The following is a 56,327-nucleotide window of genomic DNA, read 5'->3' as shown; positions in this document are numbered from 1 at the left end:
TTTCTGAACGACCACGATCCCGGGGCCGAGCCCGCCGCCCTGGTGGCTGCGGCGATGTTGGCCCACATGGAAGGGCGAGGGCATGTCTGCCTGTCGCTGGCCCACCTCGTTCAGGCGCCACAACGCCTGCTGGCCTGGCCTGAAAAAGCACAGGCGTCGCTCCAAGCCCTGTGGGCTGGTTTGCCCGCGTTGACCAGCGGGTGGGTGGCTGCGCTGGCAGGCAGCGCTGCCGTGCGCGAGGTGGCCAGCGGCGCCGCCGACACGGGTCAACCGTTTGTGCTGGGCGGCACGCCTGAGGTGCCCCTGCTGTACCTGCGCCGTTACTGGGTGTACGAACAACAGGTGGCGCAAGCGGTTGCGTCGCGGGCCGCCATGCACCACACGGTCGACCCGGTTGCGACGCGGGCCTGGCTCGATCGACTCTTTCCGCCTCAGCAGGAAGCGCTGGAGCAGCAGCGTCGCGAGCGTGGGGAGGTTCACTGGCAGAAGGTCGCCTGCGCGCTGGCGCTTCGCAGCGGCCTGACGGTCATCACCGGCGGGCCTGGCACCGGCAAGACCTACACCGCCGCCCGTTTGCTCGCCCTGTTGCTGGTCACCAGCCCCGACCCTACACAGCTGCGGGTGGGGCTGGCTGCGCCCACGGGCAAGGCGGCCGCCCGCCTGCGGCAGTCGATTGACCAGTCCTTGAGCAGCCTGCAGGCTGGTCTGGGCGCAGCGGTGGATCTCCAGACACTCACCGAACGCATGGGCAAGGCCAGCACGGTGCACTCGCTGCTGGGTGTTCACATGGGCAGCCGCCAGTTCAAGCACAACGCGCGCAACCCGCTCGACCTCGATGTGCTCATCGTGGATGAAACCTCGATGATCCATCTGGAGATGATGGCCGCCTTGCTGCAGGCCATGCCGGCGCGGGGCCGGCTGATCTTGTTGGGTGACAAGGATCAGCTGGCGTCGGTCGAGGCGGGCTCGGTGCTCGGCGACCTTTGCACGCACGCACACGACCCGCGTTACAGCCTGGAGACCGGCGCCTATGTGCGTGAGACCGCCGGCGAGACCCTGCCAGGTTCGGTCATCCAGGGCAGCCCGCTCAACCAACAAACGGTGATGCTGCGCCAGAGCCACCGCTTTGGCTCGGCCATCGGCGCACTTGCGCTGGCGGTGAACGCTGGCCTGGCCCATGATGAACCCATCGACACCACCGAAGGCCCGCGCCCCGGTGCGTACCGTTTGCTCGAGCAAGGCACCCGGGAGGCGTTGGCGACGCAAGAGCCCGGTGCGCCGGAAGGCACCGGGACCCCGACCGCATCGCGTTGCGGCGAGGTGTACCTGGCCACCGCACCGGTGTCCCCGACGGTGCTGACAGAGTTGGCGCTGCGCGGCAGGCCATGGGCGCGGTCCTGTTACGCCGACTACATCCGTGAGATCCACGCCGGCCCGGTCGCCGGGGCCACGCCCCATGACCCCGACGAAGCGGCGAACGCGCATGCCCAGTGGGTGAGGCGGGTGTTGCAGGCGTTTGACCGGTTCCGGATCCTCTGTGCCGTGCACGATGGTGACTGGGGTGACCGCGCCATCAACGAACAGGTTCAGCGCGCGCTGGCCGCCCAAGGCCTCTTGCAACCCCAAGGGGAGTGGTATCTGGGGCGCCCCATCATGGTCACCCGCAACGACAAGGCCCTGGGCGTCTTCAACGGCGACGTTGGTGTGGTGCTGCCGCCTGCGGGCGGTGGGGGTGGATTGAGGGCGTTTTTCCTGGACGGTGAGCAACTGCGATCAGTGTCGGTGAGTCGACTCGCGGACGTGGAGACGGCGTTTGCCATGACCATCCACAAAAGCCAGGGCTCGGAATTTGCGCACACCGTGGTGGTGCTGCCCGCGAGCGCAAGTGATCTGCTCACTCGCGAGTTGGTCTACACCGGCATCACGCGGGCCCGAGAGAGCCTGTCGCTGATCGAGCCCATCACAGGCCTGTTGGGGGTGGCTATCGGTCAACAGGTTCAGCGGGCGAGTGGGCTGAGCTTTCCTGCATGAGGGCTGTTCCCTGCGGTTCGGTCATGCGCGGAGGCCATCTGGGCGATTTTTGGGCACCAAAGCCGTGCCTACCTATAGCGCCGTGTTGGAAGTTAGTGGACAACATCCTGTTACTCTAGTGCTCTGAAATCGTTCAGTATTAATGCCCACCTACAACGCCGAAATCTCAGCCGGATCTCTGCTCCCGTTAGAAAGCAAGCGCATCGCCGCGCTGCTGCTGAACGCCCCTGATGAACCAGGTTGGCGCAATGCCATAGAGGTTGAAACCTTCTGCAGAAGAAGACCCCCGCCACAGCGAGGCGCATGGCCACGCTGATCCGAAAGAGGCTTTCCACTCTGGACGACGAAGCCTTGGGCATGCTCGTACAGCGGGAGCAGGAGGTGGCGATTCAGTTGCTTCTCGCTGCTGCGGTCAAGCACAGCCAGCTCCTGGGTGACTTTCTGCTCAACGTCTATGCGGCCCACCAGCGCCGGCTGGACCTGCAGCTTGCACCAATGGACTGGGAAGACTTCCTGGTCGAATGCGCCCATCGCGATCCCGCTGTGGCGACCTGGTCCGAGTCCACTCGCGCGAAACTGTTTCAGGTCATCGTCCGCATCTTGGTGGAAGCCAAATACCTTGACGGTGCCCGGTCCATGAAGCTGACTCCCCGTTCACTGCACCCCGATGTCCGGCGCTACTTGCGCGAGCGACACGACACCCATGTCCTTGCCTGTCTGGAGCGCGCGAAATGACGTTAAGCCTCGAAGAACGCCTGAACCAGATCCTGCCCCGCGTTACTTCCCGTGACTTCCTCGAAAGCAACGGACTGGGTAACGAAATCGGCTTCTGGATCTTCGACTATCCGCCGGATCGTGAGTTGGACGTTCGTGACTTCGTTTCAGGCACGATTCTGCCAGCGTTGGCCAAGCAGGCGCCCCCTTTGCGAACCGGGGCGGTGAATCTGCTGAGCCTGGTGACCGATCTGCTCGAGGAGCGCAATTTGCTCGACAAGGCCATTGAAATGCAGGCGGGTAAGGGCGACGACAGTACGCTGGCTGCTCTGCGCTCCGTGCTGAAAGAAGACAAGCTCGCTCAAAAAATTGCCGCGCAGTTTGAGGTATCCAGCCTGGACTTGCTGATCATCACGGGGGTGGGTGCTGTCTACCCCATGCTGCGAACACACACGTTGCTCTCCGCTCTGCATCCGATCATGGGCAAGACACCGCTGCTGATGTTTTTCCCGGGCCGGTACGACGGGCACTCACTTCGCCTGTTCAATACTTTGGCGGAAGACCACTACTACCGTGCCTTTCGGTTGGTGCCGGAAACCTCCTGATTCGCCCGTCAGCAACTTCAATCAGAGCACTCAGGGACAACCAACAACATGAACATCAGTCAGCTGTTTCTCAAACCGATCAACCGCCCCATCAACGGCGTCATCAAGGCCGATCAGATGGACGCTGCCAGCGTCTGGCAGGAACTCGAAGAGTACGTTGTCACCAAGCAGATCAGCGACTACCTGCGCCGGTTTTTTGACGCCTACCTCGCTGCGATCGACCAACCCCACGACCCCGCCATCACCGACCGTATGGGTGTCTGGGTCTCTGGCTTTTTCGGCTCGGGCAAGTCCCACTTCATCAAGATCCTCTCCTATCTGCTGGAGAACCTGGAAGCCTTCAACCCCGAGACTGGCGAAAAGCGGCGCGCGGCCCAGTTCTTTGATCATCAGAAGATCAAAGACGCGATGCTGCTCGCCGACATCCACCGCGCGGTGCAGGGTACGGCCGATGTGATCCTGTTCAACATCGATGCCAAAGCCGACAGCAAATCCGAACGCGACGCCATCCTGCAGGTCTTCATGCGCGTGTTCAACGAGAAGCTCGGCTTCTCAGGGGACTCACCCCACATTGCCGATATGGAGCGCCACCTGGTCGCCAAGGGCGTGTTTGAAGTGTTTAAGACCGCCTTCTTGGCATCAAACGGCAAGCCCTGGGATCAAGAACGCGACGCGGTCGATTTCTTGCGGGACGATATCGTCACCGCCCTGGCCAAATCCTTGGGAATGACGCCCGAATCCGCCGGCAAATGGTTCGATACCGCCCGCGATGACTACCGCATCAACATCGAGGGCTTCGCCAAGGTCGTCAACGACTACCTCGCCACACGTCCAACGGGCCACAAGGTGATCTTCTTGGTGGATGAGGTGGGTCAGTTCATTGGCGCCAACTCCCAGCTCATGCTCAGCCTGCAGACCATCACTGAGCAGTTGGGCACGCAGTGCAGGGGCAGGGCGTGGGTCATCGTCACCAGCCAGGAAGACATCGATGCTGCCATCGGTGGCGCCAACAAGTCCAAGGGGCAGGACTTCTCGAAGATTCAAGGCCGCTTTCACACCCGCCTGTCGCTGGCCAGCAGCAACACAGACGAAGTCATCGGCGAACGTCTGCTTGCCAAAACCGAGGCGGCTCATGTTGCCTTGCGCGATGCCTTCGCCGCCAAAGGCGACGTCATCAACAACCAGCTCGGGTTCGCTGGCAACTCGGTCACCCTGCGCGGCTACAAAGACGCGGTCGAATTTGTCGCCTGTTATCCCTTTGCCCCATACCAGTTCACGCTGCTGCAAAAGATCTTTGAGTCGATCCGCAAGGTCGGCGCCACGGGCAAGCACCTGTCGCGGGGCGAGCGTTCCTTGCTCGACGCCTTCCAGTCCGCCGCAGTGCGCAACGCCGATCGCAGCATTGACACGCTGGTGCCGCTCTACGACTTCTACCCCTCCATCGAGAGCTTCATCGACGGCGTGGCCAAGCGCTCCATCGACGAAGCCCCGCTGAATCCAGCCCTGCAGGAGTACGACAGTCTGCTGCTCAAGGCGATGTTCCTCATCCGGTACATCCCCGACATCGTCAAGCCCGACATTTACAACCTGGCCACGCTTTGCATCGACCAGATCGACGCCGACAAGATTGAACTCAAGCGCAAGATCCAGGAGAGCCTTGCGCGGCTGGAGCAGCAGCGCCTGGTCAGTCGCAATGGGGATGTCTGGTTTTTCCTCACCAACGAGGAGCGCGACGTGGCTCGCGAAATCGGTCATGTTGATGTCTCCGCGGCGGAAAAATCTCGTTTGCTCGCTGAACTGGTGTTCGACTAAATCCTTGGAAGCCAGACCAAGGTTCGCCATCGCGAGACCAAGGCCGACTATGAATTCAACCGCATCCTCGACGGCGCACCCTACCGCCAGGCCAGCCATGCCCTGAGCTTTGAGGTGCTGACCCCGTTGGGTGACGACTACGAGCGGCTGCAAGCCGCCAAGTGCATCCTGCGCAGCAGCGAAGGGATGGGGCGCGCCATCGTTCGTCTTGCTGAGGGTGACCGACTCGATGTCGAGCTCGCCACCTACGTGCAGATCGAAAAGTACATTCTCAGCCCCAAGGCCGACCAGGCCAGCCCCACCCTCAAGCGCATCCTCGCCGACCGCAAAGACGAGAACCGAGAGCGCCGTCAGCGTCTCGTTCACCAGCTCTCCGAGATGGTCGGGGAGGGAGACTTCTTCGCTCTGGGTCAGCCGGTGCAGATCAAAGCCAGCAGCCCCAGCACCGTGCTGGACGAGTTGCTCAACTACCTCATCACCAACACCTACAGCAAGCTCCCGTACCTGAAGGTGCGCCAGGCCGACCCCATCGCCGAGATACGGGCCGTGTTGAGCGCCGACGATGTGCTCAAACCTGGGCTTGGGCTGGACGGTGAAGCTGGCAACGCGCTGGCCATCAACGAGATACGTGAATATCTCGGCCTTGCGGCTGGACAGACCCGCGTGTTGCTGTCCGACGTGGTTGACCGTTTCGCCGGCATTCCCTGGGGCTGGAAGCCTGAGTGGGAAACCGTGTTGCTGATCGCCCGCCTGTTCAAGGCGGGTGAAATCAAGCTCATGATGGAAGGCGACGACCTGCAGCCCTTGAGCGCCATGGAGCCGCTCACCAAGTCCGCGCGGTTCAAGCAGGTTTCCATCCTCAAGCGCAAAACAGCTGACGCCACCGCGATCAAGCGCGCGCGCGATCTGTACAAAGAGTTGTTCAGCAAGTTGGGCCGTGATGAAGAAGACGGCTTGGTCGCCGACTTCCGCGAGCGCTTGGGCGAATGGCAGTCCGACCTCAAGAGTTATGTCCACACTGCGGGCACGGCGCACCACCCCGGCAAGGCCGACATCGAGTCTGCGTTGGCCCGTATCGGCAAGCAGCTTGCCACTGGCGACAGCTTCGCATTCATCGAATCATTACTCGCGAGTAAAGACGACTGGCTCGACACCGCCGAAGACATCCACGACCTGGTCAACTTTTACAAGACCCAGATCACCGCCTGGCGCAAGCTGCTCGAAGGTTTGCGTGCCTTTGCCGACAACCGTGAAGCGCTCAACAAGCTGCCGCCTGCTGCGTCCGCGCTCACCGAACTCGCCCAGATCCGCGACAACCCCAAGCCCTACGGCCTGGTCAACCGCATTGAGCCATTGCTCGCCACGGTCACTGCCGCGAACGAGCAGCTGGCCCAGGAAAAGCGCGAAAGGGCTTTGCTGTCCATCGACAGCAAGATCGCCGAGGTGCAGACCAAGCTCGACGCCGCAGGCGCCACACCCGAGGTCAGCAACAAAGCGCTTAAGCCATTGCAAGACCTCAAGACTCGCGTCTCCAGTCAGGTCAGCATCGCCCAGATCCTTTACCTTCAGGGGCAAGGAGGCGAACTCATGGACGAGGCCATTGCGCTCGTTGAAGCGGCGTCAAAGCCGGCTACTGCTGTGGCGGTGCCCGGCGCCATCATCCAGTCACTCGCGACAGGTTCACCCAACGTGGCCAATGTCGTGACCAAGCCCACCCGCGTGGTACGCGCGGCAGACTTGGCCACCAAGACCTACCTGGAAACCGAGGCCGATGTGGACGTCTACTTGGCCAACCTCAAGACCGAACTGCTCGATGTCATTCGCGCCGGGCAAAAAGCGCGGGTGCAGTAGCAGCGACACACTGGTCCATTAATGTTTCCCGTTCGGGGCATTTTTGTCGCAGCGACTCTGATGCTGGTGAATATTTACCTATCGGTAAATTTTTCTTGCATCTGGGCGCAGGGCTCTTCATAATTTCCCGAACAGGAAATTTGCATGAACATCCGTATCGACACCCCTGAGTCCCTGGGTCAAGCCATGCGCAGCGCTCGCAAGCAGCTGAACTTGACCCAGCCGCAGCTCGCGCTGGCGGCCGGCGTCGGTGTGCGTTTCATCGTGGATCTTGAAGCCGGCAAACCCACCTTGCGGCTTGAAAACATCCTGCGCGTGCTGCACGCCCTGGGCGGTGAACTTCAGGTTGGTGGCCTGCCCATCTCGGGCGAGGGGGCCTGACATGGCCCGACAGCTCGGCGTCTGGCTTTTTGGCAACTCCATCGGAACGCTCATGCAGACTGACGGCCGCCTCGCCTTCAGCTACCTCCCCGAATGGCTGACCAACGAACACGCAACGCCGCTTTCTCAGTCACTGCCACTGCAGGCAGAAACCTTTGACGACCGGGCTACGCGCCCCTTCTTTGCCGGCCTCTTGCCCGAGGGGGATAAGCGCCGCCTGGTGGCCCAGGCCCTGGGTGTATCCCGCCAGAACGACTTTGCCCTGCTCGACGGCATCGGCGGCGAATGCGCCGGCGCCGTCACCCTGCTGGAACCCGGGCAATCGCCCAGCGATGCCGCCCCGGCCGATACCGTGCGCTGGCTGGACGACTCAGACCTGCTCAAGCTGCTCGCAGAAATGCCCCGCCGCCCCATGCTCGCGGGCGACGGCGACTTGCGCCTTTCGCTCGCAGGGGCACAAGACAAGCTGCCCGTGGTTGTTGCGGGCGAACGCATCGGCCTGCCCCTGTTTGGCTCCCCCAGTACCCACATCCTCAAACCCGCCATCGAAGGGGTTGAAGGCAGCGTCTTCAACGAAGGCTTCTGCATGGCGCTCGCCCGGGCCATGGGGCTCGATTCAGCCCCCACCGAAATCCGCCGGGTGCAAGGGCAGCCCTACCTGCTGGTGCAGCGTTACGACCGCTTGCCCGCCACGCATGCATCCGCCAGCTCCACCCAGCGCCTGCACCAGGAAGACTTCTGCCAGGCCTTGGGCGTGCCGCCCGAACTGAAGTACCAGAGCGAAGGTGGTCCCGACCTCGCCCAGGCCTTTGCCCTGGTGCGCAGCGCCACGCGCCCCAACGCACCGCAGATTCTCAAGTTACTGAGCTTTGTGCTGTTCAACGTCCTCATCGGCAACCACGACGCCCACGCCAAGAACTTCTCGCTGCTCTACACGCCACGCGGCGCTGTGCTCGCGCCCCTTTACGACGCGCTGTCCACCGCTGTCTACCCAGAGCTCACCGACAAGATGGCGATGAAGATCGGCAGCAAGTACCGTTTTGCCGAGCTGCACGCCCGCCACTGGGAGCAGTTTGCCGCCAGCACCGGCCTGTCTCCTGCGCAGGTCAAAAAGGAGCTCAAACGAGTTGCCGAGAGACTGGGCGCAGAAGCGCGGCAGTACCACGAACAGTTTGCTGTAGCAGGTCACACACATCCGGTACTCAACCAGATTTGCGAACTGATCGAATACCGCTGTGCCACCACCCTGCGCCGGCTCGCCATGTCCCCAGCGCAAGCCGAGGACGAAACCGACACCCAAGACGAAGACGGCTCCTCGCCATAACCCAGCGGCCAACTCTTCTCCACCCCATCCTCTTTTCCGCCGCCCCAGCCCTAGCCCCTCACGCAGGGCGCGCTACACCTGCCTCAACATGAACAAGTCCAAGCTCAAGTCCTACGCCCCGCAAGCCCGCAAAGACTTCATCGCCGCCGTTTCTGCCCGCGCCCATCAGCTGGGGTTGGACGAGGAGTACGGTCAACTGAAGGTTGCGCCTGCCCAGACGCAAGGCGACGTGACTGTTATCGCGGGCCAGGCATGGCAGGCCAAAGTCGACGCGCAGCGCCAGCAGCTCATCGCCCGCATGCAGCGGGAGGGCTTTACCCAGACCGTCGAAGCCGTGGCCTACACCTGGTTCAACCGCTTCGCCGCCCTGCGCTACATGGAGCTGCACGACTATTTGGGCCATGGTCACCGAGCCCTCTCCAGCAGGGAGGGCGGTCTGCCCGAGATCCTTGCGCACGCCAGCGAGCTTGCCCAGGCGGGCGAACTGCCCGGCCTCAAGGCCAGTCAGGTCAACGAACTCAAGCTCGCCGGCAACCGCGACGGCGAGCTCTACCGCCTGCTGCTCATCGCCCAGTGCAACGCCCTGCACCAGGCCATGCCTTTCCTGTTCGAGCACATCGACGACGAAACCGAGCTGCTGCTGCCCGACAACCTGCTGCTCAGCGACTCGGTCATCGCCAAACTCGTGGCCGAGATCCCAGAAGAAGACTGGGCCGAGGTCGAGATCATCGGCTGGCTCTAAGCGCGCAAGGTCGGTGCGGGGACGTCGGGCAGCAGGGTGGGGTAGGCGATGGACTGCGCCGCCGGCGTGACGGCATCGCCGAAGCCGATGTCGATCTGCAGGGAAAGGCGGGCGCCGTCGAGCGCAGCGCGCAGATCGATGCGCACGCCGCCGTAACCAGCATCCTTGCGGATAGGGCTGCCCGCGACCGACGTGGGATCGAAGACGACGCCGTCGTCCGCTGCAATGCAGGCAATCGATCGGAAGAAGTCGACCAGCGTGGGAACGTCGTCAGGGCCGAAACCCAGCAGATCGGCATCGCGTGTCGGCCGGTGCGGCTGGCCGTACCAGAGTTGGAACAGCAGTGCACCCTTGAGTAGGAAGTTCGGTGCGTGCTCGGAGATGGACAGTCGGTAGAGCAGGCGTTCCAGCCCCTACCGGGTCAAGGTCAGGTTGAAGTCCTGCTTCGACGTGTCGGTGTGCTGCTTGAGCCTGGCGCGGATCGACGCGGCGCGGTTGGCGGTCATGCCGTGATGGCCTCGATGTAGGGGCGAATGACATTGGCCACGCGCCCGCGCGCGGCGTGTCGCCAGAGGTCGTCCAGCGTGAACTTGCGCTGGCTCCAGCCATCGCGCAGTGCTTCGAGCGCCACGTCCAGCCCGATCTTGTTGCGGAACCGGAAACAGTCGACGATGGTCCGGGCCGCGGTGAAGACCGCCACGTCGACACCGTCGATCTTCAGGCGATCGACGCCCTCGGCGAGGGTTTCGTCCGACATCCGCACGACCCGGATCGCGGGCTGGTCGAGCCGAGGGCTCACCATGTGTGGCGGGATGGCGATCCAGACCTCGTGGGGGGCCTGTGTTCCGATCTCGTGGAACCGCAAGGCCGACAGCAGGCAGACCACGCCCTTGGGCACACGCGCCGAGACTTCTGCCAGCGAGCGGTACTCGCTCATCTCGGTGTCGAGCAGGCTGTAGAGGCCGCGCGCCACGCGTTCGAGCTTGCCGGCTTGCACCAAGCGCGTCAGGGCGATGGTTGGCAGGCCGTGCTGAGTCACGTCGCGCGCGCGCAAGAGCTTGTGCTCGCGTGCGAGCCGCAGCACCTGCTGTTCCTGGGTGGATGAGGTCTCGACGGCGGTAGCGTTCATGGCGGCATTTTGTTGCGAAATAACTGTTAACGTCAATGATTACAGTAATAACGCAACATGCCTGCTCGCGATCTGGTGGGTCCTGCTTGTTCAAGGGACGTCTTCCAGTCGGGGCTCGACGCTGCCGATCAGGTCGTCGAGCTGGTGCTCGGCGGCCTTCCGGTTCTGCTGGTTGATGCGCTGCTGGCCAACGGCCACGCCCTCCCGCACTTCCTCACCGACAGGCAGCCCATGAAAAAACGCGCGCCCGACGGGTTGGTTCGCCATGTCGTCGGCCCCGTTCGACGAACCCGGGCGAGGCCATGGTGCATGTTGCAGCGGCGGCCAAGTCGGCCACTGCGTTGGCGGTGCCCGGCCCCACTTTCCATCCATCCACTGAGGCCCCCACACACAACCCCGCTGTCCCAGTCGTTACCGCAGCAAGCAGAACCGTTTGGCGACCGGGCCACGCTTCCCTTCTCTGCTTTGCTCTTGCTGCTGGCTGGACAACGCAGACCTGGTTAAGCCGCTGGCGAACATGCCCCGACGCCGCATGCCCGCGGGCGATGGCGACTTGCGCCTCTCACCGGCAGGCGGCATCGGCAGGCGGCACGGCGCGGCGCGGTCATAAACATCGCCGGCGACGACGACGGCGTCGACTTATTCGGAGCGCGCCAGGTCGACGAACTGGTCGAGCAGGTGGGCTTGGTCATGCAGCAGCGAGGTGCCGTGTAAGTAGCGACCGAGGTGCCAGTCGGCGGTGTGAAGGAATCTCATCGTTCGTCCAGCCGTTCACGCACCGGTGCACCGCCTAAGCGGCTCCAGGCGTGGAAGGAGGGGCACCCAGAATTCTCCTGAACTTACCCAACAGCTCAAACAGCGCTTCGAGGTTGTCCGGGTCGAAGGTCGGCTTGGTGAGCTCGGGCTTGCCGTTTGCCCGCACTCGCTGAGTGTGCTCGAAGTCTCTGAAGCGACCCTCGCCCTTGATCAGAGTGTTCTTCGGCGGCCCAACGCGAAATTCCGCTCCCAACTCCTGCTCAATTCGAACAAGGCCTTCACGTGCCTTCGCATTTCTCGTCGCGGGTGTGTTGGCAACTGAAACGCCGGGCCGGCAAGCCTTGGAAAAGGTGACCATGAAGTCGATTCCCTCGATGTGCACCATGACACCCAGGCACCCGTTGCTCGCTCCGGGATCGAATGGCCGGTCAGGTGTCCCCGCTTCGAAGTTGCGCCAGACGAAGCCGCGAGCCGACAGCTGATCACGGATTCGATCCAGGAGTTCGTACGCACCGGCAGCCTGCAGTGCCTCTATTTTTTTGTCTCTGAAACCCCCGTCGTTCGTCCGCACCCGTGCCGGAATATCAATGCCGGCCAGCACGCTGCTGTCACCAAAGCGCCTCACGAATTCCGCGCCATGTCCGCGCACGGAATTGGTCAGGCTGTGCTCGTAGTCGTAGCTGAAGTTGATCAACACCGATTCGACCGCATGGGCTTGCTGCTCATCGTCGAAGCGCGCCACGACCATCGCCTTGGGTTCGGCGCCACAGTCCAGAATCTCCCGGATCTTGCGGTGCTTGGCAGACTCCAGGGCGGTGCCCCTCGCGATCAACATCCTGACTTCAGTCGTGTGATTGAAGGCTCGCTCTCCTTTGCCCTTTCCAACATAGAAAACCGTTTCGTCGCGAGGATCGGTCAGGACGTAGACGTAGTAGGGCAGCAGGGGTATGAACTCATGTGCGTCTGTGTGGGAGCAGGTCTGGTCTGGCATCGTGCAGGTTCGGTGTGGGGGTGGTTCTGAAGACCGGCACCGATCTCAAACGATCGATGCTTCGGCGTGGGAGTCGCTCAAGCAGGTGTCGCAGCGCCATGGACGGGAACCAGGCCCGTGGGTGCAGTCGACCTCTCCTTCAAATCAGGGAAGCCTCCAGTGTGCCGACAGTCGGCGACAAAAGCTGTCATCGCGTCACTTGCTCACCGGCATAGTGCGTCCACATGCCACCGATCCGTTTGGTGGCTTCGGCGCGAACGTCTGCGGGCGCGAGTGCTTCGATCCATGGGCCCATGCTCAGCAGGAACGGCATCAGCAGGATCGTGTTCGGCACGGTGGCCGTCACGGTGTGCCAGGGCTCGCTCGCCGCGGGCGAGGCGATGGCTTGGTCGTTCGACAGCGGCCGCTCCCTGAAGTGGTAGATCGCCTCGGGCGCCACGCGCAGCTTGAGCTGAACCGGCGTCGCCTGGGCGTCGAGCACATGGCTGAACTGGTGCGAGTCGACGATGTGCTGCTGGAGGTCGAACTCGGGCCTGTGCTGAGCCGGCTGGAAGTGCAAGTCGGCATTGAGCATGCGTTGCAGCGCGTAGTGTCGCGGCGCGTCGCTGAGTTCCTTGATGGCAACCAGATAGATCGCACCATCCTTGGCCACCAGCCCGAGCGGACTGACGAGCTTGATCGAAGTCTCGCCGGAAGCACCGCGGTAGTTGAAGCCGAGCTGGCGGTTCTTCCCAATGGCGTCGATACAGGCTCGAAGCACACCGGGCTCGATGCACGCGGGCAGCCGGCCGATGCCGTCGGGGGCGATGCGCAGGCGATCGCGGATCCGTTTTGTCTCGGGCGATGCGGCGACGACGAGCTCGGCCATGTCGGCCAGCTTGTCGCCGTTGGATTTGTCCTCGGACCCGAATGCCCGCCCGTAGACGTCCCGGCTCAGCTGCAGGTCCAGCGCAGCCTCCTCGGTCATGAACCAGTTGGCTACTTGCGAGGCCTTCAAGTAGTAGGACCGGTCCGTCCCCCGCTGGACCACCGCCACCAGCGCAGGCCCGTCGCTGCTGTCCTGAGACAAGTCGCTCATGTAGCGCTGGATGCTCCGCAGCGTCACGGCCGTGCCGCTCATGTTGCCCCAGCGAAGCGAGATCTCTGCCGTGGTCAGCGCGTTTTCGGGCCTGGTGTTCAGCAGGCGCAGCATGCGCACGCCAGTCGTCAGCTTCATCGATGTGTCCTTATCCGATAACAGGATGTTTGGATTGTCCGGGCCTGCTGCGACCGTTCATGTCGCAAGCCACCCCAGGTCGCCCATCTGTGTCTCGGTTCGTCCACAAGCGCGCCGTCCTTTCGCTGACTTGAGCCTCTGCCCTGGACTGCCATTGCAACTTCGACGGTGGGTCTGCGACGTGGCGCTTGAACTGGCCAGACGATCAAGCCTCGCCGAAACCCTGCCTATTCGCCCGTCTTGCCCTGCGCCGGCTTGCGCCGGAGGTAGCTGGGCTGCTGGGCTGCATCGTCGCCGGCCGAGAAAGCGATCGGCTCTTCCTTGGCAGCAAGCCGGCTGCGCAGCTTGCTCGACGAGTACATGGATTCCTTCATCATCCGCTCACGCAAACGGCTGTCGGCAATGGTCTTCATGGCGTCCAGCATGGCGCCCACCCATGCGTGACCAGCGAACTGGCCGCTGGCCGTCTCAAGCAGGCGGTCGACAGCGACCCAGTCGCCCTCTGCGGCGGCCGCGTGCATCTGGGTCAGCGCGCCAGCGGCAGCTAGTTCCACCGACCTCCGCGTGACGAGTTCGTCGTCGGCAAGCAGGTCGAATGCGGCCTGGTTCAGCACCGGCAGCGCCAGTGCCGCGAACTCGCGTTGCACGGCCTCGCCATCCAGGCTGAGGCCTTGCACCGAGATGCGCAGCAGCGGGAGCAGGTCGCCAACCGCGGGCAGCGTCGTGTCCGGGACGGTCAGCCGCAGCACCGCCCAGGCCTCGGCACCCCAGGCCAGGTCGGGCAGGCGCCACGCGCCCTCAGCCCGGGGCAGGTCGTTCACTATCTGGACCCCGACCCCATCCGGTGCCGTGGCCGTGACGCGCAAGTCCCGCAGGCACAGATTGCCGAGCAGTTCCAGTTCCTGCTGGAAAGGCTCCATCAGGTCGTCGGCTGTGTCGCCGTAGTAGTGGTTGCCGCCGCCCGCGCGGGCCATGGCAACCATCAGGTCCTCGTTGAAGACGTCGCCCAGGCCGTAGGTGCTCGTCGTGATGCCCCGGAACGCCCAGACGGCACACTGCGATGCGATGGTGGGCATGTCGGTCTCCCCCTCGTTGGCCTGGCCATCCGAGAGCAGGATCACACGCTTGAGCCCGGTGCCCGGCGCGTCGGCGAGCGTGTCGACGCCTTCGCGCCAGCCGCCGAACAGGTTGGTGTTGCCGCCTGCGTGTATGCCGGCGATGACCCCGCGCACGGCCGACGCGTCGCGCAGCGGGATAGCCGGCCACAGGCGCTGTACGCGCTTGTCGAACTGGACGAGCGACACCGTGTCACGGGGCCGCAGTGTGGAGATCACGTAGTCGGCGCAACGCCGGGCCTCGGCGATCGGGCGGCCCTGCATCGAGCCGGAGCGGTCGATCACCAGGGCAACGGCTTGGGGCGGACGCTCGCCGGTCTGGCCCGGCGGCGCATCGGGTGCCTGCACTCTGAGCAGAACCTCAACCGTGTTGTCGCCTGTGGCGCGCAGGCCGGCACGGCGCGGGGTGAGCGTCACGGCAGTGGAATGCGAGAGGTGTTCGTTCATGAGAGATTCCGTGTCAGATGGATCGGGTGAACCATCGGTGTGCGAAGCTGAAAATCGTGGCCAGAGGCGGCCTCAGCCGGTACTCGGGTGCCCCATGTGGGGCCCGAGCTGTTCCGAAGCTCGACGCAGTCACGATGCGGGTTGGCCGGGTGATCTCCTGTCTGTGGTTGGGGGTGTCGCAACACAGGGTGCGACCACGCGGTCTGTGGATTTGGCCAGGGTCTGGTGCCAGAACCTGTCGCCGGCACGGGGGGTGGTGATGAACACGCGACGACCCGCCGCGCGATGGCCACTTCCCTGGCCACCAACTGCGTGCCCACCAGAACGCGGGGTTCCGCAGGCATCCGGGCCGAGCGCCGCGTGCCCGCGCTGACCCTCGGAGATGACCAGGCGGCCGATGAGGCGCAGCACCGTTGGCAAGAGGTCAGCGCCTGTGCTGATGCCAGTCCGCGTGGCGCGCTGAGCCGACTGGACCGCCAAGCATTGCCTTGAAACCGAGGCCGATGTGGTCGCCTGCCTGGCGCAGCGCCCGCAAGTTGAATCTGACCCAGCCCCAACTCGCCCTGGCCGCCGGCGTCGGTGTTCGCTTCATCGTGGACCTCGAAGCCGGCAAGCCCACCTTGCGGCTGGAGAACATCCTGCGCGTGCTGCACGCCCTGGGCGGCGAACTGCAGGTGGGTGGCCTGCCTACCCCGGGCAGGGGTGTATGACATGGCCCGACAGCTTGGCGTCTGGCTGTTCGGCAACCCCATTGACACGCTCATGCAGACCGGCGGCCGCATCGCCTTCAGCTACTTGCCCGAGTGGCACAAGATGGCGATGAAGATCGGCAACCAGTACCGCTTTGCCGTGTTGCACGCCCGGCACTGGGAACCGTTTGCTGCCAGCGCTGGCCTGTCGCCTGCCCAGGTGAAGAAGGAACTCAAGCGCGTCGCCGAGCGGCTGACCCCCGAAGCCCGCTGTGCTACCACCCTGCGCCGCCTCGCCATGTCCCCAGCGCAAGGCGAGGCTGAAGCCGACACCCCGGAGTGAGCGTGGCCCTGGTCTTGAAGGGGCCGGAAATCGGGTAATGCGTCACTTCATGGCCGCTGCAAAGCGACACAGCCTGTCGCATCTCCTGTCAAGATTTCTGCAGTCGCAATGGATGACCGGCAGCGGATTCGAGTCGGACCGCTGCAGCCCCCTTGAGACAAAAATTGTCGTCTTCATCCGGCATCCTTTGAGCATCGCGGCGCAGGCAAGCGCCGCTTCATGAACGTCACATTCGGGCCGACGTTGGCGCACGCTCGAACTGCAGGAGAAGGTATGACCCAACTGGAGATGCAAGAGATGCCACTGGTTCGACTCGGTGTCAGCAAGCGATTGGTCGCCGCTTTGTTGGAGACGCCGCTGGGTCTGGGGCAAACCATCTCGTCCAGGGATGGAGAGATTTTTCTGGATGTGTTCATGCCGCTCACGCAGGAGCTCGTGCACTGGATCCAGTGCATGGGGACCGACGTCGAGGTGATCCATCCGCCGGGGCTGCGCGAGCTGATTCGCGAGGAGCTCGCACAAACCCTGCACCTGTACCGATTGGTCTAGTGCCGAAACAGAACCGACCCCAGGAAAAACTCGTATGCCGCTGAGCAAATTTCAAATCGAGCTGTTGAAGAAAATTCCACGGGAGCCGGCCAGGTTCATCAGCATGAACAAGATGGCCGAGATGCTCCACGACAACTGGGGAGCGTCCCACTCCGCAGAAAGCAAGCGCCGGAAGATCAGCAACAATTTGAAGAAAATTGAAGAGACTTACCCCAACTGCCTGGATTGGGACAAGACCAGCAGGGAGCACCGGTTTCGAATGAAGGAGACCGCTCCGCTGCTCCTGAAACCCCTGAGCCAAGAGCAATTGATGGCGTTTGGTCTGTTGAGCAAATTCGGCACAGACCTGCTGACGCACGAAGCACACCGTGCGCTGTCTCCCTTTTTTGATGCCGCACAAGACGCTGTGGTCGACATGGCGCGTGAAGCCGGGCTGGGTGTTCGGGTGTCCGAGGATCTCGGGCGCAAGTGGCTCGGAAAAATTGCCGTGCTCCCCGCGGTCTTGCCGTTCTGTCCACCCGCGGTGGACGAAGAGATCAAACAAACCGTGCACAAGGCGGTGCTCATGGAGCACTGCCTGCGGCTGAGGATCGTGCACTCGCCCTCCCGCGAAGAGGAGGAATGTGAGGTCAGCCCGCTGGCTCTGGTTCAGCAGGGCGTGCGCACCTACCTGATTGCCCGCCGCACCGGTACCAACCGGGTCGACCGGATCTTGATGGCGCGCATCCTCCAGGCCACTTCGTCGTTTGAAACGGCGCAGGCACCCGCGAACTGGAGCCTGGGCGAGTTTCTGAAGCAGGGCATCGGACACCCGGTGTTTCCCAAAGACATCTACGGCAAGCTGGAACACATTGAACTGCGCATCAATGCCGGCTCGCAGTGGCTCAAGGAGACGCCCCTGGCGCCCGATCCGGTGATTGAAGAACACGCCGACGGCAGTTTCACCATGAAGGTGGAGATGCCCATCACGGAAGAGCTGGTCCATTGGCTGCTCAGCATGGCCTTCCATGTTCGGGTCGTGCAACCCGGCTTTCTGGTCACGCGCATGGCAGACGACTTGTCGAAGTCGGCGGCCATGTACCGGCAAGCCGTCGCAGGCTGAGAGGCCTGCAACACACCGCATCCGCCAGCCGCACCTCTGCAGGCCCCAAGGCCCCAAGGCCCCAAGGTCGCCTGCCGGCGCATGTTTCACGTCAGACATCACAGGAATCGGCATGTATTCAGAAGATCGGCTGGACGAGGCCAAGCCCGTTTCTCAGTCGGGTATATCCATTGAGGAATACGCTCACAAGCTGGGTGCGCCCCAGCTGGAGCGAGCACTTCGCAAGGCTGCAGTTGAAGAGGCCGAACTGCTGGGCGATGACGCCCCGTCATTGACGCTGCAGGTCGATGACGTTGTTTATGAAGACAGCACGCAGGAACCCGTTTCCCACGATCCCGGGTACATCCGCTGGCTGCGCACTGTCTGCCTTCGGGTACTGGTGTTGACGCCGGCGCTGGGGCAACTCAATGGGCTCTTCGGGTTCAACCTGGTGAATCTGACGAGGTTTCTGGGTCTGACCAACCTGGAGGCATTTGTGCGCGTCCACACATTGGGAGAAGTCCACCAGGCCCTGGAAGAGGTGCTGGACATGTGGGAAAGCGAACATGGGGTGGAGCCGCAGTTTCCGGCTTCGCTGAACCACAACCTCGACAGCGTGTGCGCGCTGGTTGGTTTGACCAGCGTCGAACGCGACATCCTTGGGTTGGCCATCCTGGTCCACGTCGAGCCGGCCATGGATGCGGTTGTCGGTGTGCTCGGCGAGGGTCTTTACGGCTACGCAGCACCGCGGGTGTTGGCGCCCATGCTGCGGGTCAAGAGCGGGGAGGTGGTGCGGGCGCTCAGCCGGGAGTCCAAGCTCTACACAACCGGCTTGCTGTCGATCGACATGACGGGGCGTTTCTCGTTGCGCCATCTCATGGATTTGCTGACCAGTTCGTTTGCCGCCCAAATGTTGATCCGCCATGACGACATCCGCCGGCTCGTGGAGGGTTTTGTGCAACCCGTGATGGGTGCGACCCTCACGCCCGATGATTTTCGACACATCGCCACAGACAGGCAAATTTGCAGTGCGCTGCTCTCAAGGGCGATGGAAGACCGGACCCCCGGCATCAACATCCTGCTGCATGGGAAACCCGGCACCGGCAAGACCGAATTCGTTCGCATGCTGGCGGCCGGGTTGAATGTTCAGTTGATGGAGATCAGTCCGCACAACCTCGCAGGCCACCCAGTGACGCCCCTGCGTCGCGTTCGCAGTTTCCTCATTGCCCAGGATTTTTTCTGCAACCAGCCCACGCTGCTGTTGTTTGATGAATGTGCAGAGGTGCTGCAACAGGGACCGGGGGCCACGGGTGAAGAGGACGAAGCCAAGGTGCCTCGCAAGTCCTGGATCAACCGCATGCTGGAGCGCAACGTGATTCCCACCGTGTGGGTCACGAATTCCATTGCGGGCTACGACGAGGCTTACCTGCGCCGCTTCAGCGTCTGCCTGGAGATGCCGGCACCCAGCGAAGAGCACCGCCTCGCGATGCTGGAGCGTGCGTTTTCGGATGTGATCGGTCCCGCTGCGCGTCTGAAGATCTCCAAAAGCCGGGACATCTCACCAGCGCTGATTGAATCCACCGCCCATGTGGTCAAAACATTCGCCGTCCACCAAACGCAGCTCGAGCGTGAGTCCGTGGCCATCCACCTGATCAACAGCCGGCTCAAGATGCAAGGCAAGGCCCCGCTGAGTTTGCAGTCGCAGGGCGGTTTTGGACCAGACGATTTCCAGCCGCAGTGGATCAACGCCGATGCCGACCTGGAGGGTCTGCGCTGCGGTTTGCAAGACGGTGGCAGCGGTCGCTTGTGTCTGTACGGGCCCCCGGGGACCGGCAAGACGGCGATTGGCCACTGGCTGGCGCACACGCTGGGCCTGGAGCACACGGTGATCAAAGCCTCGACCTTGATCAGTCCGTTTCCGGGTGAGACCGAGCGCAACATTGCGCAAGCGTTCAGCGCGGCGCGCCAGCACGGCGCCCTGTTGCAACTGGACGAGGTGGACTCCTTCCTGCAGGAGCGCCAGAAGGCCTTTCACCAGTGGGAGGTCACGCAGGTCAATGAAATGCTGACCCAGATGGAGAGCTTTGAGGGCATCTTCATCGCTTCAACCAACTTGTTCGAACACCTGGACGAAGCTTCCCTGCGGCGTTTCGACATGGCCATCAAGGTGGACTTCATGAAGCCGGCAGCGGCCTGGGCGATGTTTCTCAAGACCTGCGAAAAACTCGGTATCGGCGAGATCGAAGCGCCGTTGCAGGCGAGGGTGGGGCGCATGCGCTGCCTCACCCCCGGCGACTTCGAACAACTGCGCCGGCGCTCCAAGCTGCAGCCTGTGGGGTCGGCCGCGGCATTGGCGCTCAGTCTTGAAGCCGCCGTCGGGTTGAAGAAAGGGGCGTCCAAGGGTGTGATGGGGTTTTCGAACAACACCTGAACAGGCTTTTGGTTCACTCCCATGACGCTCCCTCATTCCAAGGCCCTCTCTCAAGGTGGACGCCAGCTCGACGCCGATTCCCTGAAGCTTCTGGGGGATGGTCGGCAGGTGTTGATCAACCCGGACATGAGCCAGCTGCGCCAGGCGCTGTCCAAGGTGCAGGCTCGAACCCGCAAACACCTGCTTTCGATAGACGAGGCCTCTGCGGTCTATCGTCGCGTGGCCCAAGAGGGTGAAAGCAGCGCCTGCGCGGGTTTGAAAGACCGCCCCGCTTACTTCGGCTACGGCGTCAGCTCCACCGTGATCCAGGTCGCTCGTTTGTCGGATTCCATGATTGGATGCTTCATTGAGCGACAGCAGGTGCTGCCAGGCACCAAGGGGGTGCCCCCGGTGTCTGCAGACCCCTATGAGAACCCGCAGGCATGGCTCAAACAGGTGGTCACCGCTTTCTGGATGCGGCTTGACGACGCGCAGATTGCCTCGATCGAACGCCACGCACTTTCGGTGGCCATGGAACTGGGTGCCCGCGAATCCCGAAACCGATCCCATGCGGGCGGCGAACACCGGGCGGGCCTCAAGCGCAAGCTGCAGTTGCAGGCGCTCTTCAAACACACCGAGCCGCTGTACGTGTCGGAGCTGGCGGACACCCTGCAGCGCATTGAACATGAGCTCCGGGCGTCGAATGAATCCCACATCACCTGGCGCGCGTTCCAGCTTCGCTGGCCTTCCATTGCGGCGCGGTACAAGCGCGATCTTCTGATGGCATTTCGCCAGGGTGTTGCGCAGCGTGATGGTCTGGTCTTGATGTGCACCGGCACCAGCAAGTACAGCCTGGCCTTCAGCCTGTGGTCGGAAGTGCAGACCGTTTTCTCCGGCCCGCAAATCGTGTTCCAGGTGTGCAGTCCAAGGCTTGTGTGGTCTGGCGACACCCCGAACGACGACACCACTGCCTTGAGAGAGAGCCTGCGCGATCTCGCCGAAGACTCGGGGCATCCCGTGACCCAGGAAACCGTGGGCTGGTTTCGTGTGCATGTCGACGATCTGCATCGGCTGGTGTTCATCGACGAGGTTCAGTCGGATGTCATGGAGCACCTGTTCGCTTGCCGCGCGCTGGGCGATGTCACAGCCAGACAATGGGCCCAGGAACTTGCAGATTGGCAGCTCAACGGCTTCAGCACGATCCGGCAATGGGCATCGGTCATCGGTTACCAAGTTGCCATGCACAGCCACGAATCGTCGGCCAAGATAGAAGGCAAATCAAGAAGTGCACGCAAGTGGAACATTTATTACGAAGTCCTGATTCGCCATTTCAGCTTGACCCTCGAAGAATTCTCTGGATATCCCGCGCCCATTTTTGTGGAAAAAGTGAGCACCCTCGTTGCTCCCTTTGCAGCCCAGTGCGTTCGGTATGAATGAACCTGCGGTGCTTCTCCCTCTCGGCGATACCGTGACGCCCAATGCGCTTGAGCATGCCCAACGCTTGCTGTTCTACCGATAGCGACTGTTCCAGGCTGCTTCGATGGCACGCATGCCCGGATGGATCGTGCCGTAGCTGACCAGTTTCACGTCCAACCTCAAAGATTCAGTCGCGGCCAGCCCCCTGCTGATCGCGTTGTCGATCCAGTTGTCAGGATTGCCAAAAGCGCCTCCGCCCAGCCGTGTCAGCAGAACTGTCGGTTGAATTCTTGGGTCGGGCTGCTCTGCCGCTGCGAGCAACGTGGCCTCGTAAGCCGCCTCCAGCACCAGCCGGGCGAATGGTTCCCACGCCGCTGGCGCGATGCCGCTGTAAGCGATCGGGAGCGCAGAGCAGTAGACCTGCGTCACCGTGGGTGGTTCAGCGCGGTGCACATCGGTCACGGCCACATGTCGGTGCACGCCGACTGCGAGCTGCCCGCGCAGGTCATCCAGTTCTTGTTCATCGGCCTGCTGCAAGTGACGGCCGATCGCTGCGAGGCCGTCTGCTGCGCAGAGTGCATAGCCATTGCGCATGGTCCACAATGACTCCACTGGCCGACTCAGGCGGTCGGCGAGCGCCATGCCAAGAGGCGCCAGTGTGTTGATCTGGCGGTGCTCGGTCTGGCCCGGAGCACCGTCCACCGGTACAAAGTAGTTGCGGTAAATCGTGCCCGCGCCGGCAGCGATCGCGCAAGCTGGGCCTTGGGTGTTGTCGTCAACGTAGCGAGTGACGCCGTGCTCCGGGGTGATGCCGGGTCCCACCATCTCCAGAAGGTTGAACTGTGACGCGACTTGAAAGCTTGCCCCGGCAAACTCCGGCCGTGCATGCAACGCGCGAGCGTCTCCGGCCAGGCACCGGACCGATGTGCGGTGCTGCTCATGCTGAGGCCAGACCCGACGCGCGCGCAGCGCCTGCAGCGTCATGAGCTCCAATTGCCCGATGCGGTGCCGGCTGCCGTTGACCTTGGACACCAGAAACTGCCCGTCCACAGACAAATTTGCCTGCGTGCTGGCGTAGTTGCCCTCGGCGAAACCTGTGATGCGTTCAAACCAGTCCATCAGTTCTCCATATTTGTCGATGCGCCAGCCCGCTGCCGCACCCGGGGTGACGCGCCATAGCCATAGCTGTCACCAGCCCGAGCCAGCAAGCGGAACACCTGGCCATCGTCATTGGCGGTGGTGCGGCCCAGCAACCCATCAATCCACCGCGAGGGCAGGGCCGACGCGCCATGCAGGGCGCCAACCGCAGCACCGACTATGGCGGCACAGGTGTCGTTGTCTCGCGTGTTGTTGACAGCTTGCAGGATGGCCTCTTTGGGATCGTGGCCATGTCGCGACAGCACATACAAAACCGACGGCACGGTCTCCAGCAGGTAGGCGCCCGAGTGCCAGATGCCACAAGCCTCTGCCACGTCCATGTCTCGATCCAGGGCAGGCCCAACGTATTGGTCCACCATGTCTGCCATCGTTCCGATGAACATCGGCGGGTGTTGGGCGCGAGGTGTGAACGTGCCATCTGCGCGCCCGGCCGTGAGGGGTTCGCTGGTGGCCAGCCAGGTGTCGATCCACCAGTGCCTGGAGGGCAGCGCCTGCATGCCCAGCAAGCGCCACAGCATCTGAACCAAGGCCACACAACTGGCGTTTGAAAGCAGATCATCGTGGGTCAAGTGCGCAGCGAGCAAGGTGTCGGCCCACAAGTTTTGACTGGGCGAGCGCAGATGGGGAAGAAGGACGGGAGCAATGCGCATGAGGGCACCGTTTCCTGCGGACGCCACGCCGCACTCGGACCATGGACGACCGGATGTCCGGTTGCTGCGAAACTGCCCAACCGTGCGCCCCATGCCGTAGATCTGCCGGCTGCAAAAGATCTCACCCAAGCGCGAGGGGTCGAGTCCTCCGTCAACGAGCATCTGCTCCAGCGTCCAAAAGGCCATTTGCGTATCGTCGGACGCCAAACCCACATTGCAGTTGTCGGCATGGCGATTCTGGAGGTAACCTGAAACCCATCCCCCAGGAACACTCAGCTTGCGTTGAGCGGGTGACAGAGACTCGGATGTGTTGCCCAGCGCGTCACCAATGGCAAGCCCGAGCAGCATGCCCTCGACCTTGTCCGCCAGTTCGATGCCGCAGGGCAGCGGCTGGGGAGGGGAGTCCAAAAGCTGGTCCCAATGCAGCCTCAACCGACCAGACCTGGCCATCGACCGCGCCTGCTCCCAAGAATTGCCTGTTGTCATGTGGTTCATTCGATCTGCGGGCTTCGCATCACTGGTTTGGGGCACCATCTTCAGTTACTCAGCCAGACCGCCAGGGTGTGGTGCCCCCCTTGGCGGGCGAAATCAGACGCGCTCTGACCGATTCTGTTCCTGCGCCCTGGGTCGGCTCCATGCTTCAAAAGAAACCGAATGATCTCTGTTTGCCCCGCATGGGCTGCAAACATCAGGGCATCTTCGCCACGCAGCGTGCAGGCATGCAGATCAGCGCCGGCAGCGAGCAGGGGTGGCAAGAGCTCCAGCCGTCCCTCTTGCACCGCCATGGTGAACACGGCCTTCCCGATTGAATTGGTGCGTGCCGTGTCCGACCCATGGTCCAGCAACTGCGCCACGATCTCGGCATGCCCACGAATCGCGGCCAGCATGAGCGCGTTCAGGTTGTAGCCGGCCATCTGGTCGATCGAACGCCCCCGGTCCAACTGAACCTGTACTTGCTGCGTTGAGCCGAGCCGCACGGCAGCGATGAGTTCACCAATGGCCTCTGTGTCGGTTTCGGCTTCGACGGCGTCGGCGCCTTCGCCGAGCAGGATCCGCTCAAAACATGGCAGGGCATGCCGTTGTACGTCGACCAGCCAGCGTATGGTGGCGTGGGATTGCTCGACACTACGGATGGCATCGACAAACCCTTTAATGATCTCTGCATTCGCCTCAGGATTGGACAGGTAGGCAAACTGTGTCACGCGGATGTTGTGGACCCAGGTGTGGTGATCGCTCAGTGCTGCAAAGTCCTGCGCGATGCGCGTGGCCTGTTGCCTTGCATGAACGTTTTGTGGTCGTGTGACCGGACTGAAAAGGGCACACCTTCGCTCGTCCGGGTCGGGTTGCAGGCCAACGGTCTCTCCGTGATGAACCGCAGCCCTGGCTGCCATGCCGAGGTCTTTAGCAAAAACGTACCTCCAGGACGGAGCATTGCGCATGGACGCGCTCCAGGCGATCGCGTTATCAAAATGGTCGGGGTCGGCGCGCAAAAAGGCACACGACAAAGCGTCGTCCCAGTACGCCAGCGACGGGGAAAGTTTCACGCGGTGGTGACCGAACTTGTAGGTGTGCACAGGCACCGACTTCACGCCGAAAAATCTGCGCGGATCCTCAGGCATGTTCACTGATCGCCAGGCTGTAAGCCTCATCGACCGGCAGGTGGTCGCGCACATACTGCACCGCAAGGTTGCGCCGGTACCCGTTGTTGACGGCGAAGAGATCACGCTCACGTTCGGCCTGCACAGGGGATATCTGTTTTTTTCGGGCTGTCCAATAGCTGAAGATGGCCTGCGCTGCTTCGGGCTCGGGACGGCGTGCTGCCTGGCTCCAGTGTTTCTGACAGAAAGCGGGACAAAAGCCGGAGGTATTCGCCGTCTTTGCTGCTTTCAACAGGCGGCGTTGTGCCTGCAGGACTGGCGCGGCCTCGCGTGCGAAGCTGTTGACGTCGTCCACAGCAGTGATCACGCGCCCCTCCAGCCATCCGGCCGGATCTTCCGCTGCAACCAGACGCTCGCGGCCTTCTTCTGTGGAGCTGCCTGCAACATACAGCACCAAGACAACACTACTTCCGCTGTGCCGCCGGCCCACACCCGTGTACTGACCGCGCATTGCGCCACCCTGCCAGCCAAAGTACATGAGAAGGCCGTCCGCCATGCCCTGCGGTACATGCCCTGGTGTGTCGACATCGGCGCGGATCACATGGTCTGCTTCCGGCATTTCAGCCGCGAAGTGCAGACACAAGGCGTGCAGCGCACTGCGTGTGGCTGCGGGCCACTGGCTGAATCCCACCGCTGGCCGCTCAAGCTTTTGCAGCACCTGTTCGCCGAAATAATGGGAGAAGAACGGGCCAGGCGTGGTCTCAAGGTGGAGGCCTTGGCGCTGCAGTTGGTGCATGGTTGAAGCCCTGTGTGGACGGTGGTTTTTCAGGTAGGCTGTAAGTCACGCTGCAACCCATTTGAGGGTCGCACAGCAGAGACAAATGCTACCGAGATCACGCGACGAAACATGTCGTGTTGCGCGCGGCCAGACAGGTTCTTGTGCGCTGGATCCAGCTTGTGCGCAGTTCAACGGCCAGGCTGCGCCGAATCGGTTGTGCAAGGCGGTTTGGCGAGTCTTCCCGAGCGGCGGCTCAGCTGCCCTGATCTCGCAGGATCGACCGGCGCGCGGTGGAGACAAAGGCACGAAAACCTGCTGCGAGAGCGATTCGCGGCCATGCGGTTGCGCCACGCCAGCGGCAATGTCGGCAAAGCGTGCTTGCGCCCCGAGCCATGCACGCTCATCGGGTGGCCGGCAACCGACGCCGAGCCGATCAAATACCGTCTGCCCGCCATGCCGCATGAAATTCCCATCAACCAGCGACTCAGCATCGCGCACCAAAGCTGGCGCATCGAGCGCGACCACCAGGGTCCGAAGCGGCACGTCGGCGTCGGGCATGGAACAGTCTGCGATGGTTTCAACACCACGACTTGAGCATCGCGGCCGATGGACTTCTCGTGGCTGAACGCCTTGAAGCCGACAAACCTGTTGGCGCTATAAGACTTCATCGGGCGCCCAGCGCCTGCCCTTCCCGAGAACTTGATCCCCCGCGCCAGCCACGAAAAGCCTTAAAAGGCGGCGACATCAAAACCCACCACCATTCACGGGAGAGTTGCTGATGCACCCATCAGTGTGTATAGTACACACCGATGACGAGTGCCGAATTGATACGCGAAATGCAGCGTGTGGGGTGGCGGCTGGACCGCGTGAATGGCTCGCACCACATCTACAAGCACCCCAGTCGACCCGGCATCGTGGTGGTTCCGCACCCCAAGAAGGACCTGGGGCTTGGGTTGGTCAAGGCCATCCGGCGGCAAGCCGGAATTTGAGAGGTACACACCATGCGCTATCCCATCGTCATTGAACCCGGAACCGCCACCACTGCCTGGGGCGTGGTGGTGCCCGACCTGCCGGGCTGCTTTTCAGCAGCTGACACCCTGGATGAAGCCATGGTTCAGGCTGAGGACGCCATCACTGGCTGGATTGAGGCCGCCCTTGATGATGGGCAAGCAATTCCGTCGCCATCGAGTGTTGAAGAACTGCGCGCAGCACATCCCGAGTTTGAAGGCTGGACATGGGCGCTGGTAAAAGTTGACCCCGCCATGCTGGACGACACGCTGGAGCGCGTGAACATAAGCCTTCCGCGCCGCGTGCTGCACCGCCTTGATGCACGGGCCAAGAGCACCGGCGAAACCCGCTCAGGATTCATTGCGCGCATGGCCATCGAAGGCCGGGACCAGCCCTCACACGCGTGACGGGGATCGGACAAGGCCCACCGTTGATGTGGGCCAATCCGGAACTGTTTGCGGGGTGGGCGGCCAAGCGTTGCTGGAGGGGTCAGCTCGGGCCAGCTCAAATCTGCACTGTATCGATGGGGTTGTCGCCCGATTGAGGATTGCGGCGCCAGAGCTGTCGCCTGTGGTTGTGCATGCCACCGCCCTTTGTTTGCGTCCCCTCGACGACCGAATAGCTGGCCCAGGCCTCTGTGTTGGTCGCGACCAGCAGAAGTTCCGGGAAGCGTCCCGCGGTGGACGCGACCTTCTCGAGGCCGCCGCCCCGACCGAACCTCGTCCAGTTGCCGCCAAAGCCGTGGTCTTGCAACACGACAGCGAACGGAGCCCGTGCCTCTTGCTGGCAAAACAGCGCGTCGTAGGCCGCCACCCCGTCTGCACAGATGAACAGGATGGCCAATCGCTTGGGCCCGTGGTCACCGCCCCAGCCCGGTTGGCGTTCCAGGACCGCGATGAACGCGTACGCTTGTCCGGGTGTGATCGATTGGCGCGGTGCGTTTCTCGGATGGATGTGGGGAATCCACCCGGATGGTGTCAGGTCTTGCTCCTGAACTTCGGTGTATCCGACGCTCTCGTACCCTTCAAAAGGGTGTCCTGTGGGTTCCAACTCTCGCAAAACTTCATTTTTTGTGATGCCATAGTCAGCAAAGACGAAGCTGTGAGCGACATGTTTCGCAACGAAGTACTTCACCGGCTGTCCGTCGGTACCGCTGCCCGGATAAAACACCACCCGGGCGGCAAAAAAGTCACTCGCGTGGATCGGTCGTCCAGGTGCCCAGTCCTGCAGCCACACGGGCAACGTTTCCGCCATCATCATGTTGCCATCCTCAATAAAACGTGTTGCAGTCTGATGTGCCCCCAAGGGGGCGGATGTCTGCAGCCCAGCCGTTGGTGCAGGGGCAACCGCGGCGCGGATCAAGGCCTCCAGCCTCAATGCCCGGCGCCTGGCTGCGGTTGACCAGGTTGCGCATGAAGACACGCAGTATGCACCACCGGGTGGTTGGTGATTCCGAGGGCATCTCCCGCGTCAGGACCGCTGCTCTGACGATCGCCTCGGCCTCTTCGGTTCCGTGACCGTGGTGAACGGTCAGGCGCCCGAGCGCGCTGCCAGGGCGCGCCGTCAGAAGTTCGATGCTCAGGTCGTGCAGCGTCTCAAAAGTGTTCATGGGGCTTCATGCTCAAAGGGGTGGTGACTCCGCGCGATTGCGGTCGAGCCTCACTTGCGCTCGGCGGCGTTTTTGAGTTGCTGCTCCACCATGTCCGACAAGCTGGCGGGTTGCGCTGGTGGCAACGGCTGGGCGGGTGGGGTTGCTGCAGGGGCTACCGACGGGCTTGCTGCTGCGGGCTGTGTGGCTTCGACCTGGCCGCCCGACTGGCTGGCCAACGAGGCGTCGAACAAGGCCCGGATCGTTGACCAGTTGAAAACGATGAGAACGCCGATGACGATACCGATGATGAGTCTCATGGAGAGGGGTGTCTTTCTGCTGCTGGAGAGCGTTATGGAAGATCAGGGCGGCGACAGCCGCACCGTCAATGGGTTGACCTGGACCTGGTAGGCGTGGAAGGGGCCGCACAGCACGGGTCCAACGAGCAGGGCGCCCGACCACCCCACGGGGCCACTCTCAAGCTCGTGGGAAAGCCGCCGCGCCATCGCACCTTTCACGATGGAGCGGCCCACCGAAGCGGGCTCCTGCAAGGGGCGCAATGTGGACGTGGTCAGGTGAAGATCGGTCTGTCCGTGGAGGAATTCGCCCGGGCGCACGTTGTCGAGCTCGGCGCACAGCCGGTCGGACGCCTGCGCCAGAACGGAGCCCGTGCCCAGCAGAGCCAGCCCCTGCACAGCCAAGCCCATCACTCGCAGCACACGGGCGAAATTGACGATCATGGGTGCGCCCGCGTGCCGTTCACATCTGGTCGGCACCGGCGCGCCGGCGGGTCGGTGTCACGGCAGCGTCCGCTGCGGTGCCGCTTTGAAAGCCAGCAGCGGGGGTGGCGTTGTCGCGGCGGTTGCCCGCGCTGAGGTTGTCGGCGCCTCGCTGGGTGAGGCACGAGACACCGCCGATGGCGTAGGCCACCGACCCGTTGCCCAGCTTGTAAAATCCGTCCTCGATCACCGAGAACCCCTTGATGAGCGCCGTGGCTTGCTCACGGATGGTGGCCGAACTGGTGTAACCGTTGGAGGCCTGCGTTCCCGGGGCGGGGCCACCTTCGTTCGCAATCGCCGCCTCGATCGTGTCTGTGACCCGCTTGCTGTTGATCTCTTCCTGCAGGAAGTGCGTGTAATACGCCTTGGCCTGGCTCAGGGCAATCTTTTTGGCCGCCAGAATGCTCTGCGGGCTGCCCGTCATGATCACCTGCTCGCCCTTGCACATCACCTTGGTGCAACCGGCCCCGCCCTTCACACTGATCTCAAGGCGACAGGCCATGGGTGTTGTGCCGTCGGGCAGCACCACCTCGGCCACGCCGTCGCCGGGGCGGTCCATGGCGATCCACTCCTGTTTCTCCGGGCCGGCCTGTGCGAATGCCTGTGTGGTGCAAGCCATCAGCGCCAGCGCTGAGAGTCCCTGCCGGAATCGGGTTTTACCAGTCATCATGTTTGTTTCCTTTGCGAACAGAAATGGAAGGGGTGTCGGGGGTGAGGGGTGCAGGTGGCGCAACGCTGCGGCGCACGACGTAGGCAACGCCCTTGAGGGCGAGCAGCTCCTGGCCGTCAAGCAGGCGGATCACCGCTGTCCTGGGCATCACAGTCTCGATCGTTCCGCGGGCAGCGAGTGTTTCGGCATGGCCCAGACTTTCCTTGGTGTAGGGGTCTCGCAAGACCGGGCCCTGGCGCATCAGCTCGACCGGATCACCGGCCTCAAACTGTCCAAAACCGGCGTTGATCACGGGGTTTCCGTTCTCGAACGCGATCACGCGGGCCGGAAAAACGTTGTTGATGATCTGCTCGGCCAGGTCCGCCCCCAGCTGCGTGGCCAGGTCCGCCGTGGACCCATCGCGCAGGACCCGCAAGGCTGTGGCTGTCACCGCCTGGCGGATCTGCCCCGAGGTGTAGTCGTACACGACAGCACGCGCCGAAGCCTTGGCGCGGTCCGACCCGAGCACCGACTTGCCGGGCGCGAAGTCGCTCACGTCGACCACGATCAGGAAGTCGGCGATGGCTGCCGACTGCATCCGCACATAGTTCTCGACCGGCGCGCCACCCGAGGTGATGCGGTTGAATTCACTTTGGGCTGCGCCCTGTTGCTGGCGGTCGAGCACGGCGAACTTGCGCGAGCCCACCAGCTGGTCCGACGCGCCATTGAGCAAAGCCTGGGTGAAGGCGCCCCGGTCGTTGCTTAAGGCGCGCGGCAAGCCTTGTGAGCCCATCACGACGGTGAGCTTCACGCGCTGAAGTTGCTCCGACTGGCGAAAGCTTGCCACCCCGACCTCCACCTCGGCCTTGAAGAGGCCCGCCACCGGGTCGCGTGCGACGTTCAGCGTGCGCGAAGACTTCACCACGCCACGGATCAGGCTGTCGATGCGCTGCTGGTGGCTGGCCGAGTGCTCCGACGCCCCCGACGTCGACTCGACCGACTTTGTCTGGGTCACCGTCTGCGCCTGGATGCGCTCGCCAGACACACGGCCCACCGCTTCGATCACGGCGTCCTTGATGGCCGCCGCCTCGGTCAAGCCCTGGCCGTGGGACAACACGGTGACGATCACGATGCTCTGTGCGTGGGCGGCAGCGCCAACCCACAAACCGATCAGCAGCCACCACGAAAAGACCCGATGCGTCATGGTGTTCCGATCAGAGGCAGTTGCTGCGGATGATGTCGATCAACTCGCGGCTGCCTTCTTCACCCGTGATCTTCAAAGCGCTGCGCGCGGCTTCCAGCCGGTCGGCGCCGCGCCCCGAGAACTGTTTGCTCATCGACGCACACTCCACCGCCAGTGGTTCGCTCAAGTCACTCACCTTGACGTTGAGCGACACCACGACTTCGAACGCGCTCAGACCCACCTGGCGCGCCTTGAGCACCTCCATCAAGCCGAACGCGAAGTAGGGCAGGCGGCACTGCCGGGCGGCGTCGTACATGCCCTTGGTGTCTTTGGGGTTCCAGGCCGTGTTCACGCTCATGTCCGCGTAGCGCTTGCTCAGGTCTCCCATGCTGGGCCCCGGGCATTGTGTGACCAGGTCCGGGTAACGCGACACACGAAAGCCGTTGCTCTGCAACGAGTTGGCCACCGATGTCATGGCGTCGTCCGTGGCTTCCACCTCGTAGCGGTACACCGCGTCTGTCGTGGTGGTCGAGGCGTTCGCACGCTGGGTGACCGAGGCCTGCTCGGTGCTGGAACCCGCGCTGGCCCGGCGGCCGCTTTGCTGGTTGTCCGAAGACCCTTCTGTTGCGCTGGTGGACAGCGTGAGGGCCGACTCCCGCTCGTTGGTCTCTGCTGCGGCCCGCCGGGCCAGAAAAACAAAGCCCACCAGCGGACCGCGGGCCCGCCCGCCACCCCCGGCCTGCTGCGTGGTGGTGCGGAACAGGCGGTTGAAGGCCGCGTCGATCGCGCGCTGATCGCAGGAGCCGCGCACTTCCAGGCTGAACTGGCCGGCGTCCTTGTCGAAGCGCTCGTCGGCGAAATTGAAGCTGCAGAACTGGTCGGCCATGCTGCGCAACGCGGCCTCGTTGTCCATCGCCTGTTGCGCGCGGGCCCCCGAGAAGTTCTGCGCCATGTAGCGCCGCCAGGCCCGGTCCACCGCCTGTTTGCGCGCTTCGGCCTTGAGTTCGGCTGACGGCGAACTGCTGAACAGCGCTTTGGGAACATCCATGGTGACGCGGTCGCGCACCTCAAACATCTGCGCCGCCGCCGGCCCGCACAGCGTGAGCAGCAGGCACGACCAGGTGGTCCAGCAATTCAATTTTTTCATGGGGGCATTCACGCGTTCAGAACTTGAGGGTGCTTTCAGCCTTCTGCTTGACGGAGGTGACGTCCGTACCGCTGAAGCTCAGGTAGGCGATTGCCGCCTGGGTCATGTCCAAAGTGCCCTTAGCAGCCGCCGGCACTTTGGAGGCGGCCTGGGCCAGCGACGCGGCGCTCATCAGCGCGCTGCGGTCGAGCGACTTGACGCCATCGGCCACGCTCTTCCACAGTGGAAACGCTGAGATGGCCGGCAAGAGCGCTTCGGCGGCCACGGCGCCGGCGGCGGCATCCAGCTTGGTGCCTTCCTTTTGCTTCTTTTCCATCTCGGCTTTCACCGATGCGCTGATCTCGGTGACCATGCTGGTGGCGTCGGCCAGGCCCAGCTTGCCGGACTTGATGTCTTCGGAGGTGCCCTTTGCCTTGGCGGCCGTTTCCGTCAGGCCCAGGGCCTCGGCCAGCTTGTTCACCGCCATGGCGGTCGTGTCTGTGATGCTTTTGAGGTCGGCCTCGATCTTGGTCGGATCTCCACCGCCCGAGGACTTTGCGCCACCGCCGAGGCCCGGCAGGCCGAACTGTGCCCAGGCGGGCAGGGTGGCGGCGCTCAACAGGCCGAGGGTGAAGTTGCGTTTGGAGTTTTTCATGGGGGTCCTTGGTGTGACGTTGAAGAAAGCAGGGGCTACCGTTTGCCTCAGTCGGGCCTGCGGCGGGTGGGCAGCTTGGCGGTTGCCAACTGCGCGAGTTCGGTGGCCGTTCGCGGTTCGCTGGCGGCCTTGTTGTTCTCAAGCCAGAGCGCATCGGCTGGAATCAGCTTGTTGGACATCTCGTGCGCAAAGCCGGCGATGAGCCGCGAGAACATGTCGGCGGCACTCGCGCGCTGGTCGTTCAGCGAGGTGCCCAGGTAGGTGACAGACTGCACCTTCTGCAGGCGCATGCCCAACTCGAGGTGGCGCCGGCGGTCCGGGTCCACCGAGAAGTACTCGACCAGGAACCCGCCTCCATAGGCCACCGCGAACTTCTTTTCTCGAGTCATCGCCTCTTCGGCTGAACTGGTCACCAGCGCATACACGCTGACCTGCAAGACGTGGCTGGGGTCGGGCTTTTGGAAGGCGACGATGCTGCGGTCGGCAAAGCTCAGCGTGAGTTGAGTGAGCGCGCCGTCAAAGGTGCTTGGGACGATCGGGATGTCCGCCGCCTGAGAGATGTTGCCTTCGATGGCGGAGGACACCCGGAACGCGACGCGGTCTGCAAAGTCGTCAGACAGATTTCCCTGCTGCCGCGCCTGCGGCAGGATCTGCAGCGGTGCCACAGCCACCCAGACATCGCGTTCGCTCAGCCGGAGTTGACCCAGCCGCTTGTGCCACTCGGCCACCAGATCGGCCTTTCCCGCCTGACCCATCAGCATCGCGGCCACGATTGTTTTGCGGCCTTCTGCGGAAGGCTGCTGGCCATCGGGGTAAGCGTGCTGATAACGCACCTGCACCGGGTAGCTCGCCACAATGCGCTGGCGCGAAGGGTCCCTGGAGACGTTGCCCACCAGCACCAGCGCCTGCACCACGAAGTCGACAAAGGTGGTCTGCTCGATGGCGTACGCGGTGATGGACTCACCGGCCATGACGAAACTCAGTGCGTAAGCGTCGTCGCCCTGGCGGACCTGGTCGTCAACGAGAATTTGAAGGCCGGGGATGCTCGATGCCGACTGACTGACCGTCAGTGCAACACGCTGGCGGAACCGTTCCAGGAAGGGCGCGTCTTGCGTCAGCAGTTCGTACAGGGTCGGCATCAACCGGGGCAACTGGCTAAAGTCCCCCGCGAGGGACACCCCAGCCCACTGAACGACCTTGCGGTCCTGGGCCAGCGCGTCGGGCGCACCGCTGGCGAGGCATCCAGCCACCAAAGTGCTCAGCAGGGTACGGCGGTTCAGGCTCATGGGCGTCAAAATGGCAAAATCGTCAGACGTTGCTGGTTGTCGAAGGTCGTGAAGCGTGAGGTTCTGGGCTTTTCCTGATGTGGCGTCCGGGTAGTGCACGTCGGAAGGCGTCCGCAAAGGGCCCGACCGTTCGGAAGCAACTTCATGGAATGATGGTCGCGTCTGAAGAGGACAAAAGATGTCGGTTTGGACGTATTTGTCGGTTTTGACGGAATTTCGTCAGGGCATCAGTCGCACCGTATGCACTGAGGGCCTGTACCAGGTGACACGTGGGACCTTGCTTGCAGTGCCCGCTGCGCATGGCAAGGGGGGAACGGGACCAACTGGTGAATAGTTGGATACATCCGAGGGTACGGGTCCACCACCGCCGGAAGGTTTGTTCTTGGGAAACTGTTTGGGTGATCGCTGTCAGCCTGGCACAATTGACCAAAGACTGCGATTACTCGTCAAGAGTACGCAAACGCACCGCATGACGCCCTTTCTGAGCTCCAAAATCGAGGGTCGAACGTTGGAGTGGTCTATATCCGCATCGAAGCAAATCTAAATCTGCGCGCAAGAAGATCGCGGCTGGCAATAGGCGGATCAATTAATCACCGACCGCAATCAAGAAGATTGTTAATCATCAAATCCGCAGTTCAAACCTCGGCCGACGGAGGTATTGATCGCAAGTGCCCGCAGATGTTCGAGCATGGGATGTTCGATCGGAACATATCTGAATGCGCAGGGTCCATTGAGAATGGCAGCCTCACTGATATCGGGCTGATTGCCATCCAAAAGATGACTAATAGGAACCCTGCGAAGGCTGCGCCATGAGACGCGCACTGAGGCCAGGCATGCTCCACGGCTCTTTTTTTCATCTGGAAATTTGGAGAGTAATAGTCGCTTGTCGCGAAACGCGATCTCGCAGATCTCTGGCGTATGATAGCGCAAGGGAACCTCGATCAACAGTCTGCCATCAGCTGCAACGATGGCTTGTATGAAACCTTCGCTGAGCTGGGCATCCGGAATTTCGCCCATTCTTCCAATCAGCCTTTCGGCAGCAATCCGAAATGCTTGGCTATTTCGCGACTCCTCTGGAGCCCACACAGCTGCAGCCGGGTCAGAACTTAGAGCGGTTGCTACAACTGCAGGATTCAGCATCCTTTCTGGAGGAATCAACCTTAGAGCTGTTCCAGTCCTCATCACCGCTTGGAGGATCATCTCATCGGTCATGATATCTTTTGGAACAAAGGCGATATTGTCACCATTCCATCTCACTGCTTTTGAACAAATAGCGTCGCTTCGACAATCTGCGGGAATTTCCGCCAAGCTTCTAAAGTGAACGCGCTCGTAGACCTCTTGCGTTCGAAGGTGTTGTGGTACCAGATCGATCGAAGCATGGCCCACCAATGCCATCTCCAAGCACATGTTATCGGACCGAAGTTCACTTGGAAGATGTTCAAGCCAGCTATCAGACTTTTCGATAAAAATCTTGCATATCTCCCGAGTACGATGAATCGATGGAATGCATTCCAACACCGTTTCGCTGAAGTGACTGACCTGTATTGCTAACAGACATACGTCGTAGTCGAGATAATCACTCGGTATAGTCGCAAGAAGATCTTGCACGGCGTCTGGTTCATCGACAATGCACTGCAATAGTATATTGCGCCGCAGTCGTTCAGGAACGAGTGGCAATGCCTGAGGTCGTAGCCTAACAATCTCAGCTATCCTTGCCTGTGGATTTATAAAAACGGCAGCCAGGACATTTCTCATCCTGTCTTCGGGCACGAGCTGCAGAGAGTTGGGATCGCTTAGCAACATTTCCATGTAAAGCCTGTCATCCAAACAGTCGCCTGGAACGAACATGGCTGCGGACCAATGAAATCTGACCAACGATCTGTGGAATTCACGCGTGAACATGGTTTGATCCCAGAAACACGGATTCAGACTCTCAAATCCATGGTCGTGTGCCTTGACCGAATTGAGTACTTCAACCAAATGTGAGAGGTTCATTTCAAACTTTTTTTACAGAACATTTGAGCATCTTCAGTGGAGCCATTGTCTTTCTTTAATGCATTGCCTTTGGGCTTTCCATTGCTGAATTTTCCTGGGCCCGGCATTCAAGGACCATCACAGACGAATGCAGTCCGCAAATCAACTCAATTGTTCTAGTTTGCATCAGTAAAAACATTCTTCAAAGTGATGCGGTCGAGGAATCAAGGCCAATATACCAACATATCAGGGAGGGCATTGTATTGTGGCGAATTTGCCCCAGTTATCTTGGTCGGCGATTAGGAAGTTGCTCGCTATCTATCCATAAATAGGGATCCATTAAAAATGCGGCTCTATTTTTAGCAATCCATGCTCTTGTAGAGCTTCTGCCATTTTGGAATTCATCAGTAGGTGGACTATCCTTTCGAAGCAATTTCATCTTCAAATAAAATCCGAGTGGATATTTTTCGATTCCCTTGACATTGTCATCAAGATACAGACGCGATTGCCACGGGCTAGTCCATGCATCAGCGAAGCACCCAAAACTCACAGCGGACCCATATTCGGGGTTCGCTGGATGATCTATTATTTTATTTAAGTAATGACAATCATTTTTAAGCATGCCAAGCTCCTCAAGTAGCCAGATTCTATGCTTGAAGATAGATCGAACCAAGGGATTGGAAATTGAAGCTTTGTTATCGGTCTGTATCTGTAAGATGGCCCCTTGCCAAAGATCAGGTCTTTGACCCTGTCGCGGACTCCAACCACTGGCCACTCGAGTTGCGAATCTGGTCTTCGGGGCCAACAGATGCATCACGGGTAGCTTGACCAAAAGTGCCCTCATCCAGTCTAAATAGCCGATATCGCCTCCAACATGGAAGACAACCAACTTCGTTTGAGTGCAAAGAGCCAGATGATTGATAGTTCTTTGAAACATTGGTTGAGTCATCAAAGTGCTGCGAACGTCCACAAAAAGTCTTTCGCAGCACCCTCCCGGTTCTCCTAAGGGAAGTGTATTCCAAGTATCTCTTAAGGGTGATTCGTCTCCGCGTTGAGCCCAGTGATCAATTTTCTTGTCCCATTCGCTGGCTTCTTCTTCTGTCATTCCATCTTCTGGATCCAAGCCATCAATGAAATCAGTGCCTAATGGATCATTGGCCCAGTGATGTTGTCGATCAAAATCGCCTTCACGAGTAAACCGCACTTCGCGTTGGATGCCGGGCGTTTCTCGATCGAGGATGTTTCTAAGGCCAATTCGATTGAGTATTTGATAGCTTCTGTTATGCTTTTGATTCGTTTCAATGAGTCTGATAATGCCTGCGTCGCACAGTGACTTTAAATGACGCTGTATTCTGGCGCTCAAAAGGGTTGGCGGTATATTCTCGAAATCTCTCTGAAGGAATTTGCGCAGTTCTGATGACTTAAATTGATCGGTATTTCTGCATAAATGATCCAGTGCGGCGGCAACGTTGTGAAGTGAGGGCATTGAAGTTTCTTTTTGTGATTAAAATTAGCCTAGGCGGGAGAGTCCTTTTGGTGCTTCTTTACATGAAGTCGGAGGACGCTTCCCAGCAATCCTGGCGGTAGAACGACCGGTGTTGGTGATGATAGGAATATCCCATTCTGAAGCAATAGGTCATACGGCAACACCCACAATTCAAACGGTTGATTGCCACCTTCGTAAATGTGCGGACCCGATGCACAAACAAGACCTGCCGAAGGCGGTGTGATGATTGCCAACTGCACGGTGGAGTTTGGTCCTTTCCAGTAGTTGGCATAGGCGAACATCTGGTACAGATCTGCTTGTGATATCTTCGCCTGATCGCCTTCGTAAAGCTTCCATTTGGTATCGCAAATCACGATCGCATCGTCTTGCTGAATCACGATGTCCGGGCGCATTTGATAGGAGCTGTTGAAGGGGCCGCTTTGTTGGGTAAAGAGTGATTTCTCTCGCCCTTGGGTTTGGATGGTGATGCCGGTTCCTTGTACGGCCAACCGAAGGCGTTCGGCCACGTAGGCTTCAAACAGCTTTTCAGCAGGGAAAAGAAAGCTGTCAAAGCGATGTGCGCCCTGTGCGGGCACCGGTGAAAAGGGGCGCAGCAAGGCTTTGCACCACGATTCGATGTCCCGGTAGTGCGATGCCCCGCGTTCTTTGCGCCATGCCTTGAAGTCCGAGGGCTGCTCGCCCGGAGAGGACTTTGGAATGTCTGAGAAAGAGAGCATCAGTTCCCCCGCTCGTCTTTTGTGGTCGGTGTTCCGGCTGCGTCGCCATGCCACGTCGAGCGCGGCGTGGATCAGGCGGTTTTCGGGCCGATTGGCTGTGAACTCGTCAAAGCGCACGTACAGCTTCGCCTGGTTGGCCGCGTTGCGCTGAAGATGCTGCTGCAGTTGAAGGCGCCCTCGCAGAACCGGAAGGTTGTCTTCGAGGGTCTCGTAGGACGAGCGCAGGCCACGCGCGACCAGCTTGGACATCCGCTGCAAGAACCGCAAGAGAAACCATTCAAAGAGGGTGTCGTTGTGCACGCCCTGCGATGCTTCGCCAATCCCGCGAAACGGCATGTCCGGGACAGTGTCAAGCATGTGTCCCACCACTTGGCGCAGGCGGGGCAGGCTGGTGCCCCCGTTGCGACCCAGTTTGGGCAGTATTTCCAGCGAACCCTCGGCCGTGGCCAACACGCCAATGTGGTTCTTGACCCTGAGCCTGGGCTGCCTGCCAGGACCCGGTGCAGCACGGTAGACGACGCCTCGGGTGTCTGTGTCTTCCTCTTCGACCAGTTTCTCCAGGCTGTCCCAAAAGGCTGCGGGCAATGGGCATGACAGCAAGTTGTCGTTTGCGGGTGGGGGCGGGTTTGGATCTCCATCCCGCAAAAGGTAGCCGTATTCACATACTTGGTACATGGCTTGCAACACCGTGTTAGCGGTATGCGGCAGGCTCGGACAGGGCAGCTTCATTCCACCCGAAAATGGTGATGTGATTACCACTCCGGCCCACAACAGACGTCACTTCTACAAAGCGTTGATTCGGTGGAGTTGTGTCATTTTCATCCAGCACATAGCGGATACCATCCCAGTCGTCGAAGAAGTACTCTTCCAGCAAAGGCAAAATTTTTAGTTTCATGATCGACGCCAACTCGTTCATTGTGGGCGTGGCCGTGAGAGGCATGAAAAAAGCGTGTCCTATCGTGAACTCCCGACCGCGTTCAGCCTGGATTCTTTGGTTGACCTTGATCATCCAGGCGCGAACGTTGACTCCAGGGACATTGACTGCAGAGATAGGACTGGCCATTCCAAAATCTGGCATCATTTCTTCGAACACAAAGCGTCGCCGCAATGCCACGTCCAGCGCGGCCAATGAGCGGTCGGCCGTGTTCATGGTGCCCACGATATACAAGTTGTCGGGTACGAAGAATTGCTCGCCTGAATACGGCAGCGTTACAGACAACACGTCCTGACTGCCCAAGCGTTTGTTGTCTTCAATCAGCGTGATCAGCTCTCCAAATATTTTCGAGATATTGCCGCGATTAATTTCATCGACGATTAGAACGAACACGCGCTCCTTCTCAGCCTGTTCATCGGCGTCACTCACCGTGGCGTCAAGAGGGTTGGATTTCCACTGTTCAATTTTTTGTAGAATTCGCCTGGCACCTTCTATTTTTTCAAAAATTTCGCTGCTGGATGTTAAGCTCTCATCTAAAGTTTCGCTGTAAAGATCTGCAAACTGATCAATACCACTAGTAGCGCCAAACCCTGCAGCGTATGCTGCCTTATGAAAAAGCGCTTTTCTGGCAATACGTTTAAATATTCCATTTCTGATTTTGTATTCAACTTCCTTGAGTTCATTGGTGTTGACGCGAATGCCTTCAATAAAGTCTTCGTACGAATAGCTTTGATGAAACGTGGTGAAAACGATATCCCCCTCTTTGCAGGCCTTGAAAAACTTCTGATGAGTGTTTCCTGAACCGTCTTGTAGGCCTAACAAATGAAGGCTTTTGACAGTGCTGCGATAAGTTTTTCCAGTTCCAGGAGGGCCAAAGAGAATCGAATTAAGGGGATTTACCGGATTTGCTGGATCAATGGGGCCGACGAGACCATCACCGATATTTATATGGCTAATAAGCTTTGGGTAAATCGGGCTTACGCTCGGCACTCCGTCCGGTCTGACTGCGTTCAATATGCTTTCGTGGTGTAGTGCATGCTGGATATGATTTTCCAATGAGGATAAAAAATCTGTCAGCCAAGTAGTGAGTGAATGGTGTAATACTTCAGGCGGGCCTTCAAATGCAATGCTTCCTTGTGCATCAATCGAAATCGGTGGCAAAATTATTTTCCATGTCCCTCCATTCGGAGTTATTGGTCCAATATGGCCATCCGAGGTTGCCTGTGTATTAAATATAACTTCTTTACTTTCTCTGTAGACAATATAAAAATTGGAGGCCTGATTTCCGTACGCTCCATAAACTAACCCGCATGAGGGTGCACGGAATCTCCTTTGGGCCCGACCAAAAAAATAAATCGGTGGCCCTTCGGGCCAGGCGCTATTGTCATACCCTGAATTGGTTGTTGCAGCGCTCGGTGTCAATTCGAGTAGCTTACTTGCAATTTTTCGGGCCATCTCGAACAGAGAATCTTGAGTCAAGCCGGTGTCGATAACACGTTGAAGCTGCTCTGAGCCAAAAAATTTACTTTTGAAATGATTATTGGCATCAATATTATTCTGTGAGTAATCCAAGAAGAACCTAATCCAGTTTGCAGCTCGCCCATGAGCAAGCTCGGTCTCCTGCCACGGTCTTTCAAAATCATTCGGGAGTTGATCGGTCCACAAGGTCATATTTATCTCCAAAAGGTTAACTACTCAGAATCCGCGCATAAAAACTCAACATCCCCATTTCCTCAACCGTGTTGCATTCAATCCCCTGCAATCCCGGTGACGCCACCACAATGGCCAGGCATTTCGCCCGCGACACAGCAACATTCAGCCGGTTTTTGCTGAACAGAAAGTCGATGCTGCGGGGCAGGTTGTCGGCATCGGAGGTGGTCATGGAGACGATGACCACGGCGGCTTCTTGTCCTTGGAACTTGTCCACCGTGCCCACGCGGGCGTCCTTGCCCAATGCAAGGCGCAGCGTGCGAACCTGGGCGTTGTAAGGGGCGACCACCAGAATGTCTTTTGGGGTGACGGGGCGGGTTTGTCCGTTTCGGTCGGTCCACTGCTGCTGAAGCAGGCTGTCAAACAGCTGTTTGATGCGGGTCGCTTCTTCAGGGGCCGACTGGCTGCGGTGCTCATGGGGCACCGCCACGTAAACGACACCCTGGGGGGCGAGGGTGGGGTCGGCGTTGGCCTGCAACACCAGCCCTTGCCTGGCGCATGCCGGGGCCGAGCTGAGGCGGCCTTCGTACACACCCTCTGAAATGGGACTGCAAATCTTCGGGTGCATGCGGTGGGTGGTGGCCAGAAAGATGCCTTGATGGGCAGGCACCGTGGCATGGGCTTGCATCAGGTAGTCCAGCACCGACAGGCCGCTGTCGCCGGGGTGAATGCCCTCGGTGGGTTGCGGCAGTTGCATCTGGTCGCCCAGCAGCACGATGTTGCGCGCGCAGCTGCCTGCCGCCACTGCGTCAGCCAATGACAGTTGGCTCGCCTCGTCAATGAACAGGTAGTCCCATTGTTGCGTTTGCGCCGGCCGACAGAACAACCAGGTGGTGCCCCCGGCCAGGCGGTGTTTGCTGGAGTCCAGCTCGTCATCCCTGATAACTTGAATACCCCGTGGCAGGGCGTCGTCGGCTTTCACCACCACCGCCTGCACAGGGGTGTTGGCGGCTTGGGTCCGCTCAAATGCAGCGCCCAGCAGATGGTTGATGACGGCATGGCTGTTGGCTGTGATGGCAACGGTTTTTCCGTCGGCCAGCAGGGCTGCGATCACATGCGCAGCCGTGGTGGTTTTGCCGGAGCCGGGTGGGCCCTGGATCACCAGGTGGCTGTTGTCGAGTCGGCGCACCGCTGTAAGCACGGCTTGCGGCGTGGGTGGTTCGCTCAGAATGCTTTCGTCAGCTGGTTGGCCGGCCAGCCGGGGTGCTTGCTGGCCGAGCAGTTTCAGCAAGGGGCCACCCGTCTCGAGGCCTCCGCTCAGCCGATGGATGAACGCATGGATGGCGTTCAGCTTGGGCGCGTCCGGGTAAAGATCCGCCAGACACAGCGTGAGGGTGGCGGGTGGGGCGGGCTGGCGAACGCCTCGGGTGAACGTGGCTTCCTGCCGGTCTGGGTCGTACACAAAATTCGCCACGGGCAGGCCATCGGTCAGGCAGGCAACGGTGGCGCCGGTGAACAGTTTGCTCTCTTGTTCGGGCACCTGGTAGGCATAACGCCAGCTGCGTGCCTCGGGTGTGACGGCCCCTGTGTGAGTCAACAGGGCCAGGCACTCCATGTCCTCCAGCAACTCGGCTTCTTCGCTGGCCAGGCGTTGGTACTGGCGCCAGATGCCGGGCAGGGCACAGCGCCAGTAAAAGCCCAACAATTGCCCAAGCAGTTCGGCGATTCTGTTGGCGCTCGCTCGCTGCTCGGGGGGGTGTTGTTGGGTCCAGGCGCTCAGGGCGGCGCGCGCTGCGGCTTCTTGCGCTTCCCGATGGCGTTGGGCGTCGTTTCTGGGCTGCTCTTCGATGGTTCCTGTGGCCGGCTCAAAGCGCGGGGTGCCAGCGGGACGCAACCGCTCCAGCCACTGGTGCAGTTGCCAGGTGGATTCAACGTCGTCCCGGTTGTAGGCGGCGATGTCGGCCAGCAGGAGGGCTTGTTCCTTGGCATCGCTGGTTTGGCGAAAGGCCTCGTACTTGACGATGCTGTCCCCGGCGTTGGCCACCGCACCAGCACGCGCGCCCCGGTAATACGCCTCCACCTGTTTGATGGAGTAGCTGGGCACAGCCAGAACCAGGCCACCGCCGACCACGCGGTACAAATCCACCAGCCGCCCTTCGCGCAGCAAACGGTCGCGCAGTTCGGTGCGTGTGTCGTGCACGCTCGAGAGCCGCTGAATGGCTGTTTTTTCGTAGGCTGCGTAGTGGTAGATGTGCGCTTTGGGGTGTTTGCGCAGGTGCGCTTCCACAAAGTCCATGAAGGCTTCGAAGGCTGCCTTTTCTTCTCTGCGGTTGTGCGCCCAAAAGGGTGCGAACGTCAGCTGGGCGGCTTGGTGGGTGGCTGCGGGTGGCTCGATGAGGCCCACACCAAACAGGTATTCGAGTCCACCCGTTTCGTGCGGGAAGCCCTCCATGTCGAAGTAAAGATCGCCCGCGTCGGGCTCGGGCAACAGGGCAAAGCCCTTGGGCTTGTCGCGGCCTGTCGCTGCGTCGGCCGGTTCGAGAGGATGTACGCGGCGTTGACCGTGGGCGTCGATCGGCGCGATTTGAAGATCTGCCTGGATTTTGAGCTTCTCCAGAACGCCAATGCCCGAGACCCTGCCAGTGCAGGCGGCCAGGCCCTGCTGGGTGGTGATGCCCGCTTTGCCCAGTTTGCCGATTTGGTCGCGGCGAATGTTGGCCACCAGGCACACATGGTCTTGCGCGACCCACTCTTGCTGGCAGTGGTTGCGCCAGCCGCATGAACCGCAGGCCGAGCAGGGCAGGGGTGTTGTGGCAGGCGGTTGGTGAACAAATGCTGCAAAGTCGTGGATGATCCGCTGCGCATGGTGGATGTAGTCGCTGGTGGGCAATTGAGCGGTGTTCGCTTCGTGCGGGGCCAAGCCGCGTCGACGTTTGCCCGCAGCATCCAATTCGCCGAGCACCACATGCAACCGCTTTGGAAGAACGCCTTGCTCGTGTTCGAGCAGGGTGGCGTAGAAACAAAGCTGCACCAAAAACTTGGCGCGGTTGGACTTGGCCAGTTTGGTGTCTGCAACCTCGTAGTGGTGTTGACCCAGATGCGATGGACCATCCACTCTGAACAGGAAGTCGGCGTAGCCCAGGAAAGGTGCCTGCAACAAGGCGGCCTGAAAGATCACCTCGGCACCGGCACGCATAGCCTGGCGGGTGGCCGCAACCTGCTCTTCAAGCGGCGAGGTTTTGTCGATCTCGACCACCTGCAGGCCTTGACCCTTCAGGGTCTGGAGGTAGCCTCGCTCATGCCGGTCGCCAAAGGTTTGCACCAGAGCCATGGCCGCATCAACCGGCGCAGGTTCTGCGCTCCAGCCCGCCAGCCTTCTCAAGTCCAGTGTGGTTCGGTGTTTGCATCCCAAGAATGCAACCACATCAGTCGCTGAAAAGAGATCCCGGTCGTGGCGTCGCTGCATGGCAATGGCGTCAGCCGGGCAGGCTGTCGTTCCTCAGAAGGCAGTGACTGTTGAACTTGCTGGATGGGCGACGCATGCTGTCCTTGTGGAAACGTTGGCTGCCAGCGACTTGCGTTCGGTCGGAACGGATCCTTGTCATCGCACCCCGTTGCTTCAAGTGGAAGACGCTGCGGACAGGCAGGTGATGACATCGCCCTCGAATCCGATGACGCCTTCGTGGTGACCCAGCAGTTCAATGTCCAGGGATGACTCTTCGGTCAGCGGCACGTCACCCAAGGCGCACATGACGGTCGCCATGAGCGCGCCGCTTTCCGTGCGCGTGATGCATTCGTCCAGATCAAAGACTTCAAACGCCCCGGCAAAGGGCGGTGAGTTCTGGAAACGGGCAGCGTTGACCAACAACACCTGCCCGTTACTGATTGTTTTGAAGGCGGTGGGCTGAAGCGGTCCGGACATGGGTGAATTCCTCGTGAAAGATTGGGATGGAACGAGCGCTGACCTCAGGCCGTTGGCCGCGGACCGCTAAAGGCACGGGACGCTGCAGCTCGCTTTCAGTCACGAGGGCTTTTTGGTCGGCAATATTTTTACCTTGAGTAATTTTTTGCTCTTTGATGCGACCTGTCAATCAATTTTGATAGTTTTATTGTTTTGCACCGGTTGAACGATGTCGGTGCGTTGTGCGCGTCTGACCCGAAGCGGCTGAAGAGAAGATTCAAGACGATGTTTGTCGTGATCAAGCGCTACGCTGTCATTGAAACCTGCGAGGCTCAATGGGGCATCGTGTGTTTTGGCGTTGCAAGGAGAGCGATTCGATCAAATCTCTACCGATTTGATTGACACCCATCAAATGTCATCAGACTAAAAACTGTTCAGTGATTCTCAATGAACCTGTTCGCCTGCAGCAGATGGGACCGAGTGCCGATATCCCGTCGGCGTCCGGTTCTCGAGGGGCTCTCATTGATAGCCTCAGTCGTACCATCGGCACAATTGTTTCAGCGCTTGGGTCGGTGCGGGAATCACCTGTTCACCCTGGCCCGTTTCTTTGAAAAAATAACATTTGGCCGGTTTGTCGCCGATCGCATCCTTGTCAGCGGCCACAAAGACGGAAAACGCTCCCTCAGGATCAAACCGCTGTCGGTCGGCGCTCAGGCGATGCGCCGTTCCAATCCAGGAGCAACAGTTGTTTCTGCCCATATCGACCAAATAGCCGCTGATCACCCGGGTGATGCCGTAGGTGACGCCAACTGGGGTCATCCGCCGGGTTCGCTGATCGATGTTGTAGTGCTGGGTCTCGCAATCGGCGCCGGCGCCGCAAGTGAGCGTGACGGCCACATCGTTGATGCCATCATGGTTCCAATCAACGATCTGAGTGACTCCCGACGAAAGCGACTCGCTGAGGGAAAACTGTTTTTTCCAGATCAACTGCATGGGCCGATCGGGATGGGATCGGTAATACACCTTCACGCGCCTTGACCCAGCTCCCTCATTGGTGGTCGTGGCAATCCGAAGGGCCGAGCCATCGGGATTGGTGGCGGATTTAACTTGGTGGTTGCTGGTCGTTTTGGCCGACACCGGCGCGAAGCACAGCAAGGCAACGGTCATTGCGATGACACAGGTGTAAAAGGATTTATTTCTCATTTTGGGTCATGGTTTGCATTCGAATTCACTCACCGCCGGCTTTTGGGCGCGTCCGAAGCTTGCGCTGCCCACACGACAAAATATGTCGTTTGAAAAAAGACGGGGTCTTGCCGGCCGTAGCTCCCCGGCGATGCGACATGAATTGTCGCGAAGGAACTTCAAGATAAGACGTACCAGCCTGATCACGACTTGCTCCCGATGGAGCAGCCTCCGAGAGAACCATGACCGACATTCACCGCTATTACATCGAGATTTGCAAGGGAACAGGTGTCCGTCGTGGCATTCATGTGTTTGCGCGGAGTGGACCTGAAGCGATCCGTCTGGCCGTGTAGAAAAATTCCGGGTTCCGCGTTGTGTACACCACCTTGCTGCGCTGAGCGCCAATGCGGGTTGGATACCAGCGTCTTCTGACCATGAAACTTCCCTGCTTCACAGCGCTGAAATCGAATGAGTGCGGCGAGGGCGTGGCACGCTCGTATGCCGCACGAATGTACCCCAACCCGAAGTTCTACAAGTATCGGTGGTGGATTTTTTGGGAGAACAGTCCAGTGGATGGAGATTCTTTTTTGCTTGATGAATATTCTTTGAATACCTTCACAGCAATGACATTGGCCAGCCAACTGGCAGCCCACAATTGACTCCATTGGATATACAACTGCCAACGTCCCCGGTCTGAACCGGGTGTCACGCCCTTTGATCCGGACAGCCCGCGTTGGTCAAGCACGGTATTTGCACCGCCTCTGTCTGAAGATGCCGACCCTGAATGGTGTGGTCATCGATAAAACAGCTGTCTGTTTGTGGAAGGCGTTGGTCTGTGCGGCAAATTTGGAATCAAGACAAATTCTTTCACATTGAGCATGCACACTGGGTTTCTTTAACAGGAGATCTCCACGCGTCACTTTGAAGCCACCATTTATCCCGGCAATGGAAGCCCCAGTTTTCGAGTTCAGTTTCAAGCGGAAGACTCCATTGAGGCTGCCTATCGAATGATTGCGCTCTACGGAGAAGGCAAGTTTGATTTTTTGAAGGCAATTTATCCTTGAACAGTCGCTTTGCAGCGTGAGTGTGATGGCCACGAATCGCCAATTCAAGTGCAAGGCGGGGCTGCGCACTGAGGTGGCGTTCACCTTGCACGCTCGTCGACGCCGGTCTGGCCACCAGATGCGATTTGGTCGATCGGCCACACGGGTCAGTGCCCGCCATCGCCTCCCTCGGGCGCCGCCGAGCTCCACTCGGCGCCCAGAACCTTCGCAATCGCTGCCAGGCCATCGGCTGCACCCATGGGCAGCCCTGCATCGAGCCGAGTCGGCACGGTGCAGTCGTTGGGGTTGATCCGAATCAGTCGCCCGCCGTGTTGGTGAATCACACGCCGACTGAAATGGCGTACCGTGGGCATCGCCGTGCCCGCGCCCAGTTCGATGACGACGGGCTGCGTCACCGCACAAAGCCACGCCTGCTGCCGTTTCGCCTGAGCTTCGGTGCGCTGATCGGTCCACCCCCAATCGGCAAACATCAACACATTCGGGCGTGCCAAGCCGCCGCAGGCCGGGCAGGCGGGTGGCGGGTTGCGCAGCTGGCAGCTCTGCTCATCCACGTCTGGCTGGAAGCTATCCGCAAGCCAGACCTCTTGGCTGCAGGGTTCAAGACACTGCAGGTGGTGAATGGATCCGTGGCACTCATGGATATGTGCCTGATCAAAACCTGGCTTCTGAAACTGACCATCCACGTTGCTCGTGAAAACGCTCAGGCCGTGAAGCATGCGGTCGCCCCATTGGCGGAGCAGATCGAAGCCGCGATGCGGCACCGTCTCACGGTACAAGGCCAGTCGATGACCATAAAACCCCCAGGCGCGCTCGGGCGAGGCGTGAAATGCCGCAGGAGACGCGATGTTCTCGAAGTCGATCTGCGCCTCCCGCAAGGCTGGGTAGGCTCGCCAGAACCCATCTTTGCCACGGAAGTCCGGCAACCCGGAGTCGACGCCCATGCCGGCGCCGGCTGCAACGATCAGCGCGTCGGCCTGCTGAATCAAACATGCCGCTCGCTCCACGGGGGACATGTCAATCGGCTCACTACAAGGTTCGTTCATTCCAGATTCTCTTCAGGTCCGCCGTGACGCGGGGGGAGGGCGATGCCACGTTCAACCGGCTTGATCTGCCGCCGAAACCATGGATCGGCGACCGGGACCTCCAGCGGGATCGCCCGGGCGGGCTGCATGCCGTTGTTCACAAGAATAGGGACTTCAACCGCCATGAGCTCATCTGCTGGGTCCGCCAAATGCTCAACCTGCTCCCTTGTGCAACAGGTCCGGGTGACAGCGACACACCCGTGGTCGTGAACGGTCCACCGGGTTTTTCTGATCAACATTTGGGCGCTGCGCCATCCGAATGTTGGCGTTGTTCAAATCCAATTGTCCCACCGGCTCGCAGCCGACGCGCGTGCAAAAAAATCAGGCCAGTTGACGCGGGTTTGGGACCGGCATGGTCGTGCCGATCCGGCAAGGCGGCACTGACTCTATCGCGCCCCTGGTGGTGTGACGCAGGCGGTGAAAACATCACAGCGCTTGAGCCACCCTTCCCTGTTTGCTGGCAGCTGTCCGGCAACAGACGTTGCCCCGACGCCAGCAGTGAGCGCGTTGCTGCACCGCCGTTCTCCGCACCATACTCACGGGCTTGCTCGCACCGAAGGCGCAGACGGCGGTCGTCCAGGTCGCGGTCACCCTGCAACTTCTTTCGCAACGGTACGCTCAACCCAGCCACTGGTTCAGCACAGCGTTGACGGTTAACAGTTCACATGAGGCGTGAAGCCGTTGCTGTCTCCTTGCCTGGACCGAAGAGCGAAAGCCTCCGCCATGCGCGGAGACACAGCTCCCGAGCCAATGCCGAGGCCGTGAATATTGACTTTTAACTGGGCCGGCGTGGTTGCCGATCCCCCCACTTGCTGGGGCCGGTTCCAAGGCGGTCCGTCGGACTGCTGGGTCGTCCGGGCCACTGTTGTTCTGCGAGCTTTGAGGCGTTGAGGGGGATGGAGCCGCCCGCAGGCAGGCGCCCGTTCTCCACTCTCGACAAAGAGACGCCCTTTGTCTCGATGGGGTTTTACGCTACGAACTGGACGCGCAGGATCCTTTTTGAAGGCAGATCTTTACCGCTGCATGGAGCACAACCCGTTTGTGTCGTCGCGCCAAATTGATTCAATCAAGATCAAGGCGCGTTCGATGGCTTTTCATTGACCAACACCATTTCTATCAAATGAAAAATCTTAGAAGAATCGCAACCGCGGGAGTCTCCTCGGGTTATCTCTGCATTGATTCGAGAACCAAGGGCTTCGCTCCCGGTGAATTGATCATTGTGGCGGCGACCCGCCCGGAAATGGGCGCCCATGTGTTTGTGATCAACATGGCAGAACACATCGCTGTTCAAGAAAAACTGCCCGTCTGTGTCTTTTTGATGGAGGAGGGTGCAACCCAAACATCATTGGCCTTGTTGCGTTCGGGCCTTCCCCTGCACAGGGAGGGTGAACCTGAAGCTGAGGTTGGCGCCACCGCTGAAGATGGGCCGGTTGCAGCAAAAGAATCGATGGTTGCCCAAGTTGGAAATTTGATCATTCAGGAGACACCGGGAATCACGCTCAGTGAATTGGCGGTCAGTTCGCGGCGTGCCGCCCAACAACATGGTCCGCTGGGGCTGGTGGTGGTGGATTCCCTGCAGCTCATGGGTCGTGAGGCGAGCGCCGCTGCCGAGGGCGCCACCGACCACAGTGCCGCCGCACAAGGGTTGAAAAAATTGGCCATGGAACTGCAGTGCCCTGTCATTGTGATGTCGCAGTTGAAGCCAGAGGTTGAAAGACGCACGTACAAGCGCCCCAAAATGCGGGATTTGCGCCAATGGGGTGCACTCGATGGTGAAGCGGATATGGTCGTTTTTCTGTACCGCGATGATTTTTACTACCCCAACTCCGTGTGGCCCGACGTTGTTGAAATCAACTTCCAGAAAAATCCACGCGGGCGCACCGGGAAACACCCCATGGTGTTGGTCACCGTGCGTGTTCCACAGATGGTGTGCGTGATGGTTGAAAACAACGGGGATTATGAATGAATAACCCAGGATGCATCAGGCTCCTGTGGTGACAGAGCATTCATCACAACAGGGCTCAAGTGCATCCATGGTTCAACGGGTTACTTGTACCATCGGCACAATTTTTTCAAGGCTTTGGTCGGCGCCGGTATGACCTGTTCACCTTTGCTTGTGGTCTTGTAAAAATAACATACGGCTGGTCTTTCCCCAACAAATTCTTTGTCAGCTGCCACAAAGACAGAAAATGCGGCCGCTGGTTCGAAACCCTGACGGTCCGCCTTCATTCGATATGCATTACCAATCCAAGAACAACAGTTGTTTCTGTTCATATCGACCAAATAACCACTGATGATCTGGGCGAAGAGGCCGGTAGTGCCGACGTGCACCATTTGCTGCGTTTTGAGATCAATCATGTAATTATTGACCTCGCAGTCAGCACCCGTTCCACAGTCGAGTGTGACTGACACATCGTTGATGCCATCTTGATTCCAATCGGTGATCTGAGTGATTCCCATCGAATACGATTCATTGAATGAATAATGATTCTTCCAGATCAGCTGCATTCGCTGACCATGGCGAGCTCGGTAGTACACCTTCACGTGTCTTGACTCGGCTCGCGCATCGGTGGTGGTCACAATCCGCAGCGCTGAACCGTCCGGATTGGTCGCAGACTCCACTTCTCGTCCACTGCTCGTTTTCGCCAGAGCTAACGAAACAGACAACAACGCGGCCGCCATTGCGGTGGCGCCGATAAAATAAAAGGTAAGCTTCATGTTTTGGTGAGCTTGGCTGATTGAACTTGGTTGATTGGGTCTGGCGCACTGTCGCTTTGTTTCGGAATCAACAGGGAAGAGGTCTTTTTTGCTGTTTGTGTTTCGCGCTGCGTCGGTCACTGTGGGCCTGTTGGCAAAAGTGCACCTAATATGCACCGTTCAAGCGACAAACTCTGTCGCTTGGAATGAAATGGCATGATCGGGGGGCGCACAATTCCGGCGACAGGCAAGCTGTTCTCTCAACGCCATGGTGTTGCTGGCCGCAGGGTGCTGGTGCCCTTGCAACACTGGCTTAGCCGGCGCAGCCATGCATGGAGCACCGATGATCAGTGGACGACCTCAAGACATCCTTTGTCGTCATGGCGTTCTAAAACAGGGAACAGCTGCTTGGTGGCGCCCACGATGACCTGGATTCAAGTAGAGCCAACATGGCCAGCGTTTTCCGCTGCCACAACACGAATTTCAGGTGAGCGGGTAGCGAACGCAGCATTCGTATCTTTGCTCCCTGTGGCTTCGAAACCGGCCCTCAGGCCCTACAGCAAAATCCGGGATTCTGCGTTGTACAGACTACACAGTTGCGTTGAATACCGAAACATCCAGACAATGGCTTTTACAGACCATGAAACTTCCCCGCTTCACATCCCTGCAATTGAGCAACTGCGGTGATGGATGTTCTCACTCTTATGCCCAGCCGATGCACTCCGATCCCCGCTTCTACAAATACCTGTGGTGGGTTTTCTGGGAGAACAGTCCGTTGGACGGAGCGCCATTTTTACGGGATGAGTATTCTTTGAATACCTTCACGGCCATGTCCCTTGCAAACCAGTTATCAGCAGACAAACTGCCGCATTGGATATACAACCAACAACACCCCCGGTTTGATCCGGGCGTCACGCCCTTTGATCGTCATCACCCGCGTTGGAGGAACACGGTGTTTGCACCTGCCTTGTCTCAGGACCCCGACCCTGAATGGTGTGGTTATCGATGAAGTTGCGAGCGGTGCTGGGTGAGGTTGGGTTGTGGCTGCTGTAATAAACTGCTTGACGCGTATTAACTGAGTTGGGCCTGGTTTATTCATATCGAGCATACTTGCTTCACCACGCCAATCCATGCTATTGCTTCATTGTTTTGAAGGCGCCTTCATCCGCGCAGTGGTGATCCCCATCTTAAATTTCAGCGCCAAGCTCAACGGTTCGATCAATGGAGATTTTTTGTCCAAACCGGGAAGGGCAAGAATATTCTCACCGTCATCATGATGATGTGGGCACCAGAAAAAGTCGTGTTCATTGATACCTTATGCCGAAGAATTTTTTTGCCACTTGACATGCCCTTCACGCAGCAGCCCCGTCTCTGGCTCGACATAGAAATTATCGATGTAATCGCATGGATTGTGGGGCACACCCCAAGTACAAACTCGTCCCTCGGTTGATCGGAAGGTATGCACAACAACATCCGATTTCAGGAAAAACATCATATCGTCTTGTTTTTTTGAGTTGGAAGTCAAATGCTTTCTGATATCAGAGTAAATGTCATCCCACGGTTGACCCACGCATGACTGCAAGTAGCGGCGCAATGGAATCATATTCATATCGAACATATTGACATCATATCCCAATGTAAAGCATCGCATGGGCAAAACTCGACTGCTGAATACATCGCACACGTCGCCGTGTTCATCCATTTTGAATTTTTTGGCTCGGCGATAGGCATTTCTTTGCTTGCGCAGCATGCGCGCTGAAAGCCGTGCGTGTTCGTGGGGGACGCGCGCCCGATCTAGGAGGATTTTTTGCATATCGTATTTCAAGTGGCGCTCCTTCCAGCGGGCAGATGGCTTTGACTGCTTCAAGGATGCACTGTTCACGCGACAAATCATGTCGTGTGACATGAGTTAGTGCGCGTAGGGTGAAGCGCATCCGATCCCGAGCCCCTCCATTTTGAGCGCAATGACGGGAGGGCTATTGGGCTATCGGCAAGGTCGCCGCGGCAATGTGGCTGGATGGCGCGGTGTTCGGTTATTCCTGTTGCAGCTCCGCGCCACGTACGAGGACGCTATTTGTCGCCACAGGATTCCACAATGGGGCGCCTGAGGTTGGCTTCACCCATGCCCGCCTGCATCAACCCCAGGAGCACCATGGCTGACATTCGTCGCTACTACATTGAAATCAACAAGGGCACAGGTGGCAACCGCGGCATCCATGTTTTTGCGCGTAGTGGATGTGAGGCCGCCGTTCTGGCGGCGCAGCGCAATCCGGGTTTTCGCGTGGTGTACATCACTTTGTTGCGCTGACTCTCAAATGATCTGAGGGGCAATGCCTGCAGGCAAGGACACGGCCATCACATCACCGGGTCGGCGCGCCTCGGGATGGCTGCCACTGATCAGCAGACGCAACTCAGAGCCGCATGACTCAGGCGACAGCCAGAACACCCACAGAGCGCTGGCTCGTCGGGCGCTGGTGCTCGACGGCCGAGCGCAGCGCCTGCAGAACGTGCTCGGGACTGTTCGGGACGATCAGGCGGCCGCGGCGCAGCACCTGCTCAGTTTCGCCCGGCGTCAACGGCCGAAGCGCGGCCCGGCGACTTGCGTTCACCCGATCGGCGCCGGTCAACCCCAGACGCTCGCAGGCGCTGATGAACATCTGCCGGGCCATGTCGGACTTAAGTAGTCGGCCCTGATTTATTCGTTTTCAGAGGGCGGCCAGTCGTGGTGCCGGCTGCCTGAATGCGTGGACGGCGAGTTTGCGCAGTATGCGAGCCCAGTTGGGCGATAGGGCTGCGGCTTGGCACAGGCGCAAATAAAGCCGCCGCAAGAAGGCCACCCCCTTCTTGGCAATCATCCGAAGCAGCCAACGCAGGTTGTAGCCCGCCGCACACAGCACCGCGTGCAGTCTGTCCCCTTGTTCGCCTTTCAAGTGGCAGCGATTCATGCGGTGGTCCGCCTTCAAGTGCCCGATGATCGGCTCGATCGCCTGGCGCCTCTTGAGCAGCTTTCTCTCCTGGGTCGTGAGCGTCTTGTACTTGCCCCGGTGCTTGATGGCCACCCCTGGGTTGTCCGCATCCACGCCCCGGTAACCCAGGTCCACATACGCCGTGGCGGGCTTGCACCCCGTGTCCTGCATCAGGATGGTGGCCTGCTCCAGTTGAGCGTTGAGCGTATGGCCATCAAACGGGTTGCCGGTAAACGCCCGTGCGCCCACGATCAGGTTGTGCTTCAAGGTCGCAGCAATGCCCACCTTCACGCCGAATTCGTAGGGCGTCCTGCTCTTGCCCTTGGCAATGCACTCCACCTCGGGGGCGTGCCATGCGTAGAGCTTGGATGCCCCGCTGGTGTTCTTGCGGCTGCGCGATTGATCGGCAATGCGCTGCGCCTTCGCCAGCGCGCCGCCCAAGGCCTGACGAACCGCTGTGCTCAGCCCACTGGCCTTGCGTTCGATCTCACGCACCAGGCGCCCCTGCACCGTGCTCTGGCGCTTGATCACCCGGCGCATGCGCTTGAACTGCTTGGCGTGCGCGTACCGCCCGGCCTTGAAGCGCAGCAGCTGGCCCTCCTTGGCGAAGGTCTGCTTGAGCTCGATGCCAGCGCCCTGCGCAGCATCCACCAGCTTGGCGCGCGCCGTCTCCAGCAGCTTGGAGTCCGTGGGGTGCGCCACGGCCTTCTCCTGCACGGTGGAGTCCACCACCACGGTGGCCAGCGCGGACGCGGGAATCAGCTCGAGCGAGACGGCCAAGTTCACCGTCTGCGCCAGCAACTCCTCCACGCCTTCTTCGCCGAGCAAGCGGCGGAACTTGACCAGGGTGGTGGCGTCGCAGGGCAGGCGCTCCTCGTAGTAAGACTGGCCCGAGAAGTACTGCCAGCGAGGCGTCTCGCTCCAGCGCTCCACCACAGCCTCGTCGCTGAGGTTAAACGCGTGCTTGAGGTAGAGCAGCGCGATCATGGTGCGCAGGGGCACGCGCGGGCGCCCGGCGTTGGACTTGCAGCTCAAAGCTGCGTGACTCAGGCGACAACTACCTTGACGCGCGCCGAGTGCCAAGATGAATGTGCAGAGAAGTCCATTTCAATCTTTATGGAAGGAGAAGTCCCATGAACAACGTCACACGAGTCGGCGTCGATTTGGCCAAGAACGTCATCCAGGTCCATGCGGTCGATGCCGCTGGCAGGGTTGTCACGAACCGGGCGCTTAAGCGTGAGAAGTTCCTGGCTTGGTGCACCGATCTGCCCCCAGGCTGCCTCGTGGCTATGGAGGCCTGCACCGGTGCCCATCACTGGTGCCGCAAGCTGATCGAGCGTGGGTTTGATGCCCGCATGATTCCTGCACAGTTGGTCGCGCCATATCGGATTCAGGGCAAGACGGGCAAGAACGACGCCAACGATGCCGCCGCCGTCTGCGAGGCTGCCACCCGAGCGCACATGACCTTCGTGTCTCCCAAGACGCTGAACCAGCAGGGCATGTTGTGCGTACACCGGCTGCGCGAAGGTCTCAAGGAAGAACGCACGGCCTGCATCAATCGCATCCGAGGTCTGCTGGCCGAGTTCGGGGTGGTGCTGCCACAAAAGCCTGCGGTCCTTCGCCAGAATCTCAACGACGTGCTGGAGGACGCCAGCAACGACATCGCTGGAATGGCCCGCCTGGTGCTACAAAGAGCCCAAGAACACTGGCGCGAGCTTGAGGCTCATATCCAGTGGTGTGATCAGCGCATTGCCACCCATCAAAAGGACGACGAGCAAGTCCAGCGCGCTGCCGAGCTCAAGGGGGTTGGCACCATCACCGCGTCAGCCATCGTGGCTACGGTCGGTGACTTCAAACAGTTCAAGAACGGCGCTCAGTTCGGTGCTTGGCTGGGACTGACACCCAAACAAAATTCCAGTGGCGGCAAGGCCAGTCTGGGCAGCATCACCAAACGAGGGGATAACTATTTGCGAACTCTGCTGATACAGGGGGCCAAGGCTGCCTTGTTCAAAGGGATCAACAATGTCGACCCGATCTCTCAATGGGTGCAGCGGCTGCGCGAGCGTTGTGGATGGCAGAAGGCTGCGGTGGCACTTGCAAACAAGAACGCACGAATACTCTGGGCCGTCATGACCAAAAACAAACGCTACGACGCTCACCATGTCAGCATCCCTCCTGGCGGAGAGATACCAGCAGCAGCGTGACCGTCTAGGACGCGGCGACGTCCGCCACGAATCTATTTCTTTGCCAGACGATAAGTCGAAGATGCATTGAACAGGTCAGACCGGCAGCAGGCAAGCTCGAATAGTTGTCAGTGAGCACAGTGTGTATCACGCGAGACGAATGGAGCCCTGCTGAGCGGTTCGTATCTGGGGCCGCACCAAGTGCAACAAGCCCGACTGTAGATGTGCAGTCTGTTCCTCGTTTCAAGCAGTTCGGAAAGCGTCGGCAACAAGGAAGTCACACTATCTGGAAACTCACACCCAACCACGCTTGACTACGAGGGAAGTCCCTGTAGACATCTATTCTGACGCGGGGGGGGGGGTGATATACGCGTGCACGTACCGACGCTTCGACAAATTTGGAAAGTGTTT

At 60.1% G+C, this 56,327-nt stretch carries 55 protein-coding genes and 1 pseudogene (1 of these 56 running past the window's edge); 21 read left to right on the top strand and 35 right to left on the bottom strand.

The window, feature by feature from the left end; all coding sequences use genetic code 11:
* From QUV35_RS13140 to QUV35_RS13105, 8 genes are all read left to right on the top strand, one after another.
* On the top strand, window positions 1-2,031 hold the 3' portion of the coding sequence (locus tag QUV35_RS13140) for an AAA family ATPase (protein WP_300874704.1). Its footprint begins 78 nt before the window's first position; the window shows 2,031 of its 2,109 coding nt (coding positions 79-2,109); the start codon falls outside the window, past its left edge; the stop codon is at window positions 2,029-2,031.
* A gap of 303 nt (window positions 2,032-2,334) precedes the next feature.
* Window positions 2,335-2,766 carry a DUF1819 family protein gene (locus tag QUV35_RS13135; RefSeq protein WP_300874700.1) on the top strand — a complete coding sequence of 144 codons (432 nt, stop codon included), beginning with the start codon at window positions 2,335-2,337 and terminating at the stop codon, window positions 2,764-2,766.
* Window positions 2,763-3,350, top strand: coding sequence for a DUF1788 domain-containing protein (locus tag QUV35_RS13130; protein WP_300874698.1), 588 nt, complete (start codon window positions 2,763-2,765; stop codon window positions 3,348-3,350). Before QUV35_RS13135 ends, QUV35_RS13130 begins: the two co-directional genes overlap by 4 nt.
* 48 nt (window positions 3,351-3,398) lie before the next feature.
* Window positions 3,399-5,162 carry a BREX system P-loop protein BrxC gene (gene brxC / locus QUV35_RS13125; RefSeq protein ID WP_300874695.1) on the top strand — a complete coding sequence of 588 codons (1,764 nt, stop codon included), beginning with the start codon at window positions 3,399-3,401 and terminating at the stop codon, window positions 5,160-5,162.
* Between the two features lie 114 nt (window positions 5,163-5,276).
* On the top strand, window positions 5,277-7,013 hold the full coding sequence (locus QUV35_RS13120; protein WP_300874692.1) for a hypothetical protein: 1,737 nt from the start codon (window positions 5,277-5,279) through the stop codon (window positions 7,011-7,013).
* 144 nt (window positions 7,014-7,157) lie between these two features.
* Entirely contained in the window at window positions 7,158-7,394 is a 237-nt protein-coding gene (locus QUV35_RS13115) for a helix-turn-helix transcriptional regulator (RefSeq protein WP_300874689.1), read from the top strand.
* Window position 7,395: 1 nt separating this feature from the next.
* The gene (locus QUV35_RS13110; protein ID WP_300874686.1) at window positions 7,396-8,718 is read left to right on the top strand and encodes a type II toxin-antitoxin system HipA family toxin; all 1,323 of its coding nucleotides are present in this window, start codon (window positions 7,396-7,398) and stop codon (window positions 8,716-8,718) included.
* A gap of 88 nt (window positions 8,719-8,806) precedes the next feature.
* Window positions 8,807-9,460, top strand: a complete 654-nt coding sequence (locus QUV35_RS13105; RefSeq protein WP_300874683.1) for a hypothetical protein — start codon at window positions 8,807-8,809, stop codon at window positions 9,458-9,460.
* Here the strand turns inward: QUV35_RS13105 and QUV35_RS13100 are convergent.
* The 6 genes from QUV35_RS13100 to QUV35_RS13075 form a co-directional block, all read right to left on the bottom strand.
* Window positions 9,457-9,861 (bottom strand): nucleotidyl transferase AbiEii/AbiGii toxin family protein, encoded by a 405-nt coding sequence (locus QUV35_RS13100; protein ID WP_300874714.1) that lies wholly within the window; start codon window positions 9,859-9,861, stop codon window positions 9,457-9,459. The genes QUV35_RS13105 and QUV35_RS13100 overlap by 4 nt on opposite strands.
* A 101-nt stretch (window positions 9,862-9,962) precedes the next feature.
* Window positions 9,963-10,589, bottom strand: coding sequence for a type IV toxin-antitoxin system AbiEi family antitoxin domain-containing protein (locus QUV35_RS13095; protein ID WP_300874680.1), 627 nt, complete (start codon window positions 10,587-10,589; stop codon window positions 9,963-9,965).
* 90 nt (window positions 10,590-10,679) lie between these two features.
* A complete protein-coding gene (locus QUV35_RS13090; RefSeq protein WP_300874677.1) occupies window positions 10,680-10,856 on the bottom strand; it encodes a hypothetical protein in 177 nt (58 codons plus the stop codon).
* A gap of 523 nt (window positions 10,857-11,379) precedes the next feature.
* Entirely contained in the window at window positions 11,380-12,336 is a 957-nt protein-coding gene (locus QUV35_RS13085) for a GIY-YIG nuclease family protein (RefSeq protein ID WP_300874672.1), read from the bottom strand.
* 187 nt (window positions 12,337-12,523) lie between these two features.
* Window positions 12,524-13,552 carry a WYL domain-containing protein gene (locus QUV35_RS13080; protein ID WP_300874669.1) on the bottom strand — a complete coding sequence of 343 codons (1,029 nt, stop codon included), beginning with the start codon at window positions 13,550-13,552 and terminating at the stop codon, window positions 12,524-12,526.
* A gap of 227 nt (window positions 13,553-13,779) precedes the next feature.
* Window positions 13,780-15,114: a VWA domain-containing protein gene (locus QUV35_RS13075; RefSeq protein ID WP_300874667.1), complete on the bottom strand. Its 1,335-nt coding sequence runs from the start codon at window positions 15,112-15,114 to the stop codon at window positions 13,780-13,782.
* Between the two features lie 503 nt (window positions 15,115-15,617).
* On the opposite strand from QUV35_RS13075, the gene QUV35_RS13070 reads away from it, so the two are divergent.
* The 6 genes from QUV35_RS13070 to QUV35_RS13045 all read left to right on the top strand — a co-directional run bounded on the left by QUV35_RS13070 (window position 15,618) and on the right by QUV35_RS13045 (window position 21,623).
* Window positions 15,618-15,824: a helix-turn-helix domain-containing protein gene (locus QUV35_RS13070; RefSeq protein ID WP_300874664.1), complete on the top strand. Its 207-nt coding sequence runs from the start codon at window positions 15,618-15,620 to the stop codon at window positions 15,822-15,824.
* A gap of 1 nt (window position 15,825) precedes the next feature.
* Window positions 15,826-16,146, top strand: a complete 321-nt coding sequence (locus QUV35_RS13065) for a hypothetical protein (protein WP_300874662.1) — start codon at window positions 15,826-15,828, stop codon at window positions 16,144-16,146.
* A gap of 273 nt (window positions 16,147-16,419) precedes the next feature.
* The gene (locus tag QUV35_RS13060; RefSeq protein ID WP_300874660.1) at window positions 16,420-16,695 is read left to right on the top strand and encodes a WYL domain-containing protein; all 276 of its coding nucleotides are present in this window, start codon (window positions 16,420-16,422) and stop codon (window positions 16,693-16,695) included.
* A 103-nt stretch (window positions 16,696-16,798) separates the two neighbouring features.
* A complete protein-coding gene (locus QUV35_RS13055) occupies window positions 16,799-17,797 on the top strand; it encodes a WYL domain-containing protein (protein ID WP_300874657.1) in 999 nt (332 codons plus the stop codon).
* Window positions 17,798-17,909: 112 nt separating this feature from the next.
* Window positions 17,910-20,207: an ATP-binding protein gene (locus tag QUV35_RS13050; protein ID WP_300874654.1), complete on the top strand. Its 2,298-nt coding sequence runs from the start codon at window positions 17,910-17,912 to the stop codon at window positions 20,205-20,207.
* A 21-nt stretch (window positions 20,208-20,228) separates the two neighbouring features.
* On the top strand, window positions 20,229-21,623 hold the full coding sequence (locus QUV35_RS13045; RefSeq protein WP_300874652.1) for a hypothetical protein: 1,395 nt from the start codon (window positions 20,229-20,231) through the stop codon (window positions 21,621-21,623).
* A gap of 72 nt (window positions 21,624-21,695) precedes the next feature.
* Here the strand turns inward: QUV35_RS13045 and QUV35_RS13040 are convergent, their stop codons facing one another.
* The 5 genes from QUV35_RS13040 to QUV35_RS13020 are packed head-to-tail and all read right to left on the bottom strand — an operon-like array spanning window position 21,696 to window position 26,344.
* Entirely contained in the window at window positions 21,696-22,721 is a 1,026-nt protein-coding gene (locus tag QUV35_RS13040; protein ID WP_300874649.1) for a hypothetical protein, read from the bottom strand.
* Window positions 22,721-23,905, bottom strand: a complete 1,185-nt coding sequence (locus QUV35_RS13035) for an ADP-ribosylglycohydrolase family protein (RefSeq protein WP_300874646.1) — start codon at window positions 23,903-23,905, stop codon at window positions 22,721-22,723. Before QUV35_RS13035 ends, QUV35_RS13040 begins: the two co-directional genes overlap by 1 nt.
* Window positions 23,906-23,946: 41 nt before the next feature.
* Window positions 23,947-25,029 (bottom strand): ankyrin repeat domain-containing protein, encoded by a 1,083-nt coding sequence (locus tag QUV35_RS13030; protein WP_300874644.1) that lies wholly within the window; start codon window positions 25,027-25,029, stop codon window positions 23,947-23,949.
* Entirely contained in the window at window positions 25,022-25,804 is a 783-nt protein-coding gene (locus tag QUV35_RS13025; RefSeq protein ID WP_300874642.1) for a hypothetical protein, read from the bottom strand. Before QUV35_RS13025 ends, QUV35_RS13030 begins: the two co-directional genes overlap by 8 nt.
* A gap of 45 nt (window positions 25,805-25,849) precedes the next feature.
* Window positions 25,850-26,344 (bottom strand): hypothetical protein, encoded by a 495-nt coding sequence (locus tag QUV35_RS13020; RefSeq protein ID WP_300874639.1) that lies wholly within the window; start codon window positions 26,342-26,344, stop codon window positions 25,850-25,852.
* Window positions 26,345-26,595: 251 nt separating this feature from the next.
* Here QUV35_RS13020 and QUV35_RS13015 point away from each other — a divergent pair, with 251 nt between their 5' ends.
* The gene (locus QUV35_RS13015) at window positions 26,596-26,775 is read left to right on the top strand and encodes a type II toxin-antitoxin system HicA family toxin (RefSeq protein ID WP_300874636.1); all 180 of its coding nucleotides are present in this window, start codon (window positions 26,596-26,598) and stop codon (window positions 26,773-26,775) included.
* Window positions 26,776-26,787: 12 nt separating this feature from the next.
* Window positions 26,788-27,201, top strand: a complete 414-nt coding sequence (locus QUV35_RS13010) for a type II toxin-antitoxin system HicB family antitoxin (protein WP_300874634.1) — start codon at window positions 26,788-26,790, stop codon at window positions 27,199-27,201.
* Between the two features lie 97 nt (window positions 27,202-27,298).
* On the opposite strand, the gene QUV35_RS13005 is transcribed toward QUV35_RS13010, so the two are convergent.
* From QUV35_RS13005 to QUV35_RS12930, 16 genes are all read right to left on the bottom strand, one after another.
* Window positions 27,299-28,054 (bottom strand): hypothetical protein, encoded by a 756-nt coding sequence (locus QUV35_RS13005; RefSeq protein ID WP_300874631.1) that lies wholly within the window; start codon window positions 28,052-28,054, stop codon window positions 27,299-27,301.
* A gap of 10 nt (window positions 28,055-28,064) precedes the next feature.
* Window positions 28,065-28,403: a hypothetical protein gene (locus QUV35_RS13000; RefSeq protein WP_300874629.1), complete on the bottom strand. Its 339-nt coding sequence runs from the start codon at window positions 28,401-28,403 to the stop codon at window positions 28,065-28,067.
* 50 nt (window positions 28,404-28,453) lie between these two features.
* The gene (locus QUV35_RS12995; protein WP_300874626.1) at window positions 28,454-28,702 is read right to left on the bottom strand and encodes a hypothetical protein; all 249 of its coding nucleotides are present in this window, start codon (window positions 28,700-28,702) and stop codon (window positions 28,454-28,456) included.
* Window positions 28,703-28,744: 42 nt separating this feature from the next.
* Window positions 28,745-29,122, bottom strand: a complete 378-nt coding sequence (locus QUV35_RS12990; protein WP_300874624.1) for a hypothetical protein — start codon at window positions 29,120-29,122, stop codon at window positions 28,745-28,747.
* Window positions 29,123-29,141: 19 nt separating this feature from the next.
* Complete coding sequence (locus QUV35_RS12985) at window positions 29,142-29,831, bottom strand: hypothetical protein (protein WP_300874621.1); 690 nt, start codon at window positions 29,829-29,831, stop codon at window positions 29,142-29,144.
* Complete coding sequence (locus QUV35_RS12980) at window positions 29,818-31,014, bottom strand: hypothetical protein (RefSeq protein WP_300874618.1); 1,197 nt, start codon at window positions 31,012-31,014, stop codon at window positions 29,818-29,820. The genes QUV35_RS12985 and QUV35_RS12980 overlap by 14 nt, the downstream gene beginning before the upstream one ends.
* Before the next feature lie 10 nt (window positions 31,015-31,024).
* The gene (locus QUV35_RS12975) at window positions 31,025-32,140 is read right to left on the bottom strand and encodes a hypothetical protein (protein ID WP_300874615.1); all 1,116 of its coding nucleotides are present in this window, start codon (window positions 32,138-32,140) and stop codon (window positions 31,025-31,027) included.
* A 16-nt stretch (window positions 32,141-32,156) separates the two neighbouring features.
* Complete coding sequence (locus QUV35_RS12970) at window positions 32,157-32,774, bottom strand: hypothetical protein (RefSeq protein ID WP_300874612.1); 618 nt, start codon at window positions 32,772-32,774, stop codon at window positions 32,157-32,159.
* Window positions 32,775-32,821: 47 nt separating this feature from the next.
* Window positions 32,822-34,060, bottom strand: a complete 1,239-nt coding sequence (locus QUV35_RS12965; protein WP_300874610.1) for a hypothetical protein — start codon at window positions 34,058-34,060, stop codon at window positions 32,822-32,824.
* 615 nt (window positions 34,061-34,675) lie between these two features.
* The gene (locus QUV35_RS12960) at window positions 34,676-36,055 is read right to left on the bottom strand and encodes a hypothetical protein (protein WP_300874607.1); all 1,380 of its coding nucleotides are present in this window, start codon (window positions 36,053-36,055) and stop codon (window positions 34,676-34,678) included.
* Between the two features lie 262 nt (window positions 36,056-36,317).
* The gene (locus QUV35_RS12955) at window positions 36,318-37,520 is read right to left on the bottom strand and encodes a hypothetical protein (RefSeq protein WP_300874605.1); all 1,203 of its coding nucleotides are present in this window, start codon (window positions 37,518-37,520) and stop codon (window positions 36,318-36,320) included.
* Window positions 37,521-37,549: 29 nt separating this feature from the next.
* Window positions 37,550-38,944, bottom strand: coding sequence for an McrC family protein (locus QUV35_RS12950; protein ID WP_300874601.1), 1,395 nt, complete (start codon window positions 38,942-38,944; stop codon window positions 37,550-37,552).
* A gap of 4 nt (window positions 38,945-38,948) precedes the next feature.
* Window positions 38,949-40,862 carry an AAA family ATPase gene (locus tag QUV35_RS12945; RefSeq protein ID WP_300874598.1) on the bottom strand — a complete coding sequence of 638 codons (1,914 nt, stop codon included), beginning with the start codon at window positions 40,860-40,862 and terminating at the stop codon, window positions 38,949-38,951.
* Between the two features lie 16 nt (window positions 40,863-40,878).
* Window positions 40,879-44,307 carry a TM0106 family RecB-like putative nuclease gene (locus QUV35_RS12940; protein ID WP_300874595.1) on the bottom strand — a complete coding sequence of 1,143 codons (3,429 nt, stop codon included), beginning with the start codon at window positions 44,305-44,307 and terminating at the stop codon, window positions 40,879-40,881.
* Window positions 44,308-44,460: 153 nt separating this feature from the next.
* A complete protein-coding gene (locus QUV35_RS12935) occupies window positions 44,461-44,763 on the bottom strand; it encodes a hypothetical protein (protein ID WP_300874592.1) in 303 nt (100 codons plus the stop codon).
* 510 nt (window positions 44,764-45,273) lie between these two features.
* Window positions 45,274-45,909, bottom strand: a complete 636-nt coding sequence (locus QUV35_RS12930; protein WP_300874589.1) for a hypothetical protein — start codon at window positions 45,907-45,909, stop codon at window positions 45,274-45,276.
* 449 nt (window positions 45,910-46,358) lie between these two features.
* Between QUV35_RS12930 and QUV35_RS12925 the strand changes: the two genes are divergently transcribed.
* Window positions 46,359-46,583 carry a hypothetical protein gene (locus QUV35_RS12925; protein ID WP_300874586.1) on the top strand — a complete coding sequence of 75 codons (225 nt, stop codon included), beginning with the start codon at window positions 46,359-46,361 and terminating at the stop codon, window positions 46,581-46,583.
* Between the two features lie 78 nt (window positions 46,584-46,661).
* Here the strand turns inward: QUV35_RS12925 and QUV35_RS12920 are convergent, their stop codons facing one another.
* The 3 genes from QUV35_RS12920 to QUV35_RS12910 form a co-directional block, all read right to left on the bottom strand.
* Window positions 46,662-47,072 carry a hypothetical protein gene (locus QUV35_RS12920; protein WP_300874583.1) on the bottom strand — a complete coding sequence of 137 codons (411 nt, stop codon included), beginning with the start codon at window positions 47,070-47,072 and terminating at the stop codon, window positions 46,662-46,664.
* Between the two features lie 62 nt (window positions 47,073-47,134).
* Window positions 47,135-48,031, bottom strand: coding sequence for a Sir2 family NAD-dependent protein deacetylase (locus QUV35_RS12915; protein WP_300874580.1), 897 nt, complete (start codon window positions 48,029-48,031; stop codon window positions 47,135-47,137).
* A complete protein-coding gene (locus QUV35_RS12910) occupies window positions 48,028-48,195 on the bottom strand; it encodes a hypothetical protein (protein WP_300874577.1) in 168 nt (55 codons plus the stop codon). Before QUV35_RS12910 ends, QUV35_RS12915 begins: the two co-directional genes overlap by 4 nt.
* A gap of 995 nt (window positions 48,196-49,190) precedes the next feature.
* Between QUV35_RS12910 and QUV35_RS12905 the strand changes: the two genes are divergently transcribed.
* Window positions 49,191-50,036, top strand: a complete 846-nt coding sequence (locus tag QUV35_RS12905) for a DnaB-like helicase C-terminal domain-containing protein (protein WP_300874574.1) — start codon at window positions 49,191-49,193, stop codon at window positions 50,034-50,036.
* Between the two features lie 80 nt (window positions 50,037-50,116).
* Here the strand turns inward: QUV35_RS12905 and QUV35_RS12900 are convergent, their stop codons facing one another.
* The gene (locus QUV35_RS12900) at window positions 50,117-50,908 is read right to left on the bottom strand and encodes a hypothetical protein (RefSeq protein WP_300874571.1); all 792 of its coding nucleotides are present in this window, start codon (window positions 50,906-50,908) and stop codon (window positions 50,117-50,119) included.
* A 460-nt stretch (window positions 50,909-51,368) separates the two neighbouring features.
* Here QUV35_RS12900 and QUV35_RS12895 point away from each other — a divergent pair, with 460 nt between their 5' ends.
* Window positions 51,369-51,776 (top strand): hypothetical protein, encoded by a 408-nt coding sequence (locus QUV35_RS12895; protein WP_300874568.1) that lies wholly within the window; start codon window positions 51,369-51,371, stop codon window positions 51,774-51,776.
* Window positions 51,777-52,082: 306 nt separating this feature from the next.
* Here QUV35_RS12895 and QUV35_RS12890 read toward each other — a convergent pair whose 3' ends face one another.
* Complete coding sequence (locus QUV35_RS12890) at window positions 52,083-52,649, bottom strand: hypothetical protein (RefSeq protein WP_300874565.1); 567 nt, start codon at window positions 52,647-52,649, stop codon at window positions 52,083-52,085.
* Window positions 52,650-52,919: 270 nt separating this feature from the next.
* On the opposite strand from QUV35_RS12890, the gene QUV35_RS12885 reads away from it, so the two are divergent.
* Complete coding sequence (locus QUV35_RS12885) at window positions 52,920-53,075, top strand: hypothetical protein (RefSeq protein ID WP_300874562.1); 156 nt, start codon at window positions 52,920-52,922, stop codon at window positions 53,073-53,075.
* Window positions 53,076-53,193: 118 nt separating this feature from the next.
* On the opposite strand, the gene QUV35_RS12880 is transcribed toward QUV35_RS12885, so the two are convergent.
* Both QUV35_RS12880 and QUV35_RS12875 read right to left on the bottom strand, forming a co-directional pair.
* Entirely contained in the window at window positions 53,194-53,436 is a 243-nt protein-coding gene (locus QUV35_RS12880; RefSeq protein ID WP_300874560.1) for a hypothetical protein, read from the bottom strand.
* A gap of 135 nt (window positions 53,437-53,571) precedes the next feature.
* Window positions 53,572-54,750: pseudogene (locus tag QUV35_RS12875) on the bottom strand (IS5 family transposase); the annotation flags it as partial.
* A gap of 116 nt (window positions 54,751-54,866) precedes the next feature.
* Here QUV35_RS12875 and QUV35_RS12870 point away from each other — a divergent pair.
* The gene (locus QUV35_RS12870; protein ID WP_300874557.1) at window positions 54,867-55,937 is read left to right on the top strand and encodes an IS110 family transposase; all 1,071 of its coding nucleotides are present in this window, start codon (window positions 54,867-54,869) and stop codon (window positions 55,935-55,937) included.
* A gap of 107 nt (window positions 55,938-56,044) precedes the next feature.
* Here the strand turns inward: QUV35_RS12870 and QUV35_RS18925 are convergent, their stop codons facing one another.
* Window positions 56,045-56,197, bottom strand: a complete 153-nt coding sequence (locus tag QUV35_RS18925; RefSeq protein ID WP_366945435.1) for a hypothetical protein — start codon at window positions 56,195-56,197, stop codon at window positions 56,045-56,047.
* Window positions 56,198-56,327 lie beyond the last annotated feature (130 nt).

This window comes from Hydrogenophaga sp. (assembly GCF_030373225.1).
In the GTDB taxonomy this organism is placed as follows: domain Bacteria; phylum Pseudomonadota; class Gammaproteobacteria; order Burkholderiales; family Burkholderiaceae_C; genus Hydrogenophaga.
Note: the sequence above shows the minus strand (reverse complement) of the source record. Positions and strands in the feature narration are given on the sequence as shown.

What these genes read in the sequence shown, in the direction of transcription:
- QUV35_RS13080 (WP_300874669.1), bottom strand. Translation starts at nt 13,552, where the DNA reads ATGAAGCTGACGACTGGCGTGCGCATGCTGCGCCTGCTGAACACCAGG.
- QUV35_RS12980 (WP_300874618.1), bottom strand. Translation starts at nt 31,014, where the DNA reads ATGACGCATCGGGTCTTTTCGTGGTGGCTGCTGATCGGTTTGTGGGTT.
- QUV35_RS13050 (WP_300874654.1), top strand. Translation starts at nt 17,910, where the DNA reads ATGTATTCAGAAGATCGGCTGGACGAGGCCAAGCCCGTTTCTCAGTCG.
- QUV35_RS13130 (WP_300874698.1), top strand. Translation starts at nt 2,763, where the DNA reads ATGACGTTAAGCCTCGAAGAACGCCTGAACCAGATCCTGCCCCGCGTT.
- QUV35_RS12985 (WP_300874621.1), bottom strand. Translation starts at nt 29,831, where the DNA reads ATGATGACTGGTAAAACCCGATTCCGGCAGGGACTCTCAGCGCTGGCG.
- QUV35_RS13055 (WP_300874657.1), top strand. Translation starts at nt 16,799, where the DNA reads ATGAACAAGATGGCCGAGATGCTCCACGACAACTGGGGAGCGTCCCAC.
- QUV35_RS12905 (WP_300874574.1), top strand. Translation starts at nt 49,191, where the DNA reads ATGAAAAATCTTAGAAGAATCGCAACCGCGGGAGTCTCCTCGGGTTAT.
- QUV35_RS12935 (WP_300874592.1), bottom strand. Translation starts at nt 44,763, where the DNA reads ATGTCCGGACCGCTTCAGCCCACCGCCTTCAAAACAATCAGTAACGGG.
- QUV35_RS13110 (WP_300874686.1), top strand. Translation starts at nt 7,396, where the DNA reads ATGGCCCGACAGCTCGGCGTCTGGCTTTTTGGCAACTCCATCGGAACG.
- QUV35_RS13015 (WP_300874636.1), top strand. Translation starts at nt 26,596, where the DNA reads ATGACGAGTGCCGAATTGATACGCGAAATGCAGCGTGTGGGGTGGCGG.
- QUV35_RS13035 (WP_300874646.1), bottom strand. Translation starts at nt 23,905, where the DNA reads ATGAACCACATGACAACAGGCAATTCTTGGGAGCAGGCGCGGTCGATG.
- brxC (WP_300874695.1), top strand. Translation starts at nt 3,399, where the DNA reads ATGAACATCAGTCAGCTGTTTCTCAAACCGATCAACCGCCCCATCAAC.
- QUV35_RS12885 (WP_300874562.1), top strand. Translation starts at nt 52,920, where the DNA reads ATGGCTGACATTCGTCGCTACTACATTGAAATCAACAAGGGCACAGGT.
- QUV35_RS12960 (WP_300874607.1), bottom strand. Translation starts at nt 36,055, where the DNA reads ATGAACCTCTCACATTTGGTTGAAGTACTCAATTCGGTCAAGGCACAC.
- QUV35_RS13115 (WP_300874689.1), top strand. Translation starts at nt 7,158, where the DNA reads ATGAACATCCGTATCGACACCCCTGAGTCCCTGGGTCAAGCCATGCGC.
- QUV35_RS13005 (WP_300874631.1), bottom strand. Translation starts at nt 28,054, where the DNA reads ATGATGATGGCGGAAACGTTGCCCGTGTGGCTGCAGGACTGGGCACCT.
- QUV35_RS13090 (WP_300874677.1), bottom strand. Translation starts at nt 10,856, where the DNA reads ATGGCGAACCAACCCGTCGGGCGCGCGTTTTTTCATGGGCTGCCTGTC.
- QUV35_RS13135 (WP_300874700.1), top strand. Translation starts at nt 2,335, where the DNA reads ATGGCCACGCTGATCCGAAAGAGGCTTTCCACTCTGGACGACGAAGCC.
- QUV35_RS12930 (WP_300874589.1), bottom strand. Translation starts at nt 45,909, where the DNA reads ATGACCGTTGCCTTGCTGTGCTTCGCGCCGGTGTCGGCCAAAACGACC.
- QUV35_RS12910 (WP_300874577.1), bottom strand. Translation starts at nt 48,195, where the DNA reads ATGGCGGTTGAAGTCCCTATTCTTGTGAACAACGGCATGCAGCCCGCC.
- QUV35_RS12925 (WP_300874586.1), top strand. Translation starts at nt 46,359, where the DNA reads ATGAAACTTCCCTGCTTCACAGCGCTGAAATCGAATGAGTGCGGCGAG.
- QUV35_RS13105 (WP_300874683.1), top strand. Translation starts at nt 8,807, where the DNA reads ATGAACAAGTCCAAGCTCAAGTCCTACGCCCCGCAAGCCCGCAAAGAC.
- QUV35_RS13095 (WP_300874680.1), bottom strand. Translation starts at nt 10,589, where the DNA reads ATGAACGCTACCGCCGTCGAGACCTCATCCACCCAGGAACAGCAGGTG.
- QUV35_RS12995 (WP_300874626.1), bottom strand. Translation starts at nt 28,702, where the DNA reads ATGAGACTCATCATCGGTATCGTCATCGGCGTTCTCATCGTTTTCAAC.
- QUV35_RS13000 (WP_300874629.1), bottom strand. Translation starts at nt 28,403, where the DNA reads ATGAACACTTTTGAGACGCTGCACGACCTGAGCATCGAACTTCTGACG.
- QUV35_RS12955 (WP_300874605.1), bottom strand. Translation starts at nt 37,520, where the DNA reads ATGCCCTCACTTCACAACGTTGCCGCCGCACTGGATCATTTATGCAGA.
- QUV35_RS12915 (WP_300874580.1), bottom strand. Translation starts at nt 48,031, where the DNA reads ATGAACGAACCTTGTAGTGAGCCGATTGACATGTCCCCCGTGGAGCGA.
- QUV35_RS12965 (WP_300874610.1), bottom strand. Translation starts at nt 34,060, where the DNA reads ATGAGCCTGAACCGCCGTACCCTGCTGAGCACTTTGGTGGCTGGATGC.
- QUV35_RS13030 (WP_300874644.1), bottom strand. Translation starts at nt 25,029, where the DNA reads ATGCCTGAGGATCCGCGCAGATTTTTCGGCGTGAAGTCGGTGCCTGTG.
- QUV35_RS13040 (WP_300874649.1), bottom strand. Translation starts at nt 22,721, where the DNA reads ATGGACTGGTTTGAACGCATCACAGGTTTCGCCGAGGGCAACTACGCC.
- QUV35_RS13070 (WP_300874664.1), top strand. Translation starts at nt 15,618, where the DNA reads ATGTGGTCGCCTGCCTGGCGCAGCGCCCGCAAGTTGAATCTGACCCAG.
- QUV35_RS13085 (WP_300874672.1), bottom strand. Translation starts at nt 12,336, where the DNA reads ATGCCAGACCAGACCTGCTCCCACACAGACGCACATGAGTTCATACCC.
- QUV35_RS12940 (WP_300874595.1), bottom strand. Translation starts at nt 44,307, where the DNA reads ATGCAGCGACGCCACGACCGGGATCTCTTTTCAGCGACTGATGTGGTT.
- QUV35_RS13060 (WP_300874660.1), top strand. Translation starts at nt 16,420, where the DNA reads ATGACCCAACTGGAGATGCAAGAGATGCCACTGGTTCGACTCGGTGTC.
- QUV35_RS12870 (WP_300874557.1), top strand. Translation starts at nt 54,867, where the DNA reads ATGAACAACGTCACACGAGTCGGCGTCGATTTGGCCAAGAACGTCATC.
- QUV35_RS13025 (WP_300874642.1), bottom strand. Translation starts at nt 25,804, where the DNA reads ATGCACCAACTGCAGCGCCAAGGCCTCCACCTTGAGACCACGCCTGGC.
- QUV35_RS13075 (WP_300874667.1), bottom strand. Translation starts at nt 15,114, where the DNA reads ATGAACGAACACCTCTCGCATTCCACTGCCGTGACGCTCACCCCGCGC.
- QUV35_RS12970 (WP_300874612.1), bottom strand. Translation starts at nt 32,774, where the DNA reads ATGAAAAACTCCAAACGCAACTTCACCCTCGGCCTGTTGAGCGCCGCC.
- QUV35_RS13010 (WP_300874634.1), top strand. Translation starts at nt 26,788, where the DNA reads ATGCGCTATCCCATCGTCATTGAACCCGGAACCGCCACCACTGCCTGG.
- QUV35_RS13045 (WP_300874652.1), top strand. Translation starts at nt 20,229, where the DNA reads ATGACGCTCCCTCATTCCAAGGCCCTCTCTCAAGGTGGACGCCAGCTC.
- QUV35_RS13020 (WP_300874639.1), bottom strand. Translation starts at nt 26,344, where the DNA reads ATGCCCGACGCCGACGTGCCGCTTCGGACCCTGGTGGTCGCGCTCGAT.
- QUV35_RS12990 (WP_300874624.1), bottom strand. Translation starts at nt 29,122, where the DNA reads ATGATCGTCAATTTCGCCCGTGTGCTGCGAGTGATGGGCTTGGCTGTG.
- QUV35_RS12945 (WP_300874598.1), bottom strand. Translation starts at nt 40,862, where the DNA reads ATGACCTTGTGGACCGATCAACTCCCGAATGATTTTGAAAGACCGTGG.
- QUV35_RS12880 (WP_300874560.1), bottom strand. Translation starts at nt 53,436, where the DNA reads ATGGCCCGGCAGATGTTCATCAGCGCCTGCGAGCGTCTGGGGTTGACC.
- QUV35_RS13065 (WP_300874662.1), top strand. Translation starts at nt 15,826, where the DNA reads ATGGCCCGACAGCTTGGCGTCTGGCTGTTCGGCAACCCCATTGACACG.
- QUV35_RS12975 (WP_300874615.1), bottom strand. Translation starts at nt 32,140, where the DNA reads ATGAAAAAATTGAATTGCTGGACCACCTGGTCGTGCCTGCTGCTCACG.